The 57401-nt window shown below is 59.0% G+C and carries 55 protein-coding genes and 1 tRNA gene (2 of these 56 cut by a window edge); 34 read left to right on the top strand and 22 right to left on the bottom strand.

Features of this window, described 5'->3' with window-relative positions; translation table 11 throughout:
- The 18 genes from tsf to J2S31_RS14295 all read left to right on the top strand — a co-directional run.
- Positions 1–409, top strand: partial view of a translation elongation factor Ts gene (gene tsf / locus J2S31_RS14380; RefSeq protein WP_237099854.1) — the 3' portion only. 185 nt of this gene lie to the left of the window's left edge; only the last 409 of its 594 coding nucleotides appear in the window; its start codon lies off the left edge, out of view; its stop codon occupies positions 407–409.
- Complete coding sequence (gene pyrH / locus J2S31_RS14375) at positions 406–1143, top strand: UMP kinase (protein ID WP_237099853.1); 738 nt, start codon at positions 406–408, stop codon at positions 1141–1143. Before tsf ends, pyrH begins: the two co-directional genes overlap by 4 nt.
- Before the next feature lie 3 nt (positions 1144–1146).
- Positions 1147–1701 carry a ribosome recycling factor gene (frr, locus tag J2S31_RS14370; RefSeq protein WP_237099852.1) on the top strand — a complete coding sequence of 185 codons (555 nt, stop codon included), beginning with the start codon at positions 1147–1149 and terminating at the stop codon, positions 1699–1701.
- Between the two features lie 102 nt (positions 1702–1803).
- Positions 1804–2541: an isoprenyl transferase gene (locus J2S31_RS14365; protein ID WP_371831656.1), complete on the top strand. Its 738-nt coding sequence runs from the start codon at positions 1804–1806 to the stop codon at positions 2539–2541.
- Between the two features lie 256 nt (positions 2542–2797).
- Positions 2798–3598, top strand: coding sequence for a phosphatidate cytidylyltransferase (locus J2S31_RS14360; RefSeq protein ID WP_237099850.1), 801 nt, complete (start codon positions 2798–2800; stop codon positions 3596–3598).
- A 76-nt stretch (positions 3599–3674) separates the two neighbouring features.
- A complete protein-coding gene (locus tag J2S31_RS14355) occupies positions 3675–4829 on the top strand; it encodes a 1-deoxy-D-xylulose-5-phosphate reductoisomerase (RefSeq protein ID WP_237099849.1) in 1155 nt (384 codons plus the stop codon).
- An 81-nt stretch (positions 4830–4910) separates the two neighbouring features.
- The gene (gene ispF / locus J2S31_RS14350; RefSeq protein ID WP_237099848.1) at positions 4911–5387 is read left to right on the top strand and encodes a 2-C-methyl-D-erythritol 2,4-cyclodiphosphate synthase; all 477 of its coding nucleotides are present in this window, start codon (positions 4911–4913) and stop codon (positions 5385–5387) included.
- 318 nt (positions 5388–5705) lie between these two features.
- Entirely contained in the window at positions 5706–6074 is a 369-nt protein-coding gene (locus tag J2S31_RS14345) for a hypothetical protein (RefSeq protein WP_237099847.1), read from the top strand.
- A gap of 54 nt (positions 6075–6128) precedes the next feature.
- On the top strand, positions 6129–7727 hold the full coding sequence (locus J2S31_RS14340; protein ID WP_237099846.1) for a caspase family protein: 1599 nt from the start codon (positions 6129–6131) through the stop codon (positions 7725–7727).
- Between the two features lie 241 nt (positions 7728–7968).
- Entirely contained in the window at positions 7969–8763 is a 795-nt protein-coding gene (locus J2S31_RS14335) for a tetratricopeptide repeat protein (RefSeq protein ID WP_237099845.1), read from the top strand.
- Positions 8764–8765: 2 nt separating this feature from the next.
- The gene (locus tag J2S31_RS14330; protein ID WP_237099844.1) at positions 8766–9737 is read left to right on the top strand and encodes a helix-turn-helix domain-containing protein; all 972 of its coding nucleotides are present in this window, start codon (positions 8766–8768) and stop codon (positions 9735–9737) included.
- Positions 9738–9740: 3 nt separating this feature from the next.
- Positions 9741–10814 (top strand): type IV pilus twitching motility protein PilT, encoded by a 1074-nt coding sequence (locus tag J2S31_RS14325; protein WP_237099843.1) that lies wholly within the window; start codon positions 9741–9743, stop codon positions 10812–10814.
- 21 nt (positions 10815–10835) lie between these two features.
- Positions 10836–12032 (top strand): type IV pilus twitching motility protein PilT, encoded by a 1197-nt coding sequence (locus J2S31_RS14320; protein ID WP_237099842.1) that lies wholly within the window; start codon positions 10836–10838, stop codon positions 12030–12032.
- A 26-nt stretch (positions 12033–12058) separates the two neighbouring features.
- Positions 12059–12709 (top strand): zinc-ribbon domain-containing protein, encoded by a 651-nt coding sequence (locus J2S31_RS14315; RefSeq protein ID WP_237099841.1) that lies wholly within the window; start codon positions 12059–12061, stop codon positions 12707–12709.
- A 2-nt stretch (positions 12710–12711) separates the two neighbouring features.
- A complete protein-coding gene (locus tag J2S31_RS14310) occupies positions 12712–13131 on the top strand; it encodes a Crp/Fnr family transcriptional regulator (RefSeq protein WP_237099840.1) in 420 nt (139 codons plus the stop codon).
- A gap of 17 nt (positions 13132–13148) precedes the next feature.
- Positions 13149–14360, top strand: a complete 1212-nt coding sequence (locus J2S31_RS14305) for a type II secretion system F family protein (RefSeq protein WP_237099839.1) — start codon at positions 13149–13151, stop codon at positions 14358–14360.
- A 92-nt stretch (positions 14361–14452) separates the two neighbouring features.
- Positions 14453–16216, top strand: a complete 1764-nt coding sequence (locus tag J2S31_RS14300) for a two-component system sensor histidine kinase NtrB (protein ID WP_237099838.1) — start codon at positions 14453–14455, stop codon at positions 16214–16216.
- Positions 16217–16228: 12 nt separating this feature from the next.
- Positions 16229–17122 carry a formylglycine-generating enzyme family protein gene (locus J2S31_RS14295; protein WP_237099837.1) on the top strand — a complete coding sequence of 298 codons (894 nt, stop codon included), beginning with the start codon at positions 16229–16231 and terminating at the stop codon, positions 17120–17122.
- A gap of 128 nt (positions 17123–17250) precedes the next feature.
- On the opposite strand, the gene gpmA is transcribed toward J2S31_RS14295, so the two are convergent.
- On the bottom strand, positions 17251–17997 hold the full coding sequence (gene gpmA / locus J2S31_RS14290; protein WP_237099836.1) for a 2,3-diphosphoglycerate-dependent phosphoglycerate mutase: 747 nt from the start codon (positions 17995–17997) through the stop codon (positions 17251–17253).
- Between the two features lie 253 nt (positions 17998–18250).
- On the opposite strand from gpmA, the gene J2S31_RS14285 reads away from it, so the two are divergent.
- Positions 18251–18607 carry a hypothetical protein gene (locus tag J2S31_RS14285; RefSeq protein ID WP_237099835.1) on the top strand — a complete coding sequence of 119 codons (357 nt, stop codon included), beginning with the start codon at positions 18251–18253 and terminating at the stop codon, positions 18605–18607.
- Between the two features lie 460 nt (positions 18608–19067).
- On the opposite strand, the gene J2S31_RS14280 is transcribed toward J2S31_RS14285, so the two are convergent.
- The 7 genes from J2S31_RS14280 to J2S31_RS14250 form a co-directional block, all read right to left on the bottom strand.
- Entirely contained in the window at positions 19068–19643 is a 576-nt protein-coding gene (locus J2S31_RS14280) for a dCTP deaminase (RefSeq protein WP_237099834.1), read from the bottom strand.
- Positions 19640–20377, bottom strand: a complete 738-nt coding sequence (locus tag J2S31_RS14275) for a TlyA family RNA methyltransferase (RefSeq protein ID WP_237099833.1) — start codon at positions 20375–20377, stop codon at positions 19640–19642. Before J2S31_RS14275 ends, J2S31_RS14280 begins: the two co-directional genes overlap by 4 nt.
- A 39-nt stretch (positions 20378–20416) precedes the next feature.
- Entirely contained in the window at positions 20417–20689 is a 273-nt protein-coding gene (locus tag J2S31_RS14270; RefSeq protein WP_237099832.1) for an exodeoxyribonuclease VII small subunit, read from the bottom strand.
- Positions 20690–20784: 95 nt separating this feature from the next.
- Positions 20785–22167: an exodeoxyribonuclease VII large subunit gene (gene xseA, locus J2S31_RS14265; protein ID WP_237099831.1), complete on the bottom strand. Its 1383-nt coding sequence runs from the start codon at positions 22165–22167 to the stop codon at positions 20785–20787.
- Between the two features lie 67 nt (positions 22168–22234).
- Complete coding sequence (gene folD, locus J2S31_RS14260; RefSeq protein ID WP_237099830.1) at positions 22235–23083, bottom strand: bifunctional methylenetetrahydrofolate dehydrogenase/methenyltetrahydrofolate cyclohydrolase FolD; 849 nt, start codon at positions 23081–23083, stop codon at positions 22235–22237.
- Between the two features lie 132 nt (positions 23084–23215).
- On the bottom strand, positions 23216–24061 hold the full coding sequence (locus J2S31_RS14255) for an HDOD domain-containing protein (protein WP_237099829.1): 846 nt from the start codon (positions 24059–24061) through the stop codon (positions 23216–23218).
- A gap of 24 nt (positions 24062–24085) precedes the next feature.
- Entirely contained in the window at positions 24086–25573 is a 1488-nt protein-coding gene (locus J2S31_RS14250) for a sigma-54 interaction domain-containing protein (RefSeq protein ID WP_237099828.1), read from the bottom strand.
- A 219-nt stretch (positions 25574–25792) separates the two neighbouring features.
- Between J2S31_RS14250 and J2S31_RS14710 the strand changes: the two genes are divergently transcribed.
- The 5 genes from J2S31_RS14710 to J2S31_RS14225 all read left to right on the top strand — a co-directional run bounded on the left by J2S31_RS14710 (position 25793) and on the right by J2S31_RS14225 (position 31787).
- Positions 25793–27730, top strand: a complete 1938-nt coding sequence (locus tag J2S31_RS14710; RefSeq protein WP_237099827.1) for a tetratricopeptide repeat protein — start codon at positions 25793–25795, stop codon at positions 27728–27730.
- A 76-nt stretch (positions 27731–27806) separates the two neighbouring features.
- Positions 27807–27893, top strand: a tRNA-Leu gene (locus J2S31_RS14240).
- 223 nt (positions 27894–28116) lie between these two features.
- Complete coding sequence (gene cynS, locus J2S31_RS14235) at positions 28117–28569, top strand: cyanase (protein ID WP_237099826.1); 453 nt, start codon at positions 28117–28119, stop codon at positions 28567–28569.
- 99 nt (positions 28570–28668) lie between these two features.
- Positions 28669–29547 carry a pentapeptide repeat-containing protein gene (locus J2S31_RS14230; protein WP_237099825.1) on the top strand — a complete coding sequence of 293 codons (879 nt, stop codon included), beginning with the start codon at positions 28669–28671 and terminating at the stop codon, positions 29545–29547.
- A gap of 242 nt (positions 29548–29789) precedes the next feature.
- Complete coding sequence (locus tag J2S31_RS14225; protein ID WP_237099824.1) at positions 29790–31787, top strand: cation:proton antiporter domain-containing protein; 1998 nt, start codon at positions 29790–29792, stop codon at positions 31785–31787.
- A 61-nt stretch (positions 31788–31848) separates the two neighbouring features.
- Here J2S31_RS14225 and J2S31_RS14220 read toward each other — a convergent pair whose 3' ends face one another.
- Complete coding sequence (locus J2S31_RS14220; RefSeq protein WP_237099823.1) at positions 31849–32472, bottom strand: hypothetical protein; 624 nt, start codon at positions 32470–32472, stop codon at positions 31849–31851.
- Between the two features lie 132 nt (positions 32473–32604).
- Here J2S31_RS14220 and J2S31_RS14215 point away from each other — a divergent pair, with 132 nt between their 5' ends.
- Entirely contained in the window at positions 32605–33030 is a 426-nt protein-coding gene (locus tag J2S31_RS14215) for a DUF1499 domain-containing protein (protein WP_237099822.1), read from the top strand.
- On the opposite strand, the gene J2S31_RS14210 is transcribed toward J2S31_RS14215, so the two are convergent.
- From J2S31_RS14210 to J2S31_RS14185, 6 genes are all read right to left on the bottom strand, one after another.
- Entirely contained in the window at positions 33027–34712 is a 1686-nt protein-coding gene (locus J2S31_RS14210; RefSeq protein WP_237099821.1) for an ArnT family glycosyltransferase, read from the bottom strand. The two genes, J2S31_RS14215 and J2S31_RS14210, sit on opposite strands and share 4 nt — an antisense overlap.
- On the bottom strand, positions 34675–37119 hold the full coding sequence (locus tag J2S31_RS14205) for a YfhO family protein (protein WP_237099820.1): 2445 nt from the start codon (positions 37117–37119) through the stop codon (positions 34675–34677). The genes J2S31_RS14210 and J2S31_RS14205 overlap by 38 nt, the downstream gene beginning before the upstream one ends.
- A gap of 10 nt (positions 37120–37129) precedes the next feature.
- Complete coding sequence (locus J2S31_RS14200; protein WP_237099819.1) at positions 37130–37501, bottom strand: type II secretion system protein; 372 nt, start codon at positions 37499–37501, stop codon at positions 37130–37132.
- 495 nt (positions 37502–37996) lie between these two features.
- Positions 37997–38569: a type II secretion system protein gene (locus J2S31_RS14195; RefSeq protein WP_237099818.1), complete on the bottom strand. Its 573-nt coding sequence runs from the start codon at positions 38567–38569 to the stop codon at positions 37997–37999.
- A 5-nt stretch (positions 38570–38574) separates the two neighbouring features.
- Entirely contained in the window at positions 38575–39798 is a 1224-nt protein-coding gene (locus J2S31_RS14190; protein WP_237099817.1) for a type II secretion system F family protein, read from the bottom strand.
- 11 nt (positions 39799–39809) lie between these two features.
- Positions 39810–41519 carry a GspE/PulE family protein gene (locus J2S31_RS14185; protein WP_237099816.1) on the bottom strand — a complete coding sequence of 570 codons (1710 nt, stop codon included), beginning with the start codon at positions 41517–41519 and terminating at the stop codon, positions 39810–39812.
- Between the two features lie 321 nt (positions 41520–41840).
- Between J2S31_RS14185 and J2S31_RS14180 the strand changes: the two genes are divergently transcribed.
- Positions 41841–42398, top strand: a complete 558-nt coding sequence (locus J2S31_RS14180; protein WP_237099815.1) for a TFIIB-type zinc ribbon-containing protein — start codon at positions 41841–41843, stop codon at positions 42396–42398.
- Here J2S31_RS14180 and J2S31_RS14175 read toward each other — a convergent pair.
- Positions 42381–43763 (bottom strand): MFS transporter, encoded by a 1383-nt coding sequence (locus J2S31_RS14175; RefSeq protein WP_237099814.1) that lies wholly within the window; start codon positions 43761–43763, stop codon positions 42381–42383. The two genes, J2S31_RS14180 and J2S31_RS14175, sit on opposite strands and share 18 nt — an antisense overlap.
- A gap of 352 nt (positions 43764–44115) precedes the next feature.
- On the opposite strand from J2S31_RS14175, the gene J2S31_RS14705 reads away from it, so the two are divergent.
- Genes J2S31_RS14705 through J2S31_RS14160 form a run of 3 tightly spaced genes read left to right on the top strand, consistent with a single transcriptional unit; the run spans position 44116 to position 48029 of the window.
- Complete coding sequence (locus J2S31_RS14705; protein WP_237099813.1) at positions 44116–46029, top strand: flagellar hook-length control protein FliK; 1914 nt, start codon at positions 44116–44118, stop codon at positions 46027–46029.
- A gap of 20 nt (positions 46030–46049) precedes the next feature.
- Positions 46050–46706 (top strand): flagellar hook assembly protein FlgD, encoded by a 657-nt coding sequence (locus tag J2S31_RS14165; protein WP_237099812.1) that lies wholly within the window; start codon positions 46050–46052, stop codon positions 46704–46706.
- Positions 46707–46730: 24 nt separating this feature from the next.
- Positions 46731–48029, top strand: coding sequence for a flagellar hook protein FlgE (locus J2S31_RS14160; RefSeq protein ID WP_237099811.1), 1299 nt, complete (start codon positions 46731–46733; stop codon positions 48027–48029).
- A gap of 410 nt (positions 48030–48439) precedes the next feature.
- Here the strand turns inward: J2S31_RS14160 and hpnH are convergent, their stop codons facing one another.
- Positions 48440–49447, bottom strand: a complete 1008-nt coding sequence (hpnH, locus tag J2S31_RS14155; RefSeq protein WP_237099810.1) for an adenosyl-hopene transferase HpnH — start codon at positions 49445–49447, stop codon at positions 48440–48442.
- 351 nt (positions 49448–49798) lie between these two features.
- Here hpnH and J2S31_RS14150 point away from each other — a divergent pair, with 351 nt between their 5' ends.
- Positions 49799–49936 (top strand): hypothetical protein, encoded by a 138-nt coding sequence (locus J2S31_RS14150; RefSeq protein WP_237099809.1) that lies wholly within the window; start codon positions 49799–49801, stop codon positions 49934–49936.
- Positions 49937–50028: 92 nt separating this feature from the next.
- Here the strand turns inward: J2S31_RS14150 and trhP are convergent, their stop codons facing one another.
- The 5 genes from trhP to hisI all read right to left on the bottom strand — a co-directional run bounded on the left by trhP (position 50029) and on the right by hisI (position 54929).
- A complete protein-coding gene (trhP, locus tag J2S31_RS14145; RefSeq protein ID WP_237099808.1) occupies positions 50029–51426 on the bottom strand; it encodes a prephenate-dependent tRNA uridine(34) hydroxylase TrhP in 1398 nt (465 codons plus the stop codon).
- 57 nt (positions 51427–51483) lie between these two features.
- Positions 51484–52167 carry a thermonuclease family protein gene (locus J2S31_RS14140; protein ID WP_237099807.1) on the bottom strand — a complete coding sequence of 228 codons (684 nt, stop codon included), beginning with the start codon at positions 52165–52167 and terminating at the stop codon, positions 51484–51486.
- A gap of 222 nt (positions 52168–52389) precedes the next feature.
- Entirely contained in the window at positions 52390–53634 is a 1245-nt protein-coding gene (locus J2S31_RS14135) for a hypothetical protein (protein WP_237099806.1), read from the bottom strand.
- Positions 53635–53646: 12 nt separating this feature from the next.
- A complete protein-coding gene (hisG, locus tag J2S31_RS14130) occupies positions 53647–54525 on the bottom strand; it encodes an ATP phosphoribosyltransferase (RefSeq protein ID WP_237099805.1) in 879 nt (292 codons plus the stop codon).
- Between the two features lie 32 nt (positions 54526–54557).
- Positions 54558–54929 (bottom strand): phosphoribosyl-AMP cyclohydrolase, encoded by a 372-nt coding sequence (gene hisI / locus J2S31_RS14125; protein WP_237099804.1) that lies wholly within the window; start codon positions 54927–54929, stop codon positions 54558–54560.
- A 195-nt stretch (positions 54930–55124) separates the two neighbouring features.
- Here hisI and J2S31_RS14120 point away from each other — a divergent pair, with 195 nt between their 5' ends.
- The 4 genes in view from J2S31_RS14120 to J2S31_RS14105 are tightly spaced (at most 30 nt apart) and all read left to right on the top strand, a layout consistent with a single transcriptional unit that may run on beyond the window.
- A complete protein-coding gene (locus tag J2S31_RS14120; RefSeq protein WP_237099803.1) occupies positions 55125–55745 on the top strand; it encodes a hypothetical protein in 621 nt (206 codons plus the stop codon).
- A 30-nt stretch (positions 55746–55775) separates the two neighbouring features.
- The gene (locus J2S31_RS14115) at positions 55776–56342 is read left to right on the top strand and encodes a YqgE/AlgH family protein (protein WP_237099802.1); all 567 of its coding nucleotides are present in this window, start codon (positions 55776–55778) and stop codon (positions 56340–56342) included.
- A gap of 10 nt (positions 56343–56352) precedes the next feature.
- Positions 56353–57312 carry an RluA family pseudouridine synthase gene (locus J2S31_RS14110; RefSeq protein ID WP_237099801.1) on the top strand — a complete coding sequence of 320 codons (960 nt, stop codon included), beginning with the start codon at positions 56353–56355 and terminating at the stop codon, positions 57310–57312.
- Between the two features lie 3 nt (positions 57313–57315).
- Positions 57316–57401 carry the start of a tRNA dihydrouridine synthase gene (locus J2S31_RS14105; RefSeq protein ID WP_237099800.1) on the top strand. 970 nt of this gene lie beyond the right edge of the window, so only the first 86 of its 1056 coding nucleotides appear in the window; it begins with the start codon at positions 57316–57318; its stop codon lies off the right edge, out of view.

The raw sequence follows: 57401 nt of genomic DNA, 5'->3' as shown, positions 1-57401 counted from the left end.
CACCTACATCCACCCCGGCGCCAAGATCGGCGTGCTGGTGGAGCTGAACTGCGAGACTGATTTCGTCGCCAAGAATGACGAGTACCAGGCTCTGCTGAAAGACATCGCGATGCACATCGCCGCCGCCAAGCCGCGCTTCACCTCGCGCGACGACGTCACGCAGGACGTGCTGGACAAGGAACGCGAGATCTTCGCCCACCAGGCGCGGGAATCCGGTAAGCCGGAAAACGTGATCGACAAAATCGTGGACGGCAAGATGAGCAAGTTTTTCGAGGAAAACTGCCTGCTCGACCAGCCCTTCGTGAAAGACACGTCCATCACCGTGCAGGAGTTGATCAAGCAGAAGATCGCCACGCTGGGCGAGAACATCACCGTGGGTGGGTTTTCCCGTATGGAAATCTCTAAATGAGTGACGATACGGAACCGGCGAAAGCACATTACAAACGCATCCTGCTGAAGCTGGGCGGAGAAAGCCTGGCGGAGGCGGGAGGCTTCGGCATCGATCAGAAAGCCCTGCAGAGCATCGCGGAGGAGATCGCCGAAGCCAAAAAACTCGGTGTGCAGATCGCCATCGTCATCGGCGGCGGCAACATTTTGCGCGGCGCCACCGCCAGCAACCTGGGGATGGAGCGCGTCACTGCCGACTACATGGGCATGCTGGCCACGGTGATCAACGCCATGGCCCTGCAAAGCGCGCTGGAACAGGCGGGCGTGCCAACCCGCGTGCTGACGGCGCTGGACATCCGCCAGGTGGCGGAACCCTACGTCCGCCGCCGCGCCATCCGTCATCTCGAAAAAGACCGTATCGTCATCTTCGCCGCGGGCACCGGCAACCCTTACTTCACCACCGACACCGCCGCCAGCCTGCGTGCCATCGAGGTCGAGGCCGAAGTCATCTTCAAAGCCACGAAGGTGGATGGCGTCTATTCCGCCGACCCGATGATCGACTCCACCGCGGTCAAGTTCGAACAATTGACGTACCTCGAAGTTTTGAAAAAAGGGCTGAAGGTGATGGACTCCACTTCCGTCAGCCTGTGTATGGACAACAAACTACCCATGGTCATTTTCAACGTCAGCAATCCGGATGCAATCAAGCGCGCGATCATGGGCGAATCCATTGGAACCCGGGTGGGGGCGAGCTGATACATGGACAATTTACTCAAAGATTCCGAACGCAAAATGAAAGCGACCATCGACCACCTGCACCAGGAATTCGGCAAGGTGCGCACCGGCCGCGCTTCGGTGGCGCTGGTCGAGGATATCAAGGTGGAGTTTTACGGCAACCCGACGCCGCTCAGCCAGACAGCGACGTTGTCCACGCCGGACAGCCGCACCATCGCCATCGCGCCGTGGGACCCGACGATGTTGCCGGTGATCGAAAAGGCCATCACCGCATCCGACCTCGGTCTCAACCCGTCGAACGACGGCAAGATGATCCGCCTCAACATCCCGCCGCTCACCACGGAGCGCCGCCAGCAGATGACCAAGATCGTGCGCAAGTACGCGGAGGAGGCGAAGATTTCCATCCGCAACATCCGCCGCGACTTCAACGACAAGATCAAGGCGATGGAAAAGGAAAGCACCATCTCGAAGGACGACGAGAAGCGGGGCCACGACCAGATCCAGAAGATGACGGACAAGTACGTTGAAGAGGTGGACAAGGTCGCCGAGTCCAAGGAAAAAGATGTGATGGAAGACTGACCGTTGCCGTATAATGGTCGCACCGGGCATGCCCGCACCGGCTGGGCCCGCCCGGCGAACCGGTACCTTTCGGAGGCGTCGTCCTTGTACAAATCCCCACTCATGGATCAGATCGATTTCAACCGTCTGCCGCGGCACATCGCCATCATTATGGACGGCAACGGGCGCTGGGCGAAGAAGAGCTTCATGCCTCGCGTGGAAGGCCACCGCCAGGGGGTCAAGTCGGTTGATCACATCGTCACCCTCTGCACGGAGATGCACATCCCCGCGCTCACCCTTTATTCCTTCTCCGACGAAAACTGGAACCGCCCGCGCACCGAGATCAACGCGCTCATGAAAATCCTCGACCAGTACCTGCACAAGGAACTGGAACGGATGAAGCGCGAGAACATCCGCTTCAACACCATCGGCCGCGTGTACGAACTGCCCGCTGATATTCAGAATCTCATCCAGCACGCGAAAGATTACACGGCGGACAACGACGGTCTGGTGCTGACACTCGCCTTGAGTTACGGCGGGCGACAGGAAATCCTCGATGCGGTACGCAAGATCGTCAAGCAGGTGCAGGAAGGGCAACTGCGTTATGAGGACATCGACTTCCCCGTTCTGGAAGCGAGCCTGGCGACGCACGGCCTGCCGGAACCGGACCTGCTCATCCGCACCAGCGGCGAGTTGCGCATCAGCAACTTCCTTCTCTACCAGATCGCGTACACGGAGTTGCACTACACCGACGTGCTGTGGCCGGAGTTCCGCGAAGACGACCTGTTGAAAGCCATCATCGATTTCCAGAAACGCGAACGCCGCTTCGGCATGATCGGCGACCAGATCGTCCAAGCCTAACTGGCCAGCGGCCAGTGGCAACATTCCCAATTCGTGAGTCGGGGTTTCGCCAAGACCTGCTAGCGAACGATGGTCCGCAGACCCGGCCGGGAGCGAACGAGACCAGCGCTTGAGTCTGCGAACATCACAACATTTATCAGCACACGATGATCGGCGGGCCAGCGGCCCGTGGCACCGTTCCCAATTTATTTCCACTCCAGACAACATTGATCACAGTTAATAATTCAAAGTTTCAATTTTCGGAAGCCACCCAACCATGAAACGCATCCTGAGCGCACTCGTTCTGATCCCCATCGTGCTGGGCATCGTGCAGTACGGATCGCTGGAGCTGTTTTCCATTCTGGTGCTGGGCGCGGTGGTGGCGGGCTGGTTCGAATACTCACGCATGCTGGGGGCCATGGGCACGCCCGGTTTTCACAAGCTGGGTCTCGCGTTGTGCGTGCTGCTCACCCTGTGTTTTTACATCAACGGGTTTTACCTGATCTGGCTGGCCGCGGCGCCTTTGGTTTTGCTCCTCCACGCGCTCACACAGGGTCCCATCCTGAAACACAATCTGGATCAAACGGGCTACACCTTCCTCGGCGTGGGCTATGTTGCCGGCCTGATGAGCTTTTTCATCCTGATCCGGGCGCTGGAGCCGGGGCATTTCATGATCTACTTCCTGTTTCTGGTGATCTGGGGAAGCGACAGTGCCGCTTACTACGTCGGCAGGAGCATTGGAAAAACCCGGCTTGCGCCGGAAATCAGCCCCGGCAAGACGGTGGAAGGGAGCCTCGGCGGGCTCTTGGGCGGGGTGCTCGGCGGCCTCATCGCGAAGTATGGGTTCTGGCACGAATTGGCTTTAAACCATTGTTTGATTATGGCGTTATTTTGCGGTATCATCGGGCAATTCGGAGATCTCGTGGAATCGATGTTCAAACGCGCCGCGGGCGTGAAAGATTCGGGCACGCTGATTCCCGGACACGGAGGGGTTTTAGACCGGCTGGACAGTCTCATGTTCGCCGGACCGGCTTTCTACTGCTATGAAATTCTCATACGCAGTCCCCTTCCCGTTTGATTGTTTTCTTATGCAAGGCATAACGACGCGCGTTTCACCCTGCCATTCGGCTCGAGTTGTCATCAGGGGTTCTCACATGAAAAAAATTTCGATACTGGGATCGACGGGTTCCATCGGCGCCAACACTCTGGATGTTATTGAACGCAACCCGGACCGGTTCCAGGTGGTCGCGCTCGCGGCCTGCAGTAATGTGGAGGGGATCGCCGAGCAGGCGCGCCGGTTCCGTCCCAAACTGGTTTCGCTGTTCGACACCAGCAAGGTGGATGCCCTGCGGAAACAACTCAAGGGTTTGAACATCGAAGTCGTTGCAGGGCAGGCGGGTTCCATCCAGGCCGCCACTCTGCCGGAGGCGGACATGGTGGTCTCCGGCATGGTCGGGTGCGCGGGGCTGGTGCCCACGTACAGCGCGCTCAAGGCGGGCAAGGCATTGGCCCTCGCCAACAAGGAAACGCTGGTGGTGGCGGGCAAGTTGATGATGCAGGCGGCGGAAGAGCACGGCTGCCCCATCATCCCGGTGGACAGCGAGCACAGCGCCATCTTCCAGGCGTTGAACGGCGAAAAGTCCGAGCGCATCAAACGCATCATCCTCACTGCGTCCGGCGGACCGTTCCGCACTTTCACTTCCGAACAACTCGATCACGTCACGCGCGAGCAGGCGCTCAAACACCCGAACTGGGACATGGGTGCGAAGATCACCATCGACTCGGCCACCATGATGAACAAAGGGCTCGAGTATATCGAAGCCAAGTGGCTGTTCGGGCTGGAAACGCAGGTGGACATTCTGGTCCACGCGCAGAGCATCATTCATTCGCTAATCGAATTCGTGGACACGTCGGTGATGGCGCAACTCGGCATGCCGGACATGCGCGTTCCCATCTCGTATGCGTTGTCGTACCCGGACCGCATCGAGTGCGACCTGCCGTCGCTTGATCTCGCGCAGTTGGGCACGTTGACGTTCGAGGCGCCGGACTTCCAGCGCTTCCCCTGCCTGCAATTGGCGCACGACGCGTTGGACATCGCGCAGACCATGCCCGCCGTGCTCAACGCCGCCAACGAGATTGCCGTGCAGGCCTTCCTCGACGAGCTCATCCCGTTCAAGGACATTCCCGAAATCATCCGCATGACGCTGAACAACCACAAGCCAACGGCGGTGAACGACATCGAGGATGTTCTGGAAGCCGACCGTTGGGCGCGCGAAGAAACACGCAAGCTGGTCACCGTGGCCCACTGAACTTCGTGAACGCCGCGTTCCCCATCCCAATTCACCTGCAACCGGTTTTCCCCACCCCATTCGCAACGTGCGGAGGTCAACGTGTTTCGTATTGGTAACGGTTACGACGTGCACCGCCTGGTCGAAGGCCGCAAGCTGATTTTGGGCGGCGTCGAAATTCCGCACACGCTCGGGCTGGACGGCCACTCGGACGCCGACGCGTTGTTGCACGCGCTCTGCGATGCCTTGCTGGGCGCATGCGGGCTGGGCGACCTGGGGCATCACTTCCCCGACACCGACGACCAGTACAAAGGCATCTCCAGCCTCATCCTGCTGGAGAAGGTGAACGCCTCGCTCCGCGCCAAAGGATTTCACGTGGTCAACACCGACGCCACCCTCGTTGCGCAGAAACCGAAGCTCGCGCCGTACATCGACCGGATGCGGGAGAACATCGCCCGCACGCTGGGCATCGACGTCTCTCAGGTGAACGTGAAAGCCACCACCACGGAAAAACTCGGTTTCGCCGGACGGGAGGAAGGCCTTGCCGCCTATGCCGTCGCGCTCATCGAATCCCGCTGACGTCTTTTCATTTAACCACGCCAAATTCAGTTGCTTTTAAAGCCCTGCCCGATCCGGCTTTCCATTGCAAATCGCCATTCATTCGTTTTCTGCCTTTAGTATCTCGGATAAACCAAAACCTCCAAGACACCCGCCTGGGATTTTGATATAACGAGATATTTATTTTCGCGGAAATTCCCTTTACATTAAGGAAATGGAGGAGTGTCCTCAGCCTTGAGGAGAGCGAATTCCACGGGGCAAAGGGAGCGAAGACCGAACAGATTCGGACCGGCCCACGGCCGGTTCCGCATGAGGTTTATTCATAAGGGGAGAGGGAACATGAACTTGAAACGCATTGCTGTTCTGATTGTGTTGGCAGGGATGTTGATGATGCTCACGTCATGCAGTCTGTACACGCCACTGTCGCAACCCTCGGGATCGGCGTTGCAGTTGAAGATGGACAAGCAGGATTACACCATCCTCGGTGTGGGCAGTGGGACCGCCTGCTCGAGCTTCTTCTTCGGGTTTCCGTCCGGCGAGCAGACTTACCAGCAGGCGGTGAACCAGGCCGTGCAGTCGCGTAACGGCGACCTGCTGATCCAGACTTCCGCCGACCTGGAGCAGAACTACTTTCCACTTCCGTTCTTTTATTTCTGGAGCCAGTCCTGCGTGACCGTGCAGGGACTGGTCATCAAACTCAACGCATGACCGGCGACTGCGGTTTGCGTGAACGATTATGAACCTTCAGCAGGGTGCAGGACCATGACTGGCACTGTTTGGAAACGCATACAAGGGATTTTCATTCTTGGCATCGCCGTCATCCTGGCGGGGGGCGGTTGTGCGGCGTCGTTCAAGACGACGTCTTTGAAGGAAAACTACCAACTGCCTCCAGACAAGCTGGCCGAGATTCTGGAGCACCACCTGAGCGACAGGCAGTACACCTTCACCAAAAAGGCGCTTGAAAGCGGCGAGACCGTTTATGAAATCGAGACGACCGGTGATCTGGCTGGAAATTCCGTGGGCTGGGCGGGCGTGGCTTCCAACACCGACATCACGCTGACCCTCTCCGGCAAGAACGGCAACCGGTCGTTCATCTCCATGACCGCGGAGAAGAGCAACCCCATGATCGAGGGCGAACCGTACCTGGAAGCGAAGGCGTTGCTGGAAGACCTGCGGGTTCGGGTGAAGGAGGAATACGGCAACGGCACCGTGGTGGCGCAGGCGCCCGCTCCTTCCAACGGCGGCAAGATGAAGATCAAGATTTCGTTTCCGCCGTTCGACTTCCAGACCGAAGACGACCACGTTCTGTTGTCGGGAAGCATCGAGGCCAACGCCGAGATCAAGGACATGCAGATTTTGTTGAACGGGGAGAAACTGCCGCAGACGCGCGACCTGTCCATCGTGCAGGGCACCAAGGGCAGTGCCTTTTCGCGTAACGTGGAGTTGAAGGAAGGCAAGAACATCATCGTCATCAACGCGGTCGATGAATCCGGACAGGTGAAACAGCACGTCATGCACGTCACCCGCACCGCGCCGGGCCAGGCCCCGGCGGAGTTGTCGGCGGATTTCAAGGGCCAGCGCTGGGCCGTGGTGGTGGGCGTGTCGCGCTACGAGCATTCGCAGAAGGGCATCCCCAACCTGCGCTACGCCGACGCCGACGCGCGCTTGTTCTATGAATTTCTGAAATCGCCGCAGGGCGGCGGTTTTGCCGACGATCACATCGTCTTTCTTGAAAACGAGAAGGCGACGCTGGCGGAGTTGAAGCGCGCGCTGTTCGATTTTCTCGGCAAGGCCATCCGCGAGGATCTCGTGGTGGTGTACTTCGCCGGTCACGGTGCGCCGGATCCATTGAACCCGAGCAACCTGTTCCTGCTCACGCACGACACCGATCCCGAACAGATGCGCTCGACGGCGTTCCCCATGTGGGATTTGCAGACGGCGCTGGAACGGTTCATCCCCTCGGAGCGCGTGGTGGTGCTGGTCGATGCCTGTCACAGTGCGGGCGTGGGCGACGAAATCACCACCCGCAACATCGGCGACGAGAACATCATCAACCGTTACCTGCTGGAGTTGAGCAAGGCGGGCAAGGGCCGGGCCATTTTCACCGCGTCGGAGTCGGGCGAGCTGTCGCATGAGTCGCCGGAATGGGGCGGCGGGCACGGCGCCTTCACCTGGTTCATGCTGGAAGGCTTGCAGGGTCCGGCGGATACGGACAGCGACAGCATCGTGTCCCTGGGCGAGATGATTGACTACACCTCCGAGCAGGTGCGCCGTGCCACCAAGAGTGGCCAGCACCCGGACACCTCCGGCCGCTTCGACCGCAACCTGCCGATGGCTGTTCTCACCACCCCCGGCTCCTGACACGCGCGGCGTACAGTGAACGGGGCCAGTCACCCGGAAACGACGAACCGTATTGGAAACCCTCCTCTGAATCAGAGGAGGGTTTTCTTATGACGGCAGACCTTGCTAGCCAGACCCCGGAACGACAAAATGCCTGAAAAACTGGCTTTCAGGTCCCCTCGCTTCCCCGGTTGTGCAACGCCCCGCCTTTTGTTATAATTATTTAATTCTAAAAAATTCAACCATTTACCCATTGGATAACATGACAGATTCGGTTCCGGTTCCCGGATTGCGGACGGGTTGGTTTGGTGTGGTGGCACTGGTTTTCATCATCGGGTTGGTGGGCTGTGCCTCCTCCATCACGCCGAGGGAAAAACTGGATGCGCGCAAACGCTACAACGACGCGCAGAAATACAACACGCTCAACATGCGGGACAAGTATTACCAGGAGCTGTTTGAGATCGTCAAGCAGGTTCCCGACGACCCGTTTTACCGCGTGGCGCTGGGCGCGGCGTATTTCAAGGACCGCAAGTACGCGCAGGCGGAGAAGTCGTTTCTGCGAGCCGTCCAACTGAATTCGGAGTACATGCAGGCCTACCAGTATCTCGGCCGCCTGTACATGGAAACGGAAAAGTGGGACCGCGCCATTGTGTACCTGAACAAGTCGCTCGAGGCGAGCAAACTGCTCAACCCGCAACAGTTGTACAACTGGCTGGCGTTCAGTTACTACCAGAACGGGCAGTACAACGAGGCCGAACGCACCTGGCAGAAGGCATTGGACATCAAGGACAACGACCAGATTCGCGTCAACCTGGCACTGGCGTACAAGAAAGCCGAGCAGTACGAGCTGGCCTACAAGAGTTTTTTGAAAGCGGTGGAACTGAATCCGCAATCGGCCCGGGCGCATTTCGAGCTCGGGCAGTTGTTGTTTGACGAAGGGGATTATCTTCGCGCGCGTCCGTACCTGCAGGAAGCGATCAACCTGCAACCGTTGAGTGAGAACGCCCGCACCGCCAAAGCCATGTTGAACCGTATGAAAACCTCTCCCAAGAAATAAGCATGGAAGACAGTTTCGGCCACTATCTGAAACACCAGCGGGAGTTGCGTGGCATCAGTCTGGATGACATCGCCAACGCCACCCGCATTCCCGCCCGCCATCTGGAGGCGTTGGAAGAAGACCGCTTTGACGATCTGCCGGCGGAGGTGTTCATCAAAGGCTACATCCGCAGTTATGGTGAGGCCCTGGGTGTCGATGCCAACGAACTGTTGACGGCGTACGAGGAGCGCATTGGCAAAGGGCGGCGGGAAGTGCGCGAGAAATCATTGAAGGAAGCCGTTCAACGGGAGCACAAGAAATCGTTCTGGCAGACGCAGATGAAGCTGGTGGGGTTCATCGTTGGGTTGGGCCTTGTGGGCTGGCTGGTTTGGGCCATTCTTCAGTCCCAGCCGTCCACCGGACCTCAGGAAGCGAACGCCCCGGTTTCCGGAGTGACGGAGAAAGAGGTTTCTTCAGGCACCACCGGCACCCAGCCCGTCATGGGGTCTGGTCCGCAACCCGGTCCTCCCCCGGAGGGAGGCGAAGCCCCGCCTCCACCCGGTTCGGGAATGGAATCCAGCGGCGCTCAACCCCCCAGTCCCACTGAATCCCCAGAGGGATTGGATATCGTTCCCGGGGAAAATAAGATTTCGCAATCGGAAAATGGTGGTATAATAAACGACCTGCAAGATCAAATAGTTCCGACAAACCGAAGCGTACTGGAAACACCGGGTTCGAAGCAGACCGGGGGATTTTCTCTGGAAATCCGTGCCAGCGAAAAAGCCTGGTTCCACATGATCGTGGACCGGGAGACTGAAAAAGATTTCACCCTGCAACCGGGCGAGCGCATTGTGTTGCGCGCCGATGAACAGATTCTTGCCGATATCGGAAACCGGAATGGGTCGGAATTTTGGTTGAACGGGAAAAAGCTGGAACTGCCGGGGACGCGCAATGTGATCCTCGACTTCGTATTCAAAGCCGAACTGGTAGAATGACCTATGGCCAAAATCGACGCCTTCTTCAAACTGATGAACGAGCAGGGTGCCTCCGACTTGCATCTCGTGGCCGGGTCCCAGCCGGTCCTGCGTATTCATGGCGACATGGAACGCGTGAAGTACAAGGTTCTTGAAAACGACGAGCTGAAAGCGATCCTTTACGAGATCGCGCCGGAAGACAAGATCAAGGTATTTGAAGAAACCGGTGACATCGACTTCGCATACGAAGTGCCGGGCCTGGCGCGTTACCGCGCCAACTACTTTCAGCAGAAGTGGGGCGTCGGCGCGGTGTTCCGCGAAATTCCCAGCACCATCCTGACGGCGGAACAGCTTGGCCTGCCGTCGGTGCTCACCAAGCTGGCCATGTTGCACAAGGGCATGGTGCTGGTGACGGGTCCCACCGGTTCCGGCAAGTCCACCACGCTGGCGGCGATGATGGACTACGTCAACAAGAACAAGAAGGCGCACATCATCACCGTCGAAGATCCCGTCGAGTTCGTGCACAAAAGTGCGAGCTGCGTGGTGAACCATCGCGAAGTGGGCGTGCATACGAAAAGTTTCAAAGCCGCATTGAAAGGCGCGTTGCGCGAAGACCCGGACATCATCCTGGTCGGCGAGATGCGCGACCTCGAAACCATCGAATTGGCGCTGGAGGCCGCCTCCACCGGTCACCTCGTGTTCGGCACCCTGCACACGCAGAGCGCCGCCAAAACCGTAGACCGCGTCATCGACGTGTTTCCCGCGAACCAGCAGGCGCAGATCCGCACCACCCTGTCCGAAAGTTTGAAAGGCGTTGTGGCGCAGAACCTGTTCAAGCGCGTGGACAAGAAAGGACGCCTGGCGGTGCTGGAAGTGCTGGTAGTGACGCCCGCCACCTCGAACCTGATTCGCGAGGGCAAAACGTTCCAGATTCCATCGGTCATTCAGACCGGAAAAAAATACGGCATGCAGTCCTTGGACGACGCCATTCTGGAAGCGTTGCAGGCGAAGAAGATCAGTGCGGAAGATGCATACGACAAGGCGATCGTCAAAGAGCGGTTTGTGCAGTACCTGAAAACGCCGCCGGAATTCATTTAAGTCCGCTTCAGGGGTGCGACCATGAGAAAAGCCGAAATCGACCACATCCTGACCACGATGCTGGAATCGTTCGGAAACATCTCCGACCTCAACATCACCGTAGGCAAACCATTCCAGGTGGAGAACTCGGGCCAATTGACGGAAGTGCCCATGCACCCGCCGATCCCGAAGATCACCGCGTTTCAGGCGGAGATCTTCGCGCTGAACCTCATCGGCGCCGACCGTCGTTTGAATGAAATTCTTCTGCGCGAAGGGTCCTGCGACTGCTCCTATTACATCCCCGGCAAGGCACGGTTCCGCGTCAACATCTTCTCCCAGCGGGGCAACTACAGCATCGTTCTGCGTAAACTGGAAACGCGCATTCCGTCGATCGAGGATTTGAAACTGCCGCCGCAGTTCGCCAACGCGGCGGAAGAGAAGAACGGCATGGTGCTGGTCACCGGCGCCACCGGTTCCGGTAAATCCACCACGCTGGCCGCCCTGCTCAACAAGATCAACCACGACAAGTCGGTGCACATCATCACGCTGGAGGATCCGGTGGAGTTCGTGCATCCGCACCTGAAGTCCACGTTCAACCAGCGGGAGCTGGGCGGCGATTTCAACAATTTCGCCACGGGCCTGCGCGCCGCTCTGCGCCAGGCGCCGAAGGTCATCCTGGTGGGCGAAATGCGCGACCGGGAAACGGTGGAGATCGGCATGAGCGCCGCGGAGACGGGTCACCTGGTCATGAGCACCCTGCACACCGTGGATGCGGGTCAGACCATCAACCGCATCGTCGGCATGTTCTCGCAGGAAGAAGAACAGCAGATCCGCATTCGTCTCGCCGACACCGTACGCTGGGTCATCAGTCAGCGGCTGGTGCCGAAGGCGGGCGGCGGGCGCATCGCGCTCCTGGAAATCATGAACAACAACATGCGCATCAAGGACACCATCCTGAACGGCGAGGAAGAAGGCAAAACCTATTACGACATCATCCGCGACGGCGACGCCTACGGCATGTGGACCTTCGACCAGCACATCATCAAGCTTTACCGCGAAGGGCTCATCACGCAGGAAACGGCTTTGGCCTACGCTTCGCGGCGCAACGTGGTGGCGCGCGGCATCGACTCCATCAAGTCCGAGCGCGGCGAGGCGACGACGGATATCGAAGAGCTGGCGTTGGACGATTCCTACGACAAGGAAACGGGGTTTGCCAAAAAGAAAAAGTTGCGGAAATGAAGCGGTCCCCAATGAGGAGAGAGTGAATGCAGGTCACCTGTAGCCAGTGCAGCAAGGCGATCAATATTCCGGATGAAAAGGTGCCGAAGGACCAGGCCTTCAACCTGACTTGCCCGTCCTGCAAGACGAAGAACCGCGTGGACCAGCATCTCAGGCAGGAGGAGGAAGAAGAGGACGAAGGCCTGGAAGCCATGATGATGGTGACGGACGAGGCCTTTGAAGAGGACGAAGCGCCGCCCATTTACGAGGAAGGCGACAAGATCGCGCTCATCATGGATCCGAAGAATTACGATGCCATCGCCCAGGTGCTGACCGACTTCGGGTACAAGCTGGAGACGGCCAAATCCCCCGAACACGGCGCCCACAAACTGAAGTTCTTTCATTATCATGTGGTCATGTTTCATGAACGGTTTGGCGGGGAGGAACTGGAAGACAGCGCCCTGTACAAGTATGTTTTGAACATGCCCATGAGCCTCCGGCGGAAAACATTCATCGCTCTGATCGGGAAGGAATTCAAGTCCACCGACAACATGGAAGCCTTTGCCTACAGCGTCAACCAGGTGATCAATGAGAAGGACTTTGACAAGTTGGATGTCATTTTGAAAAAGGGCATATCAGACAACGAAATCTTCTATAGAATCTATCGCGAGACTATGGACGTTCTTGGAAAAGTGTGATTATGGGTTTAAAAGACACTCCGACAATTCAGCGATACGCGGATGGAGATATCATCGTCTCGGAAGGAATTGTCAGCAACAATGCATTCATCATCATTGAGGGCAAGGTCAACGTCACCAAGAAGGTGGACAAGAAAAGCGTGTTGATCAACACTCTCAAGGCAGGGGACGTGTTCGGCGAAATGGGTTTGATTTCCCAGACGGTTCGGAGCGCCAGCGTGGTGGCGGTGGGCAACGTGACCATCGGGGTGATTGAAAAGGAACAGTTCAATCACCTGGTCGAGCAGTTGCCGGACGACGTGCGCCTGGTGGTCAAAGCGTTGGTGGACCGCCTGAGATTTACCAGCGAACAACTGTCGCGCATCGGTCTGGAATTGGAAAAAACGCGCAGCGTCATCTCCTCCTTTTCGATTAATCAATAAGGGGACGGAAAGAAGCCATGCCAACTTTTACTTACAAAACGACGGTAAAAGGTAAAACCCAAACCGGCGAGATCGAGGCCGAAAACGAGCAGGGCGCCCGGGTAAAGCTGAAGCAGAAAAACATTCGCGTCGACAGCCTCAAGCCCAAATCCTCCTTCTTTTCTCTGGGTGTCGGAGGCGGCGGCAAGAAAAAACAGAAAATCACGGAACGCGACGTCGTTATCTTCACCCGTCAGTTTTCCACCATGGTGGACGCGGGCCTGCCGCTGGTGCAGTGCCTGGAAATCCTCGGCAAGCAGTCGGACAACAAAACGTTCGGCGATATCATTATGGACGTGAAAAACAGCATCGAACAGGGCACCAACCTGTCCGATTCCATGCGTCGCCACCCCAAAGTGTGGGATGCCTTGTACTGCAACCTGGTGGAAGCCGGTGAAGCCGGCGGTATCCTGGACACCATTCTGTCCCGCCTTGCGGCCTATATCGAAAAATCGCTGGCGCTCAAGAAAAAAGTGAAATCGGCCATGGTGTATCCCGGCGCCATCGTCACCGTCGCGTTTGTCGTCGTGGCTTTTCTTATGATCTTCGTCATCCCCGCCTTCGCCACCATGTTCGAGGGCAGTGGCGCGGAATTACCGGGACCGACGGCGATCGTCATGATGGTCAGCAACTTTTTCCAGAACCAGTGGTATGTCATCATCGGCGGACCCATTCTGTTCGGCATCATCTTCAAGCGGGTGTACGCCACCGAAAAGGGAAAGGTGGAAATCGACCGGTTCGCGCTGAAGCTCCCTGTATTCGGCATGCTCATCCGCAAAGTGTCGGTGGCCAAATTCACCCGCACCCTGGGCACCCTGCTTTCCAGCGGTGTGCCGCTGATCGACGCCATGGACATCTGCGCCCGCACCTCCGGAAACAAGATCGTTGAGCGCGCGATCCTCAACACCATCGAATCCATCAAGGAAGGTGAAACCATCGCCGCCCCGCTGTCCCGCGAAGATGTGTTTCCACCGATGGTCATTCAGATGATCGACGTCGGTGAATCCGCCGGTGCGTTGGACGGCATGCTGATCAAAATTGCCGATTTTTATGATGAAGAAGTGGACACCGCTGTAGAAGGGTTGACCGCACTCCTCGAGCCGATGCTCATGGTGTTCCTCGGTTCGGTGGTCGGTTTCATCGTCGTTGCCATGTATCTGCCCATCTTCAAAATGGGTGAAAACTTCTAGGCGGTATCCGGTGCCTCCCCGGCACCCGCATAAGGCGAACGAAGGGGCAACCGGGTCCGGTTTCACCGGAACCCGACGACATTGAGGAGACCATGTTGACGAAACAGGATTATCCTGACAAAGAACTCCTCCTCCGTGTCAAGACGATCATGGTCATCCGTGTCGTGTTTTTGACCGGATTCGTCGTCTTGGCCCTTGCCTTCGAACGCAACGCCCGTTACGAAACCCCCATCATTCCCCTCAGCATCGTGCTGGGTAGCGCTTACTTCCTGTGCATCGTGTATGCTCTGATGTTGAGGATGAAGATGCCGCTCGTGTGGGTGGCGTGGGCGCAGGTGCTGGGTGATCTCGCCACCATCGGCGGGTTGATCTTCACCACCGGCGGCATTGAAAGCCCGTTATCCTTCGTTTTTCTGTTCGCCATCATCGCCACCAGCGTCATGTTGCCGCGGAGCGCGGTGTACATGGCGGCATCGGGAGCCAGCATCATCTATGGCCTGCTGGTGGATCTGGAATATTTCAATGTCATCCGGCCGATTTATTTTTTCCAGAAATCCAACATCTCTTATCAGGGCGTGTACGGATTTTATATCATCGCCCTCAACCTGGCTTCGTTTTATTCGGTGGCGTACCTCAGCAGTATCCTCAACCATCGACTGCGCATCATCAACGACGAGCTGCGTAGCAAAAGCCTGGACCTCAAAAAACTTCAGGAATTTCACAAAAACGTCGTGCAGAACATGGTCAACGGCCTGCTCACTACCGACCATGAAGGCCGTGTCACCTCCGTCAACACCGCCTGCGAACAGATCACCGGATGTACCGCCGATCACAGCCTGGGGCGCATGGCGTTCGATCTGCTTCCGGTTCCCGCACTCCGGTCGTTTTTCCTCGACCGCCAATCGGTGCAGTTGCCGGTGACGCTCGAAGGCGAATTCCAACGCAAGGACGGCGAGGTGATCCTGGTGGTCATGAAGATCAGCTCCCTCATCCGGCCCAGCATGGATCCTTTCATGAATGGATTCAAGTCGGAGGGCTACATCGTGGTGCTGGACGACCTGACGGAGTTACGCAAGATGGAAGAAAAGATCCTGCAGTCGGAACAATTGGCGGCGGTGGGGCGGTTCTCCGCCGGGCTGGCGCACGAAATCCGCAATCCGCTGGCTTCGCTCAGCGGTTCCATCCAGGTGCTTCGCGATTCCCTGCAGGTGGAGGATCAATACAAGCGGCTGATGGACATCGTCATCAAAGAAACCGACCGATTGAACTCGATCGTCAAAGACTTCCTGTCGTACTCGCAACAGCGGAAGTCGAAGGCGACGGTCATCGACCTCACTCAACTGTTGCAGGATGTGGTTCTGCTACTCAAAAACAGCAATGAGTACGACTGCTCCATCGACATCGTTTTGGATATGCCGCCGAAACACATTGTCATTCAAAGCGAGGAAGACCAGATCAAGCAGATGGTGTGGAACCTGTGCATCAACGGTATTCAGGCCATGGACAAGGCGGGAGCCATCTGTATCGAACTCAGAGAGGTGAATGGCCACTGCCATCGCGATTTTGAAACCGACCGTAAGGGCGTGTTGCTGGCTGTACAGGATGAAGGGCGCGGTATCCCGTCCGACAAACGCAAACAGATTTTCGATCCTTTCTTCACCACGCGGGAAGAGGGCGTCGGACTGGGACTGGCGACGGTGACCAAGATCGTCCAACGCTTTGGCGGCAATATCGGCGTCGAAAGCGAAGTGGGAAAAGGCACACGGTTCGAAATTTTCCTGCCGCAGGAACGCGCCCTGGTGGGAACCCGCTCTCCCAAACAGGAAAAACGATCTCAAACCCTGTCCCCGAATTGATTTCCCCGTTACATGAAACTCATTTTGTTCTACGCGGAAAAATACATCCACTTTCGTGATCTCATCCATTCCACGCGGCTTTGTGTGTTGCGATGGACTGGGGTTTTCGGCCTGTGCCTTGCGCTGGCCGCCTGCGCCTCCACACAAAAACAACCGGAAATCACCGGCATGGCGGTCATCCCGGCGGGACCATTCACCATGGGGCTCGACATCAACAATGCGGAAGGCTGGGGCGACCCGGACGAACAACCGGTGCACGTGGTTCAGCTCGATGCCTACGCCATCGACCTCTATGAAGTGACGGCGCGTCAGTTCGCCGAGTTTTTGAACGCGCATCCGGAAAAGGCGGAGCACTTCATCGAACTGGGGGACGCGGTGACGGTGGAGAGGGTGGACGGACGCTACCGCGCGCGGCCGGGGCTGGAACGGTTGCCGGTCAACCGGGTGTCATGGTACGGCGCGGATGCTTACTGCCGCTGGGTGGGCAAACGCCTGCCGACGGAGGCGGAATGGGAAAAAGCCGCGCGCGGCACGGATGGCCGCCTGTTTCCGTGGGGTGATGAATTCCCTGCGAACGACCGCGTCACCTTCCGCCGCTCGTTCGCCGAACTGGGTTTTAAAGTGATGGAACCGGTGGATGCGTTGCCGAAGGGCCGCTCGCCTTACGGCCTGCACCATATGGCGGGCAATGTGTGGGAGTGGGTGGGCGACTGGTATGGCCCCGCCTATTACGAACGCTCGCCGGAAAAAAATCCCACCGGACCCGACAGCGGCGACTCGCGCGTTCTGCGCGGCGGCAACTGGTACTTCAAACCCTACTACCTGCGCACCACCTACCGTTTCAACGAAGCCCCGGACGTTTTTAAAGTCTGGCAGGGCTTCCGCTGTGCGGCGAATCGCCGCTGATGGATGGCTCATGCGTTAAAGGCGAATGAGGGTCCGTGGGCGCAATTTTTGGTGAAGCCCGTTTCTTTTTATTCCCCTCTCCTTTTCAAGGAGGGAATTGAGGGGAGGTTACTGATGATTTTTCCTTATTATTTTCCGCCCGCCTGTTTGGCTACGGCCTCCGCCGCTTTCTTCGCGGCTTCGGGGTCGCCCAGGTAATAACTCTTGATCGGCTTCAGGCTCTCGTCCAGCTCGTACACCAGAGGGATGCCCGTCGGGATGTTGAGCTCCACGATGTCGGCGTCGCTGATGCCGTCGAGGTGCTTGACCAAGGCGCGCAGGCTGTTGCCGTGGGCGCAGATGAGCACGCGTTTGTTGGCTTGGATCTCAGGCACGATGGTGTCGTTCCAGTACGGCAGGAAGCGGTCCACCGTGTGCTTCAGTGCCTCGGTTTTCGGCAGGTCGGCAGGATCGACCCCGGCGTAGCGCCGGTCGTTGTGCGGCAGGCGTGCGTCGCCATCCGGCAACGGCGGCGGCGGGATGTCGTAACTGCGCCGCCAGATTTTCACCTGGTCCTCGCCGTGCTGTTCCGCGGTTTCGGTTTTGTTCAGTCCCTGCAGGTTGCCGTAGTGGCGTTCATTCAGCCGCCACGAGCGGTGGACAGGAATCCACATCAGATCGAGTTCGTCGAGCGCGATCCACAACGTGCGGATGGCGCGTTTCAAAACAGAGGTGTAGGCCACATCGAACGTCAACCCGGCCTCGCGGATCAACTGACCCCCCTGCCGGGCTTCCTCGCGGCCCTGGTCGGTGAGGTCCACGTCGGTCCAGCCGGTGAAGCGGTTTTCCAGGTTCCAGGTGCTCTGGCCGTGGCGCATCAAAACCAGTTTATGCATTCGCAAATCCTTGAGAATGGTTTTATGATGGTGTCAGGCGGGCAGGGCCCGCGCCAATAAGGCGTATTCGAATCCCCGGTTGCGGGAAAGGCCCGATTGTACCGCATCGCCCGGAAAATGGCGAGCCCCGGCGGGCGTGGCCCGCTGCAAACGGGCTAATTCTTTTATAGCATACGATGATCTGGAGGGCGCAATCCAAGGCTGCCTCCATTTCCGCCATACGTCGCCCGCGATAAAATAAGGAGGTTCCGGTATGTTCCTCGAGATCGAACCGTGCGGCAATGTCGACCAGCCGTTCAGCATGATGTACCGCGAGATGGAAACCCCGCGCGAGGTGTACGCCATCAAGTACAACGTACGCGGCACCGATGAGCCGGTGCAGGTGACCGGATGGGATGCGGAGACCAACGCGCCCTGCCCCGCCTACGCGTGTCGAGTCGAGGAGTCCGGCGACGGCGTGGCGCTCCTCATTTACGGCGGCAGTGGCGGCCTGCGGCTCAAAGGGCTGGAGGATGAATCCGACTGGAACCTCAACAGCGCCCGCCAGTGGGGCGAAACCCACCTCGTCTATCCCAAAGACGCCTTCATCGTTTACAAAGACGAATTATAGAAAACTCTTTACCCCACCCAGCCCGTCACTTCGTAAGTGCTCACGCCAGGGGAGAAGGAACCCTTAAATCCCCTCTCCCTGGATGGGAGAGGGCTGGGGTGAGGGTGCTTCATGATTCCTTCCTTTACCCGCAACGCATCATCCGTTTCCTCGGACTCAGTCCGCGCCCACCGGCCATCGCAGGGACCACTGGGCAGTAGCCATCTGCTTCGGACTCAGTCCGCGCCCACCAGCCATCGCAGGGACCGCTGGGCAGTAGCCATCTGCTTCGGACTCAGTCCGCGCCCACCGGCCATCGCAGGGACCGCTGGGCAATAGCCATCTGCTTCGGACTCAGTCCGCGCCCACCGGCCATCGCAGGGACCGCTGGGCAGTAGCCATCTGCTTCGGACGCAGTCCGCGCCCACCGGCCATCGCAGGGACCGCTGGGCAATAGCCATCTGCTTCGGACTCAGTCCGGCTAGCCTTTGGCGTCTTTTTGTTTGTGGAACTGTCTGCCGGAGCGGTCGGCGCCGGGGTCGCTGGTCACTTCCTCCAGCACGAGCTGGCAGATGCGAGTTTCTCCCGGCTTGGCCTCGATGACAAACGGCCCGTGGTTCAGCATCTCCAGGGTGATGATGCCGAGACCGGTGCCGCAGTGGATCATCGGCGCGGTCATGTGGACCATGAGTCCGAGGCGGGCGATCCGGCTTTTGCCCTCGACGCGGCCCGCCAGCCGCGATCCGGGCGGGAACTCGACCTTCTCATAGGTGGAGCCGAGGTAGATGCGCTTCGGTTCGATGTGGTAGCATCCCTTCTCATCCTTCGGCACCTCAATCAAATACTGTTCGCTGAACTCGCGGTAGTCGAAATGCTCCGGGTTGACGGTGATGCCGGAGACGCCGTGCGGCTCGTACTCCGGTTTCCAGATCCACAGCGGCTCGCCCAGATGCAGGTCGATGGAGGTGGTGTCGATGTTGGCCTTCGGCGGGGCAGGGTCGATGATCATGCGCCCGTCGGCAAGTGCCTTGTGGATGTCGTCGCCGCTTAGAATCATGCCTGCACCTCGTTACCGATGTGTTTGGAATCGATCGCGTCGCGCCGCCCGGCCTTCACACAATGCAGAAGGTATTCGCGGTTGCCTTTTTGCCCGGTGATGGGAGATGCGGTGAGCCCGGATGCGACCCAGCCCTGCTCCGCCACAAACGCCGTCAAATCCAACAGCACCTTTTCGTGCTTGGCCGGATCCCGGATGACGCCCTTGTGTTCGACTTCATCTTTCCCCACCTCGAACTGCGGTTTGACCAGCGCGACCACGTCGCCTTCTTCTTTCATCACCGCGAACACCGGAGGCAGGATGAGTTTCAGTGAGATGAACGACACGTCGATCACCGCGATGTCCGCGCGCGTGTTGTCCATGTCTTCCAATGTCAAGTGACGCGCGTTGAAACGGTCGCGCAGGATCACGCGCTCATCCGATTGCAGTTTCCAGTCGAGCTGGCCGTAACCGACATCGAAGGCATACACCCTGGCTGCGCCGTTTTGCAGAAGGCAGTCGGTGAACCCTCCGGTGGATGCGCCGATGTCCGCCGCCGTTTTGTTCTGGACGTCGATGCCGAACGTGGCCAGCGCGTGCGCCAGTTTGACGCCGCCCCGGCTGACGAAGGGGTTGGGGTCTTCCACCACCAGCGCGGCGTCTTCCGCCACCATCCTGCCGGGCTTGTCCAGCACCTCGTCACCGAGTCGCACGCGCCCGGCGAGGATCAATCCCTGTGCGCGTTCACGCGACACGACGAGTTTTTTTTTACCAGCAGTTGGTCGAGCCGCAGTTTATTCGTCTTCTTCGTCATCGTCGTCTTCGTCGTCATCATCCATGGCCGCGTCGCCGCCGAACAGCTCCGCCACCAGTTCGCCCTTCTGGTTGCGCGTCAGCTTTTCGATCTTCTGCTCTGCTTCCTGCAGTTTCTTGGAACAGATGCGCGACATCTTGATGCCTTCTTCAAAAATCTGGAGCGACTTGTCGATGTCGAGCTCGCCTTTTTCCAGCTCGGCGACGATCTGCTCCAACCGTTGCAACGCCTTTTCAAACTTCATCTCCGCCATATAACCGCTCCCTTATAAAAAGAGAATTGTGCCCGTTTAAAATCGAAACTCATTCAAAAGAATCCTCGCGCCTGCGGTTCCGTCGAAAAACCGTTTCACTCCTTCGTTCCGTCCACCGTGCAGTCGAGTTTGCCTTTCGACAGACGCACCTCCACTTTGTCGCCCGGCTTCATCTGCTGTGCCTCCTTCACCGCCTTGCCGGATGCGGTGTCGGTGGTGATGCTGTAGCCGCGGTCGAGAATCGAAAGCGGACTCAGCGCGTTTAAATTTTTGGCGACGCCTTCGAATTGCTGGCGGTGCCAGCGGAACTGCGACGCCATCTGTTTCACCAGACGATGCTCGAGGTTGGCACGCTTGTCCTCGCCGTGTTTGAGGTCCCACTGCGGCGATGCCTGCATGAGCCGGTGCACGGTGTTGACGGCGCGGTTTCTCTGCACCACGACCCATTGGTCGAGTCCGCGCAGAAGGCGTTGTGTCATTTCATCCAGCCGCTGTGCGGGCTGTTCCAAAATGCGTTGCGGCTCGCGGAAAAAACGCCGGTCGATGAGCCGCCTGAGGTGATCCCTGTACTCGCCGATCTCATCCTCCATGCCGTCGATCAGCGAATTGATGAGCCAGCTCAGATCCTCCATCACGTCCTTGAGACGCGGCACGGCAAGTTCCGCGGCGGCGGACGGCGTGGGCGCGCGCAGGTCGGCGACGAAATCGGCGATGGTGAAATCGATTTCGTGCCCGACGGCGGAAATCACCGGCAACTCCGACGCGAAGATGGCGCGCGCCACCACTTCCTCGTTGAACGCCCACAGGTCTTCGATCGAGCCGCCGCCGCGTCCGACAATCAACACGTCCAGGTCCTCGATGGTGTTCATGTGGCGGATGGCTTCGGCGATTTCCTCCGCCGACCCGTCGCCCTGCACCCGCACCGGGTAGAGGAGCACCGACACCTTCGGGTTGCGCCGGGTGATGACGTTCAGCAGATCGCGGATGGCGGCCCCAGTAGGTGAGGTCACGATGCCGATGCGCCACGGGAATTCGGGAATGGACTTTTTCCTGGCCTCGTCAAACAGGCCTTCTTTTTGCAGTTTTTCTTTTAGCTGTTCGAACGCTTTCTGCAGGGCGCCGAGCCCGCGCGGTTCCAGCGAGTCCACGACGATTTGATACTCGCCTCTCGGTTCGTACACATTCAGCCGTCCGCACACCAGCACCTGGTCGCCGTCGGCGGGCTGGAACTTGGTGCGCTGGCGGTTGCCACGGAAGAACACACAGCGCACCTGGGCCTTGTCGTCTTTCAGGCTGAAGTAGGCGTGGCCGGAGTTGGCGACGACGTAGTTGGAGATTTCGCCCTCCACCCACACCATGTCGAATGCCTCTTCCAGAAGCGAGCGGATGGTGCGCGTGAGTTCGGTGACGGTGAAGACGTGGCCGCTTTCATCCTCGAGAGGGGTATCGCCGAAGGGTTGCGGGGAGGACTGAGCCATGAAGGCATTTCCTTAAAAACTCAACGCGAGCGCCCAGCCGGTGGTAAGAGCAAACCGGGCCGGCGGCTCACAGGTTGTGGATGGTCTTGAACGCGGTCAGCGTGTTCTGCATGAGCATGGCGATGGTCATGGGTCCCACGCCGCCAGGCACGGGAGTGATGTACGAACACTTTTCCGCCACGTTGTCGAAATCGACATCGCCGACCAGCTTGCCGTCCACGCGGTTGATGCCGACGTCGATGACCACTGCGCCGTCTTTAATGAAATCGGCGGTGACGAACCGCGGTTTGCCGATGGCGCCGACCACGATGTCCGCTTCTCTAGCCACCGCCGGCAAATCCTTTGTGCGCGAATGGCAGATGGTGACCGTCGCGTTGCGCTGGAGCAGCAGCATCGCCATCGGCTTGCCGACGATGTTACTCCGGCCGATGATCACCGCGCGCTTGCCTTCGATATCGATCTTGTAATGATCCAGCATTTCTATGATACCAGCGGGCGTGCACGGGGCAAGCGTTTTGACCCCGGAAGTCAGGTGGCCGACGTTCACCGGATGAAAGCCATCCACGTCCTTGCGCGGATCGATGGCCTCCAGCACGCGTTGCGAGTCGATCTGCTTGGGCAGGGGCAACTGCACGAGGATGCCGTGGACGGAATCGTCCCGGTTCAGATCGTCCACCAGCTTCAATAAAGTGGCTTCGTCCGTATCCGCAGGCAGGTTGTGCGACAGGGACTGGAACCCCATGTTCTCGCAGGTCTTGTTTTTGTTTTTCACGTACACGGCGGAGGCCGGATCGTCGCCGACCAGCACCACCGCCAGACCCGGCACCTTGCCGGTTTTATTTTTAAGCTCCGCCACTTCGGCCTGGACGCGGTCCTTGATGACCGAGGAGACGAGCTTGCCGTCGATGAGTGTCATGATGCGTGAGTTCGGATTGGTTAGGGTTGCGTTACCGGAAATCCCGATCCGGGGAAAAAACAGGCCTCATCATACCAGAACCGGAAGGGATTGGAACCGCCGGGAGAAAAGTTTTGCCGGGAAGGCGGAAAGTCAGACCACCAGGTCCAGCAGGGATTCGAATTCCGGTTGCACTTGTTTTTTAAGCGAGGGGATCATTTCCGGAATGAGGTCGAGATTCGCCCAGTAGGAGTCGGGGAGGGTGCGGTTGCCCGATTCCATGTCCGGGCTGAATTCCATTGCGTGGCACAGGTGATCGGCCATGGCCAGAATGCGCGCGTCCTCGCGGTATTCTCCCGCTTCTTCCGGGCGGTGGTGGTAGCGGGTGACCTCGACATGCATGGGCGGCAGTTTCCATGTTTCAAACAACACCGCGCCCAGTTCCGCATGGTCGAACCCGAACTGCTCGCGTTCCAGCTTGCACAGGTTCTGCCCTTCAGCGGCCTGTTGCGTGAGGATGGCGGAAACCGCCGTCGGCTCGCGCACGCACAGGAGGATGCGGCCCATGTCGTGCAGAACCCCCACCAGGTAATACCGGCCGGGGCGGTCGCGTCCCATCCGCATGGCCAGCCGTTTGGCCAGCACGCCGCAGGCGACGCTGTGCCGCCAGAACTGGTCTTCGTTGAACAGGTCGTGCGGCACGCCGCGGAAGGTCTGGATCACCGACATGGCAAACAGCAGGTCGGCGAGGGATTCGGTTCCCACCAGCGCGATGGCGTGGTCGAGGCTTTCGATCTTGCGTTCGAATCCGTAAAAGGGACTGTTGACGATTTTGAGCAGGCGGGCGGAGAAACCGGCATCGCACCCGATGATGCGGCCGATGTCGCGGAAGGATTTGTCAGGATCGGTCAGTACGTCGTAGATGGCGAAAAAGTTTCTTGAAAGCGCATAAACCTTATCCTGCTTGCGGATAAAGTCCCGCGCGGTCACGGTATTCACGACGTCCTCCCGAAATAAAAACGTTCAGGCGATATTCAGCTCCTTGATCAGCCGTGACAGGTAAGACCGCTGCACGTCCAGAATCTGCGCCGCCTTGGTGCGGTTGCCGCTGGTGGATTTGAGGGTGTTCAGGATGAAGGAGCGGCGAAAGGCGTCGGTGGCGTCTTTCAGCGTGGCGCCGACTTCCACGTCCAGCGGGGCCTTGGTCGATTCAAAAGGAAAACTGTCGGGCTTCAACTCGTCGTCTTCTTCCAGAACGATGGCGCGTTCCACCGCGTTTTCCAACTGCCGGATGTTGCCCGGCCAGTGATAGCCTTCCAGGTACGAGACCAGCCCCTTCGGCACTTTCTTGGGCGATTGCCCCTCCGGTGTGTGCTTGCGGATGAAGTAGTGCAGGAGATCCTGGATGTCCTCGCGGCGGTCGCGCAGCGGCGGCAGTTCGATGTTGATGACGTTCAGGCGGTAGAACAGGTCCTGGCGGAAGGTCCCCTCATTCACCATCTTTTCCAGGTCGCGGTTGGTGGCGGAGACGATGCGCACGTCCACCTGTGTCTGCGTGGTGCCGCCCAGGCGCATGAACGATTCCTCCTGGATGACGCGCAACAGCTTGACCTGCATGTCGAGCGGCATCTCGCCGATCTCATCGAGAAACAGCGTGCCCTTGTCCGCCGCTTCGAACAGGCCGATCTTGCGGCTGTCCGCGCCGGTGAACGCGCCCTTTTCGTGGCCGAACAGCTCGCGTTCCAGAATCGACCCCGGAAGCGCGCCGCAACTGATGGAGACGAACGGCTGCGTCTGCCGGGAACTGCGGTCGTGAATGAGATGTGCGAACAGTTCCTTGCCGGTGCCGCTTTCGCCGGAGATCAATACCGCCGCCTTGGAACTGGCCACCCGCTCCGCCTGGCTGATGGCGCGGCGCAGGGGGTTGCTTTCGCCGACGATGGAGTAGCGCTGGCGGTATTTCTCCTGCAGGCGGTCGAACTCCTCACCCAGAATCTCGTTGTTGCGGGTGAAGTTCAGGAACAGCGCCATCATCCGTGAGAAGCGGTCGAGGAACACGTGATCGGCTTCGTCGAACGGGGAATCGTCCTCCTTGTCCAGCATCTGCACCACGCCCAGCACCTTGTCGTCCAGCATCAAGGGAAAGCAGGCAATGGATTGCACGTCCATGTCGGTCATGTCGCTGACCTCGCGGAACCAACGCTCGTCCTTGCGCACGTTGTTGGAAATGATCGGTTCGCCCGTTTTGGCCACGATGCCGGCGATGCCCACGCCGAGCGGCAACTCCACCATCTTGAGCTTGTCCGAGCCCTCGCCCGACGCCTGGTAGAATTGCAGGGTGCCGGTCTTTTCGTTCAGCATCAGCAACGATGCGTTGCGGCACCCCACCACGTCCAGTCCCGTCTCCAGCGAGATCTTGAGCAGGGCGTCCACCTCCTCGAACGAGGTCTTGAACAGGGACGAGATGTTGCGGATTGTCAGAATGTTGGCGAATTGATTGATCTGTTTCATGATTCGGGTGACAGAACGGCGTGAGTGTGTTTCAATCCGGTCAGTTTCTAGCCGCAGGGAGTGTGAGACCGGGTATCGTTTCCAACCCGGTTCCCTATCCGGTTAATATAATTTTATAATGCCCCGTTTTTTTTAATATTGTAAACGGTATGGACGACATCGGCCAATTTATTATAAACCTTTTTCTCAAAAGCATCCAAAATAAACCAGGTGGGTTTAGTGTTTCAAAGTGATATAAAACAACATCTTGTAATCCTGATCCTGCTGGCGGCGCTGGGCCTGGCGGCGGGTGGGGCCACGCTTTCGGGTCCTTTCCTGCATGAGGACACCCGATACATCCTCGACGACCCGCGGACGGAGTCGGTGGCCAGGGCCTGGCAGGGGCTTTCGCTGGAGGATGGATTCCGCCAGCCGGTGCTGTTTTTCACTTACGCCGTGGACCGTGCCCTGGGTGGCGGTTCGGCGTGGGCTTTTCATCTGACCAATGTGTTGATCCACGTGGCGGCGGGATGGGTGCTGTATCTCCTGCTGGTGGAAGCGACCGCCCGCACGCGTGACCGGCCGAAATCCGAATGGGCGTACGTGCCCGCCGTGGCGGCGGGACTGCACCTGATCCACCCGCTCAACGTGCAGGCGGTGGCCTACCTCTCCGACCGGGGACACCTGCTGTCCACGCTGTTGGCCCTGCTGGCGGTGTGGGGGGTGGCCCGTTTTGCCCGCCTTCGGCAGGATGCGCCCAAAAGCTTTACCGGACCGGCGTGGATGCTGGCCGCGGTGGTTTTTTTTGTTTTGGCGGTGGGCACGCATCCGGCCGCCGTGTGCCTGCCGGTGGTGGCGGTGGTGTACCTCATCCTGTTCGGCAACGACCCCGCCCTGAAAAAAGAACTGAAAATCGGCCTCTTTGTGCTGATTCCCATCCTCCTTTACATGGCCTGGCGGGCGCCGGTGGACCCGTCGGCTTTGACTGCGGACGGGGAGGCGCCGGGCCGCTGGGATTACCTGGCGTCGCAAATCCAATTTCTCTGGTTTTATTACGGATTCAAATACCTCCTGCCGTTCAACCTGAACTTCGCGCCGGATGCCGCCGTCGGCGGCTTGGGTGATCCGGGCGTGTGGGCGGCGGTCGCACTGACCGGGGCGGTGGCCTGGGGCGCGTGGCGACAAACGCAGTCGCCGCTGTTGCGGTTCGGGCTGATCTGGGCCGGCGTCGCGTTCCTCGCCAACTCAGCCCTGGTGCCGATTTCCCCACCGGTGTCTGAAGCGCGGTTTTACCTGCCGGGGGTGGGGTTGCACCTTGCCGTGGCGTGGGCGCTGGCGCGGCTTCTGCATCGCGTACCCCGGCGCACGCTACCCTTCGCCGCCGCACTGGGCGCGGTGCTGTTGACCCTCACGGTTTTGCGCGGCATGGTGTTTTCGTCGGAGGAAAGCTTGTGGCGCGATGTGTTGAGCAAGTCGCCGGGCCAGCCGGTGGCGGCCCTGCGGTTGGCATCGTTTTATGAACAGGCGGAGAAGATGGGAGACGCCCAGGCGGTGCTCGAACAGGCAATCGCGGTTCAGCCGGATTCCGAATCCCTGCGCCTTCGGCTGGGTCTTTTGTATATGAAGCAGAAGCGGTTCGATCCCGCCATCGAGCAGTTCGAGGCGGCGATTCGCGGCGGCACGCAGAATCCCGTCGCCTACTACAACGCCGGGCTGGCGCTGGTGGAGCAGAAGCGGGGAGCGCAGGCGGTGCCGTTTCTGGAGCGCATCATTCAGGGAGAGAACCTGCCGGGCAAGTATTATTACCTGCTGGGCCGCGCCTATCACCAGGCCGGGCGGCTCGATGACGCGTTGAAGCAGTTACGCCTCGCCGTCAAAAAAGATCCCGGGAACGCGCTGGCCTACAACCGCATGGGCGAGGTGTACTGGGATATGAAAAGTTACTTCTTCGCCGATGTTGCCTTTCAGCAGGCGTACCAGGCGGACAACGCATCGGTTCCCATCCTCAACAACCTCATCAGCTCCAGCATGCTGATGAAGCATTATGTGGAAGCCATCGAGTACTGCGACCGCCTGCTGGAAATCGATGCGGACAACCCCAATGCCCGGCAGTGGAAGATCGCCGCCGAGCGGTTCCTGAAAACCGAGAAGAAGGAAGAGACGCCCGCTGTGGAGTGACACGCCGCAACCGCTTCCCGAGCAAGCGGGAAAAGTTGTTCTTTTCAGAAGGTTGTGGTAACTTTTCTGGCTACGCGCCGAAGTGGTGGAATTGGTAGACGCGCCGGACTCAAAATCCGGTGGGGGCGACCCCGTGTCGGTTCGACTCCGACCTTCGGCACCATCTCGATTTTGCAAGCCCACCCCGCCCCGGGTGGGCTTTTTGTTTTCCGGACCTTATCCGGGGAAAACGGTTTGCATTTGTGATGAGCACGGAACGCAACGGCGGCTCTCCAACTCGCGCAAGAAAAATTTTCCTTTCTACTCGTTCGCAACCGCTGGTACAATTCCTCCCAATCCCCCTTCAAAATTCCACGCGACTCACTTGCCTATGGAGGTCTTGACCCATGGAGAAGATGGAACTCGTCCGCCGCCTGAAGGACGCCAAAAAAGCTTCGGGCAAAACGTATGATGAAATCGCCGACGCCCTCGGCCTGTGCAACGGTTACGTGGCGCAGTTGTTCCAGAACCAGGCGCAGTTGAAAGACGGCACCGCGGAAAAACTGAAAAAGATCGTCCCCGGCATCAACGCCGAGATGATTGAGCACATGAAAGCGTGCCCCATGCGCTCGTACAACCCGACACTCATCCAGGAGCCGAACGTGTACCGCATGACGGAGATCTGCCTGCACTACGGCGAGGCGATCAAGGAGCTGATGAACGAGAAGTTCGGCGACGGCATCATGTCCGCCATCGACTTCAAGATCACGGTGGACAAGGTGAAGGGCGACAAGGGCGAAGACCGCATGGTGGTCACCATGAACGGCAAGTTCCTTCCGCATATCGAGCAGGTGCAATGAGAACGCCGGCGAGGAGGGAGGTTCTCCCTCTCCGCGTGCGTCTTTTTTACGCCCCGCCTTCATGGTACAGTATGCCCTGCTATTTCTACGGAGACGATCATGGTGGAGCGGCGTCAACTGGACAAGGCGGAGATCGAGGCGTCCAAAAAAAATCTGGAGCGGGCCAAGCTCAACAAGGCGGACCTGGAAGGCATCGACCTGAGCGAAGGCTACATGAAGGAAGTGGACCTGGAACGCTGTAACCTGAAACGGTCCAATTTCAAAAACGCGTCGATCAACGGCGGCTACTTCAAGGGAAGCAACCTGTTCGGTTCGAACTTTTTCGGCGCGTCGTTGATCCGCGCCGACTTCACCCGCGCCAATCTTTCCGGTGTGAACTTCCGCAACACGGACCTGAGCGGCGCGAAGTTCCACCAGGCGCTTCTGAGACGCGCGCAGTTTCAGGGGGCGAATCTGGTGCGCTCGGAATTCCTCGAAGCCCAGCTCAATGAGGCTAACCTCTCCGGCGTCCGCCTCAACAAATCCGACCTGCGCGGCGCGATGATGATCGGCGTCAACCTTGCCGGGGCGCAGATTCCGCAGTCCCACTTGAGCAAGGCGAACTTCTCAAAGGGCAACCTCACCGGCACCGACGTGAGCGGATGCAACTTCACCGGCTCCGACCTGCGCGAGGCGGTGCTGAAGGAAGCGAATTTCCAGAACACCATCCTCGACCGCACGTTTCTGAAAGGGGCCGATCTCACCGGCGCGAACCTGACCGGCGCGCGCCTGCGCGGTGCGGACCTCGCCGAGACGGTGCTGGACGGCGCGAACTTCAGCGGCGCGGATCTCTCTCTCGTCACCAACTTGTCCGCAGTGAGTCTGCAAAAAGCGGTGGTCGATGAAAACACCAAACTGCCCGACTACCTGAAAGCCGAAGCCAACGGCCAGGGTGGTTACCTGGTGACGGAAATTCCCCGTGAAGATTCATCCGGCTGAACCGGGTTGGTCATTCCCGCCTGCGGCCGCTTATTCCGAATCGTTGTATTTTCGCGGGCAAACGGAAATGGAAGCGCTCTTTGTTTTCAGAAAGAGACGAAGCGGATTCCCGTTTGCCTGAGACTTTTGCTCCATTGAAAAAGTCCTGTTGAGTATAATGGTTGGACTGTTTAAGGAGCGGAGCGTCGCGGCCCGTTCTCGCAGTGGCAACCCGGCGCTCTTTCCCTGCACTTGAGTGGTTCATGGCCCAGCTGATCCAAGACCTCACCATCCTTCTTCTCGTTTCCCTGCCGATCACAGTGTTGTTTCACCGCTTCAACCTGCCGACGGTGGTGGGGTTTTTGGTGGCGGGCATGCTGATCGGTCCCAGCGGACTGGGCTTGATCGGCGATGTGGAATCGGTCGAACACCTGGCGGAGATCGGTGTCATCCTGCTTCTGTTCATCATCGGCCTCGAATTTTCGCTGAGCAAAATGCTGAAACAGCTCGGCCGTATCCTGGGCACGGGCGGTTTGCAGTTGGGGTTGACGGCGGTGGTGTGTTTTTTCCTGTTTCAGGCGTCGTCGTTCCCGGCCAACCAGAGCATCGCGCTCGGATTATTGATCGCCCTGTCCAGCACCGCGATTCTGCTCAACATGCTCACCGAGCGCGTGGAGCTGGATACTCTGCACGGCCGCATTGCCGTCGGCGTGCTCTTGTTTCAGGATGTGTGCGTGGTGCCCCTCATGCTGGTGGTGCCGCTTCTGGGACAGATGGAAACCATTTCCGGCTGGAGTTTTTTGTGGGCGTTCGTGAAGGCCATCGGCGCGGTGGGCGGGGTGTTTTTTCTGTCGCGCCTGTTGGTGCCGCGTGCGTTGCGCCGAATCGTGCAGGTCGGAAAGCGTGAACACCTGACGCTGTTCGTCATTCTCATCATCCTGGGCACGGGCTGGGTGTCGCACCAGATCGGGCTGACTCTGGCCATGGGTGCGTTCGTCGCGGGGCTGATTCTCTCCGAGACGGAATACAATCATCAGATCATTCTCGACATTCTGCCGCTGAAGGAATACTTCGTCAGCGTGTTCTTCACTTCAGTGGGCATGCTGATGCAGGTGCAGGTGTTTCTGGAACAGCCGGGGCTTCTGCTTCTGCTGGCGGCGGCGGCGATTATCGTCAAGGCGGTGATGGCGTTTATTGCCGCCATGCTGGCGGGCACCGCGCCGCGCATCGCCTTCATCGTCGGCCTGCGGCTGGCGCAGGTGGGGGAATTTTCCCTCATCCTCGCGGCGCTGGCTCTGGAAACGGGCGTGTTCGATCAAACCCTGTACCAGCAGTTTCTCATCGTCTCCATCCTGTCCATGCTGGCGGCTCCGTTTTTGATCCAGATTTCTTCCAGCCTGTCCCTGCGGTTGTTCAAAGGCGGGCTCGCCGCCGACACGGGCACGCAAAGCAAGGCGACGCAGGTGAACGATCATGTCATCGTGGTGGGCTACGATACCGTCGGGCAGAATCTGTCCAAGGTGCTTCAAGAAGTCCGGATTCCGTTTACGGTGGTGGACCTGGACGGCCAGCAGATCAAACGCGCGCTGGCTGAGCAGTGTCATGGGTTTTATGGCGATGCCACCCAGCGCTCCACTCTGCACCGTGCGGGCATCCGCCAGGCGAAGATGCTGGTCGTTTCCATACAGGAGCTGAAAGCGCTGGAACAGGTGGTGCGGCTGGCCCGGCAGTTGAATCCCAGCCTCTATATCCTGGTGAAAACCCGGCTGGCGTCGGAGGTGGAATCCCTGACCCAGGCCGGGGCGGACCTGGTGATCCCGGCGGAGTTCGAAACCTCCATCGAAATATTCTCGCGCGTGCTTCGCGAGTATGGCATGCCGCACAACGTCATCGAACAGCAGGTGGAGCTGATGCGTCTGGAAGGCTACCGCATGTTGCGCGGGTTGTCGTTGAACATGGACAGCCTGGCCAATTTTTCAACATACCTCACGGCATCGCTCAGCCGTTCCTTTCAGGTGCTCGATCATTCCTGGGCGAATGGAAAAACGCTGAGGCAGATCGAGCTCAAGACCAAAACCGGCGCGACCCTCATCGCCGTCGTGCGCAACCAGGAAGCCCAGCCGAATCCTGTCGCCGACTTCACTATCGAAGTGCGGGATGTGCTCATCCTGTTCGGCTCGCACGCGCAGTTGGACTACGCCCATCGCTTGTTGCAGGACGGGCCTTCGACGAAAAGCGAATTCAAAACCAAAACAAATTGATCTGGAAATGCGTGCGACCCCGAAGGGTTCTAACGAGGGAGCACCACAAGAGGTCCGTTTTTCAAACGGCGGCGCGGGAGGTGGTACTCTTCTTTGAAAGGCGCACTGGGATAGCACGAGAGGCGCCGTCGACCCCCGCCAGGAATTTGGTGGGAATGCAGGATTTGAGACCGGGCAGGACGTTGCCTTTGATGTCGTAACCCCGCACCCGTGCGAACGCCGCCATCAATTGCGCGGCGTAATGCGATTCTACAATGTCGTGCAGATCGAAGCAGTTGACGGTGATGGGCTTGGCTGGTTTATCCGGGTTTTTGATCACCAGTTGAGGCCGGTAAAAACGGCGGCCTCCGGGCCCCGTCTCCAATGAAACCGCGACCCGCTGAACCTGTTGGGCCGGATAGGTCCGGCGTTTCCAGAAGAAAAACGAGTTGCTCATCTGCAACGTGCGGCTTTCGGTATTCAGTAAGATGCGCGGGCGGCGGCAGATCCACTTCGCAAGGAGCCAGGCCACCAGGGCGATGAGGCCCGAGTACAGAAGGAACTCGATCAGATCGACCGTCACCAGAAGCAGGGTCATCCCGATCAGGGCCAGGCACCGGATGTAGCGAACTCCATTTTTCTGGCCGCGCGTGAGTCTTTTGCTCAACACAACATCGGTATTCTGGTAGGCTGTTTCAAGAGACATGCGGTTTCCGCCATGGCTGTGGATGGATCACTTTATCTAATGTAAGGGAACGGAGGGTGCTTGTCAAACGCGCTTATGCCCACATTAAATAATCCAAGCTCAAATAAATCAAATAATAAGGCGTGGGTTGCGGTGGCGGGGCTGGCATTGTTGCTGACGGCCTGTTCCGGCACCCGGCCGGATCACCTGGGCGTGACCGGCGGACGCCTCGCCCCCTGCCCGGATTCGCCCAACTGCGTCTCCAGCTTCGCCACCGACGCCGAACACAAGGTGGAGCCGCTGACGTTCCAGGGCGAGCCGGAGGCGGTGATGCAGGCCATTCAGGAAGAGTTGGCCCGCCGCGACCGGGTGGAGATCGTCACGCAACAACCGCATTACCTGTACGCGGAGTTCACCAGCCGGGTGTTTCGCTTCGTCGATGACGTCGAGTTCCTGATTGACGCGGAGACGAAAACCCTCCACTTCCGCTCCGCCTCGCGCCTTGGACGCAGTGACCTGGGCGTCAACCGCGAGCGCGTCGAGTCTATTAGAAAAGCCCTCACCGTAAAAAACCTTTAGCGTTTCCCCAGCGTCGGCAGTTCCAGCTCCAGTTTTTCGGTGAAGTTCTGGAACAGGTCCACGGCGTGTTTCCCGTCCGGTTTGGGGTGGCTCCATTCCTTGTGGAAACTCGGATTCACCTGCAAAAACTTGTCTTGCGGGTAGGTGGTGTTGGGGTACACGAAGTAGGCGAAGTCCAGCAGGTGCGCGTGCCGCCGCACACGCGGAAACAGTTCGTAAATGGACGGGCGCAGGGTGAAGTGGTTGCTGTCGGGAAGCAACGGTTTCTCCGGCCACCAGAACGCGGGCACGAACACCACGTTGGGGTCGCCGAACAGGTAGACGGTGATGCCCTCTGCCGGGTTGCCGGGCAGTCGCGGAATCATCAGGTACAGTTCGTAACCGCGCTGTTGCTGGTTCTTCACCGCTTCCTCACGCAAATAGTCCGCTGCCTCCTTCACGCCGTAACCGGAGTTCATGCCTTCGACATAGAGGAGCCGGTCGAGTTCGTGCAACGGTGCGGTGCGAGGGTCGTTGAGCAGGCGCGCGTCCCACACCGCCGCGGCGAGGCCTGCGCCGAACAGAAGCAGAGCGAAGGCGCCGGTATGAAAACGCGGCGGCATTGTTGCCGGTGGAGCGGTGCGCCGGGCCATGCGCCCGGCCAGCCAGCCGGCCAGCCGGTCGGCGGTGAAGCCCGCGATCAACGCCGCCGCCGGCACCATCGGTAAGAAGTAACGCGAGAAGAACCCCTGCGCCACCAGCACGATCATGAGCCCCGGCAGAACCAGCCAACTCCACATCGCCGTCTCCCGCTTGTCTTTTTTCTGGATCAATGTAACCAGTCCCATCAACAGCAACAGCGCGATGGGCCACGTCAGGTAGGTGACGAAAAATTCGTGCGTGACCCACAAATTGCGAATCCAGAGCATGAATGGAAAGCGGACCAGTTCCTCCAGCGGAATGAAGTACGACAGGTGGTGCAGAAACGGCAGGCGGCCCGGTACGCGTACGGGCGGCGCCAGGTAATAGATGACCGCATTCATCAATAGTGGAATCGACAGCGCAACGCCCAACTGCATCCAGAATCCCGGCCGCCGGTGCGCGCCCCACATCGGGAACATCAGCAGTGGAATGAAAATCCAGAGAAGGGCGCTGGCCTTGGTCCACAGCATCAGCCCCCACAACACGCCCAGCATGCGAAACGCTTTCTTTGCGTCGCGGGTTTCCTGAACGATGTGGAACGCCCAGCGAAGCGACCACACACCGAGTGCGGTGAGGAGCCCGTCCACCAGCGCCAGCCGGTCGAAGAACAGCGTGTAGGGAAACAGTACATAGAGAAGCGCGGCGGCCAGCCCCGCGCGCGGAGAGAACAGGTCGCGCCCGATGAAATACACGCCCAGCATGGCGGCCCATCCGGCGAGAATAGACACCATCCGCCCCGCCACCAGCGGATCGTCGAACAAAGCGAGCGTCACCGCGTTCAGCCACATGAACAAGGGCGGCTTGCCGTCGGTCATCGAAATCAGCAGCTGCGCCGGGTCGCTCAGGATGATCTGCGCCCAGTGGATGTAGATGGCCTCGTCGGAAAAAATGGGCAGATCCGTGAGCGCAAACAGCCGGGTCCACGCATACAGCAGGGCGAGGGCGGCCAGCGCGAGCGTTTGTTTATGACGGAGTGATGGAGATGGGGTTTGTGTTTGCATGGCGACGTTTAGGTTTTAACAGAAAAGCCCCACACAAAACAATGGTGACGGACGTGATTCCCGCACCGAGGCGGAAACTCCACGGCCGGTACTCGAAGCGGATGCGGTGTGTGCCGGGCGGCACCACGATGGCGCGGTACACCAGGTCGGCGCGATAGAGCGGCGTGTCCTCGCCGTCGATCGCCGCCGTCCAGCCGGGATAATGCGTGTCCGACAGCACCAGCACCTGCGCCTTGGGTGTCGTGGCGGTGAGCGCCACCGAATCGTAATCGAGAACCGGATCGGTGACCGATCCCGCGGGCTCCGGTGAAGGCGTTTCCGGATTGTCGTCGCCGGTGCATTCCAGACCTTCGGGCGGGTGCTCCAGGATGGCCTGCCGGGAGAAGTCGGTGCGCGGATCGAGGAGTTCGGCGATGATGTGTTTTTCGTCCGCAATCACCCGGCATTCCCCCACCAGGAACGCGCGCGACAGGTAACCTGTGTTCCTGTACACCTTCAACTCCGGATAACCGGGATCGTGGAACTTCACCGGCTGGAGTTGCGGCGACTGCAACGGTTCGCGGCTGACGAGGTATTGCACATTGGCGAGGCGAAGCAGGTTGAGCCGGTCCTCAAACGGCGGCACGCGCAGGATCTTGCGGAACTTGAGATAGCGGTTCTGCCGCATCACGGCCCAGCCGTCCGCCTGGTAAATGCCGGGCACGGTGCGGATGGGAAGCGGCACCTTGGGACCCTGGATGAGATTGCCGCGCACATTGATTTTGGCGATGCCGCCGTCCTTCGCCCGCTCGGCGTTGTCGGCGATATGGATGCGGTCTTTCCCCGCGTGCGTTTGCATGAATTGAGTGAGGGGATCGGGCGCATCAAAGTCCTGCCGCGCCACTTTGTGATGAAAACCGTAACCGCTGAAAATCAGGTCGAGCGCCAGCACGAACAACGCCGCTCCCAGCCACAGCCCGGGCCTGCGTTGCGTGCGCAGAAATAAAAACAGCATCAGGCAGAACAACGATAGAAACGCGAGCAGGCGTTTTGAGTTGAACAGGTTGATCTTCACTTCGTTGTAAGCGGGAGGCGCCAGCCCCCTCTCCTGCATCGCGGCCTGAATGACGGGCTCGAAGGCATTGATCAGTCCGAACAGCACCATGCCCGTCGTGGCCAGGCCGATCCACACCCGGGCGTGTCGGCCATCGGCTGTGGGCCCGGACCCGGCGTCGCGGACGAAGCGGTCCCATCCCCACCCGGCAAGGAGCGCCAGCGCCACCACCGCAGGCAGGATGAACTTGACCGGGTAGCGGAAGGTGTCGAAGAACGGGACGGTGGCGTGAAAAAGCGAGTACAGACCGCCGGCCGGACCCATCGCCACCAGCACCGAAAGCACGGCAATTCCGGCGCAGACCCGGGCCCGCAGGCCACAGCGGAACATCGCCAGTCCGGCCAGCAGGAATGGAATTGCTCCCACATACAAGGAACGCAACCACACCTGGTTGGCGCTGGAAGCCTCCGCCCGGCTCAGGTAGCCGTAGGGGTCGAAGAAGAAAAACTGAAGCAGGTCCTGTGGCATCATCGCCCAGCGCGCCGCCTCGCCGATGGGGAGCCCCCCGGCGCGTTCGGTGAGTCGCGACAACTCATAAGTCGGAAAAAACTGCACCGCAATGAGGCCGAAGAAGACGGCAAAGAAAAAGCCCAGATAGGTCAGCCGCCAGCGCCAGTGCGGCAGGGATTCACGGGGAAACAGGCCCTGCGGCCACAGCGCAAACAGAGCGAGCAGGGCGAACATCTGGAAACAGGTTTCCACGCCACCGGCGAGGAACATGCATGCGCCCACTGCCGCGGCGGCCAGCCCCCAGCGCACATCCCGTTTGCGCAGTCCGGCAAAGAAGCACAGCAAGAGGAGAGGAATCCACGCCACCGGCATGAAGGTGGACAGGTAAATGCGCACCGTCACCAGATAGCCGCCGAACATGAAAACCAGCGCCGCCACCAGCGCCGCGCCGCGCCCGCAGTGCGACGCGCGCACCAGCAGGTACATGAACCAGCCCGCCAGCGTGTAATGCAGGATCACCGTGAAATTCACCGCCAGTACAAATGGAAACGCGATGAACAGGAGGCTCAGCGGGTAGAGGATGGCGGGCTGAAGCGTGGCGAACAGCGGGTTGCCGCTCAGGATGTACGGATTCCACAACGGAAAGGTGAAATCCGCCACTTGTTCCAGCCACAGCATGCGGTGGGGGATGAAGAAGGAGATGAGGTCGCCACCGCCGAAGATGAAATCGCCGCCGGCCATGTCGTGGAAATACAACAAAGCCAGGGCCAGAAAAGCCAGGCCGGAGAGGACGGTTTCCTTCGCCGTTAAAATAGAAAGAGGACCCTGCCCGCAGGCAGAGTCCTCTTCTGAGAGGGTCCTCATGTTGCTACGATCAGTTCACGGTTCCCGGGTTGAAACCCGACTGAGCGGCGTAGGTGAAGGTATTGGTCGTCGAATCGTCCCAGGTGATGGTGATGGCCGTTGCCGCGGAAGCGGTGCCGCTGGTGCCCGCCAGGTCTGTCTGGTTCAGCACCGAGGTGGCGTCGTAGGTGGACGTGGTGTCCAACAGGTATTGGGCATGCAGCAAGGTGATGGAGCCGCGCAGGGCCGCCAGTGCGCCCTTCTGCCGTGCGGTGGACGCGGCGCTTTGCAGATCCAGGAATTTGGGAATGGCTACGGCGGCCAGAATGCCCAGCACCACAATCACCAAAATAAGTTCAACCAAAGTGAAACCTTTTTCGTTTTTCTTTCTGGATTGCAACATGATTCCCTCTCCTCCCTTATCGTTATGAAATCCCGGTTTTTTGAGGTTCAAACCATTTAAGCCCGAATTGCCTTAAAAATTCAACACGGCGTGACAATTGTTTTTAGTCTTAAAAGAGCAATAGTCGTGCCATTTTTCCTTGCCAACCTGTTTTGAGTCCACACTGATAATATAAAGTCTTATTTATCAATATATTATAATAGATTTGAGCCGAAGAGGACCGGATTATTCCCAGCATTCGATAAAATAATTGACCTTGGCCCAAAATTGGGAGTTTCCTGCCTCCCCGACCCCATTCGTGAAAAATAATAATAAAAACAATAAGTTAGATGGGATTCGGGGGCAAGCGCCCGGTTCCGGGAATCCGGCTTGCCTGCACGAAGCCCGTTCCAGTACGACAAAATTTGTCATTAAATATCTATTTTTCAATGCTTCATTGGTTCCGAATCCACCCGCCGGAACCCGGCTTGTTCTGAAGCCCGTGGCCGGAAACGGTCAATCCAGGTCCGGTTCCGCCCTCCGTTCCAGTGCTTGCTCCAGTTCGCTGTCCGGTACCGGAAACTTGCGGCTGATCGCTCCCCGCGTCCGGTCATAGGCCCAGCGGAACACCCTTCCATTGTTGCGCTGATGGTAAATGAATCCATCGACATCAAACGAACTCAGCGTAGTGCCCGCGTCTTCCGGGGAGAGCACTTCGTTCCCCGTAGCCCGCACATAAACCCACAAACCGTCATCCTTATCCCGTCCGGTCGGCTTTTCCCGGTGGCGCGGATTGTAACCTTCCGGAATTTTGTTGAGGTTGGCAAACGGGTTGTCCGGGAACGAGGCTTTCTCCCCCCGCAGCATTTGTTCTCCCATGACCGTCAACAGGTTCGAGCGCAGGATTTCGATGGTGGTGGCCTCGGCGGCGATCTCCGCCTGGCGCGCCATGTCGAACATCCGTTGGATGGCCACGGAGGCCAGCAGTCCGATCATGACGATGACCATGACCATTTCAATGAACGTGAACCCGCTTTCCGTTTTCCAGCCGGGTTTGCGGCGGGCTGGATTGCGATTGGGTGTGAGCATGGTCGTCACCGTAACGCCATTTTCGACATGTCCCACATGGGCAGAAAAATGGACAGCGCCAGGAACAGCACCAGCACGCCCATCACCACAATGAGAATGGGTTCCAGCCAGGTGGACAGCGCCTTGATACTGCGCTCGCCTTCCTGGTCGTAGTAATCCGCCACCTTGAGCAACATTTCATCCAGAGAGCCGGAGGTTTCGCCCGCCGCCACCATCTGCACAACCAGGACAGGAACCCAGCCGCTGTCGCGCAGGGGTTTGGCCAGGCCTTTGCCTTCCTCCACACTCACGATCAGGTTCATCAGGACGTCGGAGAGCACGGTGTTGTCCACCACCCGCGCGGAAACATGCAGGGCTTCCAGAATGGGCACGCCACTGCGTTGCAGGTTGCCGAAGATGCGGGCGAACTTGGCCATGGAGGAACGCAGGTTGATGGGTCCCAACAGCGGCATCCTGAGTTTGAAATAATCCCATTGCCGCCGCCCCAACTGTGTTGCCGTGTAGCGCCTGAATATAAAAATGCCGCCCCCGATCAGCAGAAAGAGGGACAGCCAGTACTTTACGAACATGCCGTGCACCAGCACCAGGATTTGCGTGGGCAGAGGCAACTCCACCTTGATGGTCTGGAACAGGTTGATGAACACCGGCACCACCTTCCACATGAGAAAAGCGATGGCCAGCACCATCACGCCGAGCACGATTTTGGGGTAGCGGAAAGCGGCGCGCACTTTGGCATCGTTCTCCTGCTGTTTTTCAAGCAGGTCCGCCAGCCGGGCCAGCACGTCTTCCATGATGCCGCCGGTCTCACCGGCTTCGATCATGTTGATATACAGATCCGGGAACACCTCCGGGTGACGCGCCATGGCGTCCGAAAGCGACAGGCCGTCGGCCACGTCCTCCTGAATCCGGTGCACGACCGCCTTGAAACGCAGGTTCTCCACCTGGTCTTCCAGCGCCTGCAGGATGGAAAGAATGGGAATGCCGGCGTTGAACAACGTGGACATCTGCCGGGTGAACAGCACGATCTCCTGTGTTTTGATTTTCTGGAAACGGGAGAACAGGTCCATCTCCAGAACCGGCGTGCGTTCCGGTCGGGCGGATTCGATGGCCACGGGGAAATGTCCCATGCGGCTCAGTTCCAACCCCACATCCTGCGGGGTGGCGGCCGACATGGTTCCCGAAATCAGGGTTCCCATCCGGTTGCGGGCTTTGTATTGAAATTGCGGCATACCGCTTCCTGTTAAAACGTGGAGTCTTCCGTAAACGTCATCCGGTCGAGTTCTTCCACCGTGGTGAATCCTTCCAGCACTTTGGACAGGCCGTCGAGCCGCAACGTGCGGAGCCCCTGTGTCGATATGGCGCGGTCGCGGATGTCCATGGGAGCGCTTCGGTCCAAAATCATTTTGCGGATGATGTCATCGACCAGCAGCACCTCGTAGATGCCGACGCGTCCCCTGTAGCCGCTGTTCTTGCAACTCTTGCATCCTTCTCCGTGGTAAAGGGAACGGCCGCTCACCTCCAGCTCGTGCATTTCGAAAATTTTCATTTCCTCCGGCGTGATGGGCCGTTCCACTTTGCATTCGGAACAAATGCGCCGCACCAGCCGCTGGGCGAGGATGCCCATGATCGACGACACCATGAGAAACGGTTCGATGCCGAATTCCGTCAGGCGGGATATGGTGCTCGCCGTGTCGTTGGTATGCAGGGTGCTCAGCACCAACTGACCCGTCAGCGCCGCCTGGATGGCGATCTGCGCCGTTTCCGCGTCGCGGATTTCGCCCACCATCACGATGTCCGGGTCCTGCCGCATCAACGAGCGCAGACCCGTGGCGAAGGTGATGTTGGCCTTCGGGTTGACCTGCGTCTGGCGGATGCCGTCCAGCCGGTACTCCACCGGATCTTCGATGGTCTTGATGTTCCGGTCGGGGGTGTTGAGCTGGCTGAGCGATGCGTAGAGCGTGGTGGTTTTGCCGCTTCCTGTGGGCCCGGTGACCAGGATGACGCCGTAGGGATTCCGCAACAACTTCTGAAATTTTTCGAGACCTCCACCGATCAACCCCAGGTCGTCGAGCGTGAGCGTCAGCTTGGACCGGTCCAGGATGCGGATGACCAGGTTTTCGCCGTAAATGGTGGGGCAGGAAGACACGCGGAATTCGATGTTCTTGCCTTCGAGCCTGCGCGAAAACCCGCCGTCCTGCGGTGCGCGCGTCTCGGCGATGTCCATGTTGGCCATGACCTTGAGACGCGAGATGAAAGCGGACTCGATGGATTTGGGAATGCGCTTGGCTTCAAACAACACGCCGTCGATGCGGTAACGGATGAGCAGGATTTTTTCGTACGGCTCAATGTGGATGTCGCTGGCACCGTCTTCCAAAGCCTGAACCAGAATCAGGTCGACCAGCTTCTTCACCGGAGCGTCGGTGGTTGTCCCCCCTTCCGGTTGCTTGGCTTCCTCCTTTTTCTTTTTCTTGTCCTCCACGCCGAGGTGCTTGACCACATCCTGAATGGAAGACGCCACCCCGTAGTATTCCTCGATGGCGCGGTGCACTTCGGTCTCGGTGGCCAGCCACGTCACCACGTCCATCTTCGTTTTCACCGCGATTTCGTCGATGGCAAACAGGTCGAACGGATTGGTGATGGCCAGGTTCAGGGTTTTGCCTTCCACCTTGAACGGAATGAGCATGGACTTGCGTGCAAACTTTTCCTCGACCAGTTCAATCGCTTCGTTGGAAATTTTGATGTTCTCCAGATCCACCTGCGGGATGTCCATCTGCTCGGACAGGCTGTACACCAGATCCTTGTCCGTGATGTATTTCATCTGCAAGAGCACCTTGCCCAATTGCATGCCGGTTTTTTTCTGGATTTCCAGCGCTTCCAGCAATTGGGATTCGTCGATGACCCCCGCGCGAATCAATATATCTCCCAAGCGCAGCTTGGATTTGATTGCCATAAAGCCGTGTCCGAATATTCAGTATGATTTGGTGAAAACCCCTATAGTTTACCCATAAAGCGTTGAATTTTAAAGAATAAAATGCGATTTCCCGGGTTTCCGATATCCGCAAACCAAACTTTTGGAGGAGCCATTCTCCGACCTTTTTCTGGCCCGGCTGGATGGTTTGGCCTGCCTATTTATTGGAACGCCGTTCCATCCAAATTCCAACCCTTTTCTATTAAGGGGGAAAAGGCGAGGCCCGGCCGCCTGGCTTCTCTCCCTCCCGGTTTTCAGAACCGCCGGTTTCTGATAGGTTGAGGAAAAAAGGCATCGATATCCATGACCGCTGAAACCACAATCCCATTGGAGTGTCCCTCCTGCCAGAATACGCTCACTCCCCACGTTGCGGCGGGGGTGACGGTCCACGCCTGCCGGGACGGATGCGGCGGTTACTGGATCGAGCGCAAAAGCCTGAAGCGGATTCCGGAGCGGCTTCCGGGTGCGGGAGCGGAGTTGTTGTCCGTGCCGCGCGCCGACGGTGTCCATGAGTTCCGCAATATCCATCACGTCTGTCCGCACTGCCGGAACACCATCCTGTTCCGCCACTGGTTCAGCCGCAAGCTGGAGTTGGAGGTCGATCAATGTGCGAAGTGTGCCGGCTTCTGGGTGGAGGTGGGGAGGCTGGCGGACATCCTGACTGCCAACCTGGACGAGGAGGAAAGAAAAAGACGCGCCGAGACTTACTTTGAAACCGTCATCCGCGACAAGGTGGGAGGCATGAACCTGGTCAACCACGACGTGCTGGACACGGCGCGCCACATCGTGCAGATCTTCCGGTTCCTGTGCCCGAAGGAATACTTTCCGGATGCGGTGGAGCTGTCAAAGATCCTTCGCTGACGGACCCCGCGGGGCGGCGTCCGGCCCCTTCCCGCTGTCATCCGGCTCCAAAGGCCCGGCGTCTGGCGAAGCCGCCACACCCACTTCCTCTCTCCTCCGCCCATCGTCGCCCGAGGAATCGGAATCGAGCGCCTCCTGCATGGTTTCCGCCGCCGCCACCGCAGACAAGGGAGAGGGGCGCGACGGCATCGGCACGGTCGGCACGTTTTCCTCCACCTCCGGTTGCGGCGACACCACTTCCAGCCGGAAGGCGTAACTGCCCAGCACCGCAAATATCATGGTCTGCATGGTGAAAAATCCCGCACTGCCCAGCACGTCCAGCATGATGCCGCCGGCAATCGGACCCAGAATGGCTCCCAGTCCGAATACCAGCATCAACCCACTGCTGGCCTGCACCATCTCCTCCGGCGGCACGTGGTCGTTGGTGTAAGCGGAGAGGATGGAATACAACGGCAAAGACAGTCCGCCGAAGATCATGGCCAGAAACAGCAGGGTGTTCATTCCACTTTCTTCAAAAATAAGCAGAGCGAGCGATACAAACGCGGCGGAAAACGCCACCACGGCGATGACCCTCTGCCGGGTCATGCGGTCGGACAGCCAGCCCAGCGGCCACTGAAACAGCATGCCGCCCAGAATGACCACCGCCATGAACAGGGCGATGTTGGAAACGGACAGCCCCAGCTTGGAAGCATACACCGCGCCCACGCCCCAGAACGCGCCGGAAGACATGCCCACCGCCAGCGACCCCACCAGCCCCAGCCGCGCCAGGCTGAACAGGCTGGCCAGCTTTGGTTTCGGCGGACTGGTGATCTGCGGCGCCACCGTCGCCGTGGACAGGAGGATCGGCACCGATGCCATGGAGATGACCACCGACACCACAATGAACAGCATGAAGCCGTGCGGATCGTCCACGGTTAACAACAACTGCCCGAGGCCGCTTCCCAGAAACTGGATCACCATATACAGCGACAGGATTTTGCCGCGCACCTCGTTGCGTGTGAAATGGTTCACCCAGCTTTCCACGGTGATGAAGATGCCGACGAAACAGAACCCCGTCACCAGCCGGAACACCAGCCACGCGATCGGATCGACAAACACCATGTGCAGGAGGATGGTGCCGGAAGCGATGGCCGCCATCGCCGCGAACACGCGAATGTGCCCCACTTCATGCGTGATGCGGATGACCCACAACGATCCTACCAGGTAACCGATGTAATACCCGGACATGATGAGACCGGTGAGGAAGGGCGAAAACCCTTCAAATGAGGCGCGCAGGCTGAGCAGGGTTCCCTGCAGACCGCTCCCCAGCATGATGAGGAACAATCCGAACAACAGCGTGCGTAGTGAGGTCAGGGTGGACAGCATGGTTCGGGGGCGCTTCCTTCTTCTATTTCAGGCTTTTGTATGAACGCTTCCATTTTCATATGAAAGGAACGGACTATTGATTACAAGCACAAACGGTTCCCTCATCCAAAAATTTTGACGACGGATTTCTCGCACTGGAATCCCGGCCGCCCCGCGCGGATTGGATTCCGGTTCCGGACCGCCCGGCCCGGTGCCTTGCGGGAAAAATTTTCCCGCCGGGGCAGGTTTTGCCCGCCCGCCCGCGGTCCCCGGCTTAACCCCACCCAGCCCGCAAAACCAGTCCTGTCAAGGATTTTCGGGCGTCACTCGATTTTGGCACACCCTTTGCTTTTCAAGGGGGAACCCAAAAGCTGTGCCCCAGGCCAGTGAAGAGGAAACCAACGTGACCATGCAAAGCAAAAACATCGTGACGCAACTGATCGGTTCGGCAACCCAGCCCAAGACGACGTCCGGGCCTCAGCCCGGAAGCAAGGAAGCGGGCGCGCCGGGCTTCGACAAGTTCATGCAGAACGAGACGCGCCCCGTGCGCCGTGACGATGTCTCCTCTTCCGATTCCGATGGCCGCTACCGTGACCAGCGGTTGGACGGCGCCCGCACTGATTCGAGCACCGGCCCACGGAATGTCACCAGCGATTCCAAACCGCAAACCATTCCATATTCCGGCAAGGAAACACACCAGACAGAAACACGGTCTTTCACCCACGCAAACCAGAATGCATCGGGTACCAAATACAAGGAACACACCACCGGCATCCAGAACGGCAAACCGCAAATGCCCCCGGTACACACGCAAAACCCCGGTCCCCTCCCGCAGGAAGCCTCGCTCCAGGCGCTCCTCGCCCTGTTGCAGAGCGGCGAAGGGTTGCCCGCAGGTGTGAATGGCGCGCAGGCGGACGTGCTTCTGGCTTCGATGGAAAATACGCAGGAGCCTGGCACCGATGCGCTCATGCAACTGCTCAATCAGCTCAAAACCGATCCGGAGTTTCAACTGATGAATCTCGTCTCCGCACAGAGCGGCGGCGTGTCGAAAGACCAGTTGATCGAACAACTCCGGCAGATGGACCTCGATCCGGAAGTGCTTGATCGCCTGATCGCCGCATTGAACGGCGATATGGATGAAAACGGTCAGGCCGGCGCATTCCTGATGGCGCTGAACGGTTTGCTCCAGGCCCTGCAGAACGTTCAGGTTGAGAATCCGGAAGAGGACGTGGCCGTTCAGGCTTCCCAGAACAACGGCGCCAACGCTTCGGTCCTCGAAAAGAAAGTAATCGATGCGTTGATGAAGGCCGGGCTTTCCGAAACCGAAGCGCGAAAGATTGTCGACCAGGCGCGGGGCATGAACGGTGCCGACAGCAAGGTGGACGGACGCGTCGTGCTGGCCAAGCTGGCTGAAAGCATTTCCAAAACCAAAGGTGCCGGTCAGCCCACGCCGGAGACGCAAACCGAACCCGCCGTGCCTGCCCGCGAGCCGAAACTGAACCTCGACACCCGCTCCACCGAGGCGAAGATGAAAACGCCGGCGGAGGTGATGGGAGAAAAACCGGGTTCGAAGACCGTCTCCAACCTGACGCATGAAGGCAAGGCGCAAACGAACACCCACACGCAACCGCTGACTCCGCACGCCGCCGCACCGAAACCTGCCGTTGCGACGGGACAGGTCGTCACGGCGCAGGCCGCCACCGCTTCGGCCATCCACGGTGTGTCCACGGGTGGGGAAGCCACGCAGACCGTAAACCCGACTGCGCCGGTGGGAGCCACCACCACGGCACCCGTTTCCGACAAGGCGGGAGAGGGATTCCGGCCGATGATGGCGGAAACTTACAGCGCGCGCGGCGGTGTCGAAAAACCGGTGACGGCGCAGATCATCGAGAAGGTCGCGTTCCGCAATTTGGGCAATCATCGCGAAGTGCACATCAAGCTCGACCCGCCGTCCCTGGGAACCGTGCGGCTGAACGTGTCGTCCAAAGGCGAAACGGTGCGCGCCACCCTGGTGGCGGAGAACCACGCGGTCAAGCAGGCCATCGAAGGCAGTCTCACGCAATTGCGTGACACCATGCACAGCCAGGGTGTGAAGGTCGATTCCTTCACCGTGCTCGTCGGCGGCAACAACCAGGGTCAGTCGCCGCATCAACGTCAGGAAAACGTGCATGCGTTCCGGCCGTTCGACCCGGCATTGGGACCCGATGCCTCCGCGCCGGTGGAAGAGATGGCGTTCACCCGGCCGGTATTTTTCAACGAATCGCAAACCATCAGTTTATTCGCATAATTTTTTAGGAGGCATCGGCCATGTTGGAAGGTGTTTTACCGTACGCGGAATCGAACAAATCCACTGCACCCGCCAGTGCCAAAAACACACTGGGCAAGGACGACTTCATGAAACTCATGATCGCCCAGCTCAGCAACCAGAACCCGCTGAACCCGATGGATGGCCAGGAGTTCAGCGCGCAGTTGGCCCAGTTCAGTGCGCTGGAACAAATGACCAACGTCAACACCAACATCATGAAGCTGATCCAGTCGCAACAGGCCGCCACCAATTCCAGCATGATCAACATGATCGGCAAACAGGTGGATGTGCAGGGCAACACCGTGGCGCACGCGAACGGGGAGACGCACAACCTGAGTTATTCGCTCGCAAATGAGGCGGACACGGTGAGGGTTGAGGTGTACGACGCCATCGGCACCCTGGTGCGCAGTGTTACGGGCACCGGCGGCAAGGGCAATAACACCGCCGTCTGGGATGGCAAGGACGCCTCCGGCAACTCGGTGCCGGAAGGCAACTACACCTTCCAGGTGAAAGCGATCGGCCCCGCGGGCAACAGCGTGGACGCCGCCACCTTCACCAAGGGAACCGTGTCGGAAGTCCTATTTGAAAACGGCAACACCTACGCCATCGTGAACGGCGCCAAGATTTCGGCTGAAAATATTTCCAGAGTTTCGCTCTAATACAATCCGATAAGGAGAGATGTCATGTCACTCATAGGCTCCCTGTTCTCCGGTGTGTCCGGTCTGCGGTCCAACTCGCAGGCGATGAACGTCATCGGCGACAACATTTCCAACACCAATACGGTCGGCTTCAAAAGCAGTAAGAGTGTGTTCGGCGATCTGTTCAGCACCATCCTGAACAACGGGTCGGTGACGTCCCAGATCGGGCAGGGCACGCAGTTCGTCGGGTCGTTGCAGGATTTTTCGCAGGGCGCGATGGAGAACAGCACCAACGCGCTGGACATGGCGATCGACGGTCAGGGCTTCTTCATCGTCAACAACGGCCAGGGCAACTTCTACACCCGGGCCGGACAGTTCCGCATCAATGACGACGGCGTGGTGCAGGACATCGGCGGCAACCTTCTTCAGGGATTCCGCATCACCGGCGGTACGGTGGGCACGACGCTTGAGGACGTGGACCTTGCCGGAGTGCAGTCCGCGCCGAACGCCACCACTTCGTTCACGCTGGGAGCGAATCTGGATGCTTCCGCCGCGGATGGCACCACCTTCACCTCCCCGGTCACCCTCATCAATTCGGTCGGTGATCAGGTGATCATGAGCGTCACTTTCACCAAGGAAAATACCCTGAGCGGTAATTTCGGCGGCACCGTAACCACGCAGTGGGACTATTCCATCAGCCTCGCGGGGGGTGGCACGGTGAGCGCCGCTACCGCCACGGGCTCCCTGGGTTTTGATGCCAACGGCAACCTGGACGAACTGCTGGACAGTGGTGGAGCCTTGGTCGCCACGGGGAACGTGACCGACCTGACCATCGCGCTGGACTTCACAACGGCCACGCCTCCCGCCGCCGCGCAGAACGTGGTTTGGGATCTGGCTGACACCACGGGCATCGCCACCAACGGCAAGATGACCGCTTTTGCCGCCGCGTCCAACACCAACTCGGTGATCCAGGACGGGTTCCCAACCGGCGTGTTGACCGGGTTGAGCGTGAACAACGACGGCACCATCAACGGCCTGTTCAGCAACGGCCAGTCGGAATCGTTGTTCCAGGTGGCACTGGCGGATTTCCTGGCGCCGACGGGCCTGACGCGCGTCGGGCAGAACCTGTTCGCGGAGTCGGGCCTTTCCGGCCAGCCGGTGATCGCCGCTCCCAATACCGGGGCCTTCGGTTCCGTGCTTGGCAGTACGCTGGAGTTGTCCAACGTCGATCTGGCGCAGGAGTTCGTCACCATGATCAAAACTCAGCAGGCATTCCAGGCGAGTGCCCGCATCATCACCACGACCGACGACCTCCTTACGGAAACCGTGAACCTCACGCGGTAATCGCAGTCATCGTCGGAACCTCTTACCCGGGCCCCCTTTGCGGGGTCCGGGTTTTTTTATGGCGGGAGTTGCCGTGGATTACGGACTCATTTATTAAGGAAAGGGGCCACGCGGGCATCAGCCGGTTGCCCATCCGTGTTATGGGCGGGCGTGGCCCGCGGCAAACTGGGGAAACTTTCGAAACGCGCCCACCCGCCATCGCCGCGACTACCGGGCAGTAGCCGGTTGCCCATCCGTGTTATGGGCGGGCGTGGCCCGCGGCAAATAGACTCACTACCAAGAGGGAGAACAATAAAAAAACCCTCCCCTGATTCAGGGGAGGGTTAAATAAACGGAATGGGTTTTAAATTGGGCTGGAGGGCCATCGTTCGCCCACAAGGCAGTACCCATCTGCCTGCCCGTTCAACGGGCTATTGGAAGACGGCTTTGGCCGAGTACACCATGTTGCGCAGGCCGCGCGTCGAGTCCTCCACCGCCGTGGCCTCGTACCCGCAGTGCGCCGTGCAGTCGCGGCACTTGTCGTGGTTGCGGTGACCGTAGCTGTCCCAGTCGGTGGTCTTCATCAACTCGCGGAAGCTCTTGGCGTAGCCCTCGTCGAGCAGGTAACACGGTCTCTGCCAGCCGAGGACGGAGTAACACGGGTTGCCCCACGGCGTGCAGTCGTAATCGCGCTTGCCCTGCAGGAAGTCGAGGTAGAACGGCGAATGGTTGAAGTTCCATCTGCCGCCCTTGTTGCGATTCAACAGGTCGCCGAAAAATTCCATCGTCTTCGCGCGGCCGGGAAAATGTTCCTGGTCCGGTGCATCCGGATACTGGAAGGCGGAAGACACCGTCATGCCGTCGACGCCCAGCGGTTTGATGTGATCGAGGAACTGCTCGGCGTACTCAACGGAAACGCCGTCGAAGAACGTGGTGTTGGTGGTGACGCGGAAACCTTTCTTCTTGGCGGCGCGGATGGCATCGATCGCCTTGTCGTACACGCCTTCTTCCATGCAGATGTGGTCGTGGTGTTCCTTCATGCCGTCCAGGTGAATCGACAGCGTGAGCAACGGCGATTTCGGCAGTTGGTCGAGATACTTTTCGAGCAGGATGGCGTTGGTGCACAGGTACACGTAGCGGCCCTGCTTGATCAGGCCTTCAATGATCTCCACGATATGCGGATGGATCAGCGGTTCGCCGCCGGCGATGGAGACGATCGGCGCGCCACATTCCTTCGCGGCTCGCAGGCACTGGTCCACGCTCAGATATTGTTTGAGAATATCGTTGGGTTTCTGGATTTTTCCACAGCCCGTGCACTCAAGGTTGCAACGGTAAAGAGGTTCGAGCATCAACACCAGCGGGTACTTTTTTTTGCCGAGGAGTTTCTGCTTGAACAGGTAAAACCCAACTTTCATTGCCTGTCGAATTGGAATTGCCATATATAAAGGTCCACTCTTTTAAATGCGATTGAGGATCACGCAGGATGGGCCGTCCGGTCGAAAATCGCGGGGAGGACCGGAATCCGGCTTGCGCTCGGCCTGTAACTTGTTAAAATTCAAATAACAATTGAGGCGATCCACATTATATAAGCAAGCCGCTCCCGGTTTCAAAAATAATTTGGCCGAAGGCCTCATTCTAATCCAGGCAACCCGCTCCGGGACCCCCGCCCTCTCCGGGCGGCGGACCGCATACCGCCGGGCCCGCTTCTTCTGAATGTCGAGGACCCCGTTTTGAGAAAACTTGCGCTCCTGCTCAGCATTGCCGTAGCCATCCTAATCATTGATGGGACAATGACTTACGACTTCTTCGACCTGGAGAACAAGAGCTTCGACTTCTGGCTTGCGGCGGGGCTGTCCGTCGTCATCTTCATCGTCCTGTGGTTCGCCGAAACTTCCCAACGCTCCGACAAACCGGACAATCAGCAGTGACTGCCACAAAGGATATCCGCCGGGCTCCGTGATGTCGCCTGCGGGCTCCATCCCTTACAGGAAACCGACTTCGATCTGTGCGTGTAGAGGAATTATTGCGTGTGCAGGGAGAGGGAGTCCGCCGTCTGCTGGGTGACGACGCGGCTGAGTAGCGCGTAGGGTTCGACCGGCTGGTCGGTGGCGATCCACACTTTGCCCGCACCGCCATGCGCGACGTTCACCGATTCGCCTTTCGCGTTCTCGATGGCGGCGATGTGGAAATAACTCTGCCGCGCGGGGGAGATGTACTCGATGCGATCGCCTACCTCAATGCGGTTTTTCACTTCCACTTCCATCCAGCCGGGACGCGCATCTTTTACCTGTCCGGCGAACACCTGCGGCAGGTCCGTCTCTTGAGCGGAGTCGAAACGCTCGGTCTGGTGATCCGACCGCGGCACGAGGAACGCGGAAGTGAAGCCGCGGTTGGCGGTCTTGTTGATCTCGTCGATGAGTTTGGGGTCGAATGCCTGCCCGCGCGCCAAGTCGTCGATGGCGCGGCGGTAACTGCGCACCACCATCGACAGGTAATAAATGGTTTTGGTGCGGCCTTCGATCTTGAACGAACACACGCCCGCGTCGCGGATCGGTTTCAGATACTCAATGGCGCGCAGGTCCTTCGAGTTCATGATGTAGGTGCCGTGCTCGTCTTCGTCAATGGGCATCAGTTCGCCCGGCCGCTCGCGCTCTTCCAGGAAATATTCACCGTTCAGGATTTCCGGCTGGTGCGTGCTCTGCACCGGCGCCGACTCGTGCGGTTGCTGATGCACGTTGTACTCCCAGCGGCAACTGTTGGTGCAGGTGCCCTGGTTGGCGTCGCGGTGGTTGAAATAATTGGACAGCAGGCATCGGCCCGAATAGGCAATACAAATTGCGCCGTGGACAAACGACTCCAGCTCCATTCCCGGCACCTTGGCGTGGATCTCCGCGATCTCCGGCAGGGACAATTCGCGCGACAGGATGATGCGGCTCACCCCCTCGTCGTACCAGAACTGCACCGACTCGTAATTGATGGTGTTGGTCTGCACCGACAGGTGCACCGGCACGTGCGGGAACTCGCGGCGGGCGAAGCGGATCATCCCCGGGTCGGCCATGATGAAGGCGTCGGGTTTCGCATCCGCATAAAACGCGAGCGACTGTTTGAACGAATCGATCTTGCGGTTGGGCGGCAGGATGTTGGCGGTGATGTAAATCTTCCGCCCCATCCGGTGCGTGCGCTCGATGGCCTCTTTCAGCGTTGCGTCCTTGAACGGATTCTCGCGCGCGCGCAGCGAGAACCGCGGAATGCCCGCGTACACCGCATCGGCGCCGTAGGCCAAAGCGTAATCGAGCTTCTCCGGACTGCCCGCCGGGGCCAATAACTCCGGCACCCCACGGGTGCTGGCATCGGCCGCTCCGGCCGGGGAAACGGAATCGCTCCCGCCCCTGTTCTGTTTTGCGTCGGTGTGGTTCATGATGATCGATTATATATAAAGGAGCGTTCCGGCGAAAGCTCTTCCTTTATGTCTATATCAGGAAGGGCACCGCGCGGCGGGCCGGTAGCCCATTTCCTCGGCCTGTTTGCGGGTCTGGAAGATGACGGGCTTGTTGATCCCTGCGGCGCGGGTGTAGCCGCGGCAGGCGGGCCACTGGTAGATGCGGCTTTTGACGTCGCCCACAATGCCGTAATGCAGGACGCGGTCGTAATCCATCTCCGCCCTTTCCCACGGCGCTTCGGGGATGATCTTCTCGCGGCGGTGTTCCCACGGCGGGACGGGTTCGACCTGCATCCACAATCCCAGGCTGTGGGCGAAGGCGTATTGCTCCAGCCTGGCCAGACGCGCGTCGGGGTTCGGCGTGGCGCGGTAATGCCAGCCGTAGCCCTGGGCGACGACCTCGTCGTTCACCACCCGTCCGCCCGCCAGCACGGCGCGGCCCACTTGCTGACCGTACTTGTCCACGAACGAGACATCGACGCGGATGGCGCGATGCAGGATCAATTCTTCCAGATAATCGCGTGATTGCTTGCCGAACGGCTGGCCCCGCTCCGGCGCGTCCACTTCTTCCAATCGCACCTTGTATAGTTTGTTCTCGGCCTCAAGCGCAAAGGTGTCGCCGGAGAGGATCTCCACGGCGTGACCGACCAGGACTTTTTCCGGTGAGCCCAGCGCCGCCGTCAGCAACGCCACACCCGCCACGAGTTTGAGATAATGCATACTTTATTATATCGGATGCCATGCGGCTTGAGTTTATCTCTGTTCACAACCCAGGCCGCGGAATGCGTTTATACAAAAGCAACTATGGAATGGAGAGCGATCCCTCATCATTCAAAGGGAATGAGGAATGTCGTTTGCCTGTTTGGCGCGGGCTGTGCCTGAGAGAAGCGATGGGGGTAGGGGGAGTTTAAAAAAGGGACGGCGTCCGGCAGGCCGATGGGATCAAAACTTGTCCTTGATGGAGCCCCACAGTTTTTGCGAGCCTTCCTTGACCCAGTTCCATGCCTTGGCGGCGGAGTCTTCCACGAAGTCGATGTAGCTCTGCGCTTCTTCACTGCGCTTGGGACCGTGCGGCGTTTCCGGCGGCTGAGTGGGTTCGGGTTGCTGGGGGACTTGCGGTTGCGGCGGCGCTTCGGCGGTCTCGACGGAGGGCGTCGGTTCCGGTTCCTGCGGGGCGGCCTCTTCCACGACCGGAGTTTCTTCGGCTGAAGATTCGGCGCTTTCTTCCTGCGGCAACTCTTCTTCCGTTTCCGTCATTTCCGCCCCACCGGGCACCACCTGAGCGGTGGCCTCAGCGGCCCCGGTTTCGGTTTCTTCCGGGGTCGTTCCTTCCGCGGTTTCTTCAGCGGCAGTTTCACCCGATTCTTCCACCGGTGTCTCTTCGGTCGCTACAGGTTCTTCCGCAGGAGCCTCTTCCGTTTCCTCGGCGGGCATTTCTTCTGCAAGCGTTGCTTCCGGTTCCGTCACCACCTCGCCGGAGACGGGTCCCAACTCGCCTTCGGCGCCCGGCACTTCCTCCGTGGATTGCAGTTGGATGGTGCCGATGCGCACGCCTTCTTTCAGTTGATCGACTTCCTTCTGCAGGGCTTCGAGTGCGGCGCGCTGGGCTTCGTTGTTTTCATCAATCCGTGATTGGGTTTCCTCGATGCGGGCCTGCGTTTCCTCAAACCGCGCGATTAGTTGTTCCAACTGCGCCGCGTTTTTTTTGGGCAGTTGATTCACCAGCTCGCGCAGTTGCTGGATGTCGCGGCCGAGATCGTCGGACTGCCGGTTGAGCGAAACCAGAACGCCCTGATGGCCGCGGAGCATTTCGAATCCCTTCCAGCCGAAATACCCGCCCGCGCCGAGAATCAAGAGAAGCACGAACCAGATCTTGCCCGTGCCCTTGGTTTTGACTTTTTTGGCAGGTGTGTCGTCGCTGGCCTTGGTTTCATCGCCGAAAGGGGCGTCTTTGGGTTCCGCCTCAGCGGATTCTTCGGAGGGGGCTTGGCCGGAGGCCGAGGTGGTGTCCTCGCCTTCCGGTTTTTCGCCGTCGGTGGAGGTGGGTTCGCCGGTGGTTTCTTCCGCGTTTCTATCTGCGGCATCCACGGGCGGAGAGTCCGCCTCGCCCTCAGGCACTTCCGGCGGTTGGGACCGGGACTCCGTGGATTCGGAGTCCGCTTCCTGTCGTTCTTCGTCCCTGGCCAATGGTTTTCCGGTTCAGTGGATGATCTTGTTGAGCGGGAACTCGACGATGTCTTCCGCTCCCGCTTTTTTGAGATCCGGCACGATCTCGCGCACCAGCTTTTCTTCCAGAATGACCATCAAATCGGCCCAGGCGTCGTCGGTCAGGCTGGAGATGGTCGGCTTGGTGTTGGGAGGCAGGATTTTCATGACAGCCTCCATCGACTTGCGCGGCACGTTCATCATGATGCCGACCTTGCGGTTGGCGGCCATGGCGCCTTTCAGCATGAGCACGATGCGCTCCACCTTGGTGCGCTTCCATTCATCCTTGAAGGAGTCCTTGTTCATGATGAACTTGGTGTTCGACTCCATGATGGTGTCGATGATGCGCAGGTTGTTGGCGCGGAGCGAACTGCCGGTCTCGGTGATTTCAACGATGGCGTCGGCGAGTTTCGGCGGTTTGACTTCCGTCGCGCCCCAGGAGAACTCGACCGAGGCGGTGACGCCGTGCTGTTTCAGGTAATCGACGGTCATGTTGACCGCTTCGGTGGCGATGCGCTTGCCCTGCAGGTCCTTGACGTTGTTGATGGGCGAGTCGTTGGGCACGGCAATGACCCAGCGCACCGGGCGGTCCGAGGTTTTCGAATAAACGAGGTCGGCGATTTCCTCGACCTCGACGCGGTTTTCCTGCACCCAGTCCTTGCCGGTCAGGCCCGCGTCCAGCACGCCATCGGCGACGTAGCGGGCGATTTCCTGCGCGCGGATCAGCAGACATTCGATCTCGTCGTCATCGATGGTGGGGTAATAGGAACGACTGCTGAATTTGATCTTCCACCCGGCTTTTTCAAAGAGGGCGGCGGTGGCGTCCTGCAGACTGCCCTTGGGAATTCCCAGTTTCAATACGTTTCCACTCATTCACTTACCTGCGGTTGAAAAGGTTGCGGTTCTTACTTTTTGTACACTTTTTCGGGGTCGAAGATTTTTTCCTCGACGGTGGTCAGCTCGCCGTTGAGCTTGCGGAAGAAACAGCTCTGGTAGCCCTTGTGGCAGGCGGCCTCGCCGACCTGTTCCACTTTCAGCAGAACCGTGTCGTCGTCGCAGTCGATGAACACTTCCTTCACCTTCTGCACGTTGCCGCTTTCCTCGCCCTTCATCCATTGTTTGTCGCGGGAGCGGCTGTAGAACCAAGCGTTGCCCGTTTCCAGCGTTTTCTCCCAGGCGATCTGGTTCATGTAGGCGAGCATCAGCACTTTGCCGGATTTGGCATCCTGAATGATGGCGGGCACAAGGCCGCCCATCTTGTCGAAATCAAGCTTCATTGAGGGACTCCCGGTAAAACAGCGAATTGTAAATAATATTGATTTTCTGTCAACATTATAATAGCCTGTCGATGAACTAAACCGACAATTTTAAAGGCTTTGTGGATTCGGGGACGTTTCCGTCCAATGTATAGGCATTGGGGTCTTAAATCAAGGTTTATAGTTTGAAATCCTGAATTTTCCGGTCGAGGGAACATGCCTTCACTAAGTGGATACCGAATTTACGACACGGCGGAACCGTGCAACTACACCGGTCAGAAACTGATCGACACCATGCACAAGGTGGTGAGCGACAAGCTGAGCGAGGACGGCCGCGAACTCAACCTGTTCGGCTGTTGCGTTGGCGTCAACGGCATCAAGGTGATCGCCGAGGACCCGCGCATCGCCAAGGTCAAGCGCCTCAACCTGGGCGGCAACAAGATCGGCGACGCGGGTGCGCATTTTGTGGCCGAATGCGAGGCGTTCTCCAAGGTCAACTGGGTCGAGTTCGGCGGCAACGAACTGGGTGCCAACGGCATCCGCGCCATCATCAAATCCAAGGTGTTTCAAAAGTTGAGGACGCTCAACCTGTACCGCAACTACCTGCGCGATGAAGGCGCGAAAGTCCTGGCGGAGGAAAACGAACTGGAACGGCTGGAAGAGCTGGACCTGGCGCAAAACGAGATCGGCGACGTGGGCCTGATCGCGCTGGCCAACTCCACCAGACTGCCGAACCTGGTGTCCATCGCCATGGACAACAACTTCACCACCATCGAAGGACGCGAGGCCGCGCGCAACGGACCGTTGTTCCGCAAGTGCCAGTCCGTAAATCTGTAACCGAACGCGTATTCCAGCTCAGGGGAGTTCATGTCTGAAGACGCTTACGGCAAAGGCACCTTCCTGATTGCCAACCCGGTATTGGGCGATCCCAACTTTTCCCGCACCGTGGTGTTGCTGTGCGATCACAATGATGAAGGCTCGTTCGGCCTCGTGGTCAACCGAAAGGCGGGACTGATGGCTTCGGAGTTGTTCCAGAAGGCGGAGTTTTTAACCGGCTACGACAACGAGGTGTTTGTCGGCGGCCCGGTGGCGCAGTCGCAGGTGTTCTACCTGGTGCGCTCGGAACGGCCGCTGGAGGGGCTCGAGCCCATCTGCGACAACATCCATCTGGGCATGAGCTGGGAACCGTTGGAGAAAGTGTACCGTCAACTCGAAAACCCGGCGGAGAACCTGCGCTTCTACATCGGTTATTCCGGCTGGGGGAGCGGTCAGCTGGCCGGGGAGATGGAGCACCGTAGCTGGCTGACCTGCGACGCGAAGAACGACCATATCTTCGGCGACCCTGAAAGCAATATCTGGGGCCGGGTGGTGAAATCGCTCGGCAAGGAATACGAATACCTGTTGAGAGCGCCGGTGGACCCGCGCATGAACTGAGGGACCGCCCATGCCCGCCACGCCTCCCCCCGCCTCCGAAACGCGGCACGCCAAAAACCGCCTGCACACACCGCCGCCGCAGGAACAGATCTACGCCTGCCACCTGCCGGGCCGCTACATCGGCTACACCATCGAAGCGTATTTCTGCGACCGCTTTCCGTACTTCGGGCGGGAGGAATGGGAGCGGCGCATCGTGAAAGGCCGCATCACGGTCAACGGCCTGCCTGTGGTCCTGGGCACGCGACTCAAGGAACACGACTACATCATCACCAACATGGGTGTGCGCACGGAGCCGCCCGCCGACCGCAAGCTGGAGGTGGTTTATGAGGATGAACACATCCGCGCGCTCAACAAGGGCGCGCCGCTTCCCGTGCACCCCAGCGGACGCTATTTCCAGAACAGCATGACGGAGTTGTTGCGCGAGCGTTATCCGGGTGAAGTGCCGCGTCCGGTGCAGAGGCTGGACGCCACCACCACGGGGCTTGTGGTGTTTGCCAAAACGCGCGAGGCGGCGTATAACCTGTCTCAGGAGTTCACCCGCAACCGCGTGCACAAGGAGTACCTGGCGCTGGTGGCGGGCAAGCCGAAATCGCCGCGCTTCGTCGTGGACCTGCCGGTGGGCAAGGTGGTGGGTTCGGCGCGCGGCGTGGGACCCGGCATCCTCGATCCCAAACCCGCGGTCACGGTGTTCGAATGCCTGGCGGTGAAGGAGGGCGCGTCGCTCATCCGCGCGGTGCCGCACACCGGCCGCACCAACCAGATCCGCGTGCACCTGGCGAGCGTGGGGTTGCCTATTCTGAATGACGAGGTATACGGCAAAAGAATCGAGGGGTCATACGAGTTTGGTCTGCACGCGTACCGCCTGGCGTTCAATGGACCCGATCGCGCGATGGAACTCACCGCGCCATGGCCGGATCATTTCCAGCCGTTCATCGAACACAGCGTGCTAACGAAGAAAACGTGTAAATAGAAAATGAACGCACCAATACAAAAACCGACAGCGATGGCCGATACGGAGACCGCGTATCCGCTGATCAAGCGCATGCGCAATCCCTACTG

The sequence above is a fragment of the Nitrospina gracilis Nb-211 genome, from assembly GCF_021845525.1.
GTDB lineage: Bacteria > Nitrospinota > Nitrospinia > Nitrospinales > Nitrospinaceae > Nitrospina > Nitrospina gracilis_A.
This window is presented reverse-complemented; position numbering and strand designations above follow the sequence as displayed.

Bases quoted from the DNA above. Each gene is read 5' to 3' on its own strand.
- pyrH (WP_237099853.1), top strand. From the start codon at position 406: ATGAGTGACGATACGGAACCGGCGAAAGCACATTACAAACGCATCCTG.
- frr (WP_237099852.1), top strand. From the start codon at position 1,147: ATGGACAATTTACTCAAAGATTCCGAACGCAAAATGAAAGCGACCATC.
- J2S31_RS14365 (WP_371831656.1), top strand. From the start codon at position 1,804: ATGGATCAGATCGATTTCAACCGTCTGCCGCGGCACATCGCCATCATT.
- J2S31_RS14360 (WP_237099850.1), top strand. From the start codon at position 2,798: ATGAAACGCATCCTGAGCGCACTCGTTCTGATCCCCATCGTGCTGGGC.
- J2S31_RS14355 (WP_237099849.1), top strand. From the start codon at position 3,675: ATGAAAAAAATTTCGATACTGGGATCGACGGGTTCCATCGGCGCCAAC.
- J2S31_RS14345 (WP_237099847.1), top strand. From the start codon at position 5,706: ATGAACTTGAAACGCATTGCTGTTCTGATTGTGTTGGCAGGGATGTTG.
- J2S31_RS14340 (WP_237099846.1), top strand. From the start codon at position 6,129: ATGACTGGCACTGTTTGGAAACGCATACAAGGGATTTTCATTCTTGGC.
- J2S31_RS14335 (WP_237099845.1), top strand. From the start codon at position 7,969: ATGACAGATTCGGTTCCGGTTCCCGGATTGCGGACGGGTTGGTTTGGT.
- J2S31_RS14330 (WP_237099844.1), top strand. From the start codon at position 8,766: ATGGAAGACAGTTTCGGCCACTATCTGAAACACCAGCGGGAGTTGCGT.
- J2S31_RS14325 (WP_237099843.1), top strand. From the start codon at position 9,741: ATGGCCAAAATCGACGCCTTCTTCAAACTGATGAACGAGCAGGGTGCC.
- J2S31_RS14320 (WP_237099842.1), top strand. From the start codon at position 10,836: ATGAGAAAAGCCGAAATCGACCACATCCTGACCACGATGCTGGAATCG.
- J2S31_RS14315 (WP_237099841.1), top strand. From the start codon at position 12,059: ATGCAGGTCACCTGTAGCCAGTGCAGCAAGGCGATCAATATTCCGGAT.
- J2S31_RS14310 (WP_237099840.1), top strand. From the start codon at position 12,712: ATGGGTTTAAAAGACACTCCGACAATTCAGCGATACGCGGATGGAGAT.
- J2S31_RS14305 (WP_237099839.1), top strand. From the start codon at position 13,149: ATGCCAACTTTTACTTACAAAACGACGGTAAAAGGTAAAACCCAAACC.
- J2S31_RS14300 (WP_237099838.1), top strand. From the start codon at position 14,453: ATGTTGACGAAACAGGATTATCCTGACAAAGAACTCCTCCTCCGTGTC.
- J2S31_RS14295 (WP_237099837.1), top strand. From the start codon at position 16,229: ATGAAACTCATTTTGTTCTACGCGGAAAAATACATCCACTTTCGTGAT.
- gpmA (WP_237099836.1), bottom strand. From the start codon at position 17,997: ATGCATAAACTGGTTTTGATGCGCCACGGCCAGAGCACCTGGAACCTG.
- J2S31_RS14285 (WP_237099835.1), top strand. From the start codon at position 18,251: ATGTTCCTCGAGATCGAACCGTGCGGCAATGTCGACCAGCCGTTCAGC.
- J2S31_RS14280 (WP_237099834.1), bottom strand. From the start codon at position 19,643: ATGATTCTAAGCGGCGACGACATCCACAAGGCACTTGCCGACGGGCGC.
- J2S31_RS14270 (WP_237099832.1), bottom strand. From the start codon at position 20,689: ATGGCGGAGATGAAGTTTGAAAAGGCGTTGCAACGGTTGGAGCAGATC.
- xseA (WP_237099831.1), bottom strand. From the start codon at position 22,167: ATGGCTCAGTCCTCCCCGCAACCCTTCGGCGATACCCCTCTCGAGGAT.
- folD (WP_237099830.1), bottom strand. From the start codon at position 23,083: ATGACACTCATCGACGGCAAGCTCGTCTCCTCGGTCATCAAGGACCGC.
- J2S31_RS14250 (WP_237099828.1), bottom strand. From the start codon at position 25,573: ATGAAACAGATCAATCAATTCGCCAACATTCTGACAATCCGCAACATC.
- cynS (WP_237099826.1), top strand. From the start codon at position 28,117: ATGGAGAAGATGGAACTCGTCCGCCGCCTGAAGGACGCCAAAAAAGCT.
- J2S31_RS14230 (WP_237099825.1), top strand. From the start codon at position 28,669: ATGGTGGAGCGGCGTCAACTGGACAAGGCGGAGATCGAGGCGTCCAAA.
- J2S31_RS14225 (WP_237099824.1), top strand. From the start codon at position 29,790: ATGGCCCAGCTGATCCAAGACCTCACCATCCTTCTTCTCGTTTCCCTG.
- J2S31_RS14220 (WP_237099823.1), bottom strand. From the start codon at position 32,472: ATGTCTCTTGAAACAGCCTACCAGAATACCGATGTTGTGTTGAGCAAA.
- J2S31_RS14210 (WP_237099821.1), bottom strand. From the start codon at position 34,712: ATGCAAACACAAACCCCATCTCCATCACTCCGTCATAAACAAACGCTC.
- J2S31_RS14205 (WP_237099820.1), bottom strand. From the start codon at position 37,119: ATGAGGACCCTCTCAGAAGAGGACTCTGCCTGCGGGCAGGGTCCTCTT.
- J2S31_RS14200 (WP_237099819.1), bottom strand. From the start codon at position 37,501: ATGTTGCAATCCAGAAAGAAAAACGAAAAAGGTTTCACTTTGGTTGAA.
- J2S31_RS14195 (WP_237099818.1), bottom strand. From the start codon at position 38,569: ATGCTCACACCCAATCGCAATCCAGCCCGCCGCAAACCCGGCTGGAAA.
- J2S31_RS14190 (WP_237099817.1), bottom strand. From the start codon at position 39,798: ATGCCGCAATTTCAATACAAAGCCCGCAACCGGATGGGAACCCTGATT.
- J2S31_RS14185 (WP_237099816.1), bottom strand. From the start codon at position 41,519: ATGGCAATCAAATCCAAGCTGCGCTTGGGAGATATATTGATTCGCGCG.
- J2S31_RS14180 (WP_237099815.1), top strand. From the start codon at position 41,841: ATGACCGCTGAAACCACAATCCCATTGGAGTGTCCCTCCTGCCAGAAT.
- J2S31_RS14175 (WP_237099814.1), bottom strand. From the start codon at position 43,763: ATGCTGTCCACCCTGACCTCACTACGCACGCTGTTGTTCGGATTGTTC.
- J2S31_RS14165 (WP_237099812.1), top strand. From the start codon at position 46,050: ATGTTGGAAGGTGTTTTACCGTACGCGGAATCGAACAAATCCACTGCA.
- J2S31_RS14160 (WP_237099811.1), top strand. From the start codon at position 46,731: ATGTCACTCATAGGCTCCCTGTTCTCCGGTGTGTCCGGTCTGCGGTCC.
- hpnH (WP_237099810.1), bottom strand. From the start codon at position 49,447: ATGGCAATTCCAATTCGACAGGCAATGAAAGTTGGGTTTTACCTGTTC.
- J2S31_RS14150 (WP_237099809.1), top strand. From the start codon at position 49,799: ATGACTTACGACTTCTTCGACCTGGAGAACAAGAGCTTCGACTTCTGG.
- trhP (WP_237099808.1), bottom strand. From the start codon at position 51,426: ATGAACCACACCGACGCAAAACAGAACAGGGGCGGGAGCGATTCCGTT.
- J2S31_RS14140 (WP_237099807.1), bottom strand. From the start codon at position 52,167: ATGCATTATCTCAAACTCGTGGCGGGTGTGGCGTTGCTGACGGCGGCG.
- hisG (WP_237099805.1), bottom strand. From the start codon at position 54,525: ATGAGTGGAAACGTATTGAAACTGGGAATTCCCAAGGGCAGTCTGCAG.
- hisI (WP_237099804.1), bottom strand. From the start codon at position 54,929: ATGAAGCTTGATTTCGACAAGATGGGCGGCCTTGTGCCCGCCATCATT.
- J2S31_RS14120 (WP_237099803.1), top strand. From the start codon at position 55,125: ATGCCTTCACTAAGTGGATACCGAATTTACGACACGGCGGAACCGTGC.
- J2S31_RS14115 (WP_237099802.1), top strand. From the start codon at position 55,776: ATGTCTGAAGACGCTTACGGCAAAGGCACCTTCCTGATTGCCAACCCG.
- J2S31_RS14110 (WP_237099801.1), top strand. From the start codon at position 56,353: ATGCCCGCCACGCCTCCCCCCGCCTCCGAAACGCGGCACGCCAAAAAC.